This window comes from Porphyrobacter sp. ULC335 (assembly GCF_025917005.1).
In the GTDB taxonomy this organism is placed as follows: Bacteria; Pseudomonadota; Alphaproteobacteria; order Sphingomonadales; family Sphingomonadaceae; genus Erythrobacter.
Genome location: NZ_CP078091.1, coordinates 3480001 through 3537077, shown reverse-complemented (window position 1 = coordinate 3537077; position 57077 = coordinate 3480001). Strand labels below are relative to the sequence as shown.

General features: G+C 62.5%; 48 protein-coding genes, 1 tRNA gene, 1 rRNA gene and 1 pseudogene (2 of these 51 only partly in view). 32 read left to right on the top strand and 19 right to left on the bottom strand.

What is annotated here, in order from left to right; all coding sequences use genetic code 11:
• Nucleotides 1-493 carry the 3' portion of a hypothetical protein gene (locus tag KVF90_RS16940; protein WP_264392720.1) on the top strand. The gene continues 227 nt to the left of window position 1, outside the view, so only the last 493 of its 720 coding nucleotides appear in the window; its start codon lies off the left edge, out of view; its stop codon occupies nt 491-493.
• 18 nt (nt 494-511) lie between these two features.
• On the opposite strand, the gene KVF90_RS16935 is transcribed toward KVF90_RS16940, so the two are convergent.
• On the bottom strand, nt 512-1321 hold the full coding sequence (locus KVF90_RS16935) for a DUF4336 domain-containing protein (RefSeq protein ID WP_264392719.1): 810 nt from the start codon (nt 1319-1321) through the stop codon (nt 512-514).
• Between the two features lie 283 nt (nt 1322-1604).
• Here KVF90_RS16935 and KVF90_RS16930 point away from each other — a divergent pair, with 283 nt between their 5' ends.
• Nucleotides 1605-2810, top strand: a complete 1206-nt coding sequence (locus tag KVF90_RS16930) for a tyrosine-type recombinase/integrase (RefSeq protein WP_264392718.1) — start codon at nt 1605-1607, stop codon at nt 2808-2810.
• An 8-nt stretch (nt 2811-2818) separates the two neighbouring features.
• Here the strand turns inward: KVF90_RS16930 and KVF90_RS16925 are convergent, their stop codons facing one another.
• Complete coding sequence (locus KVF90_RS16925; protein ID WP_264392717.1) at nt 2819-3049, bottom strand: helix-turn-helix transcriptional regulator; 231 nt, start codon at nt 3047-3049, stop codon at nt 2819-2821.
• Between the two features lie 420 nt (nt 3050-3469).
• On the opposite strand from KVF90_RS16925, the gene KVF90_RS16920 reads away from it, so the two are divergent.
• A complete protein-coding gene (locus KVF90_RS16920) occupies nt 3470-4354 on the top strand; it encodes an ArdC family protein (protein ID WP_264392716.1) in 885 nt (294 codons plus the stop codon).
• A gap of 80 nt (nt 4355-4434) precedes the next feature.
• Here KVF90_RS16920 and KVF90_RS16915 read toward each other — a convergent pair whose 3' ends face one another.
• Both KVF90_RS16915 and KVF90_RS16910 read right to left on the bottom strand, forming a co-directional pair.
• Nucleotides 4435-10218, bottom strand: coding sequence for a DUF4011 domain-containing protein (locus KVF90_RS16915; protein WP_264392715.1), 5784 nt, complete (start codon nt 10216-10218; stop codon nt 4435-4437).
• Nucleotides 10215-13133: a class I SAM-dependent DNA methyltransferase gene (locus KVF90_RS16910; protein ID WP_319641039.1), complete on the bottom strand. Its 2919-nt coding sequence runs from the start codon at nt 13131-13133 to the stop codon at nt 10215-10217. The genes KVF90_RS16915 and KVF90_RS16910 overlap by 4 nt, the downstream gene beginning before the upstream one ends.
• 797 nt (nt 13134-13930) lie before the next feature.
• On the opposite strand from KVF90_RS16910, the gene KVF90_RS16900 reads away from it, so the two are divergent.
• From KVF90_RS16900 to KVF90_RS16875, 6 genes are all read left to right on the top strand, one after another.
• Nucleotides 13931-14119, top strand: coding sequence for a hypothetical protein (locus KVF90_RS16900; protein WP_264392712.1), 189 nt, complete (start codon nt 13931-13933; stop codon nt 14117-14119).
• Nucleotides 14116-14499, top strand: a complete 384-nt coding sequence (locus KVF90_RS16895) for a DUF3768 domain-containing protein (protein WP_264392711.1) — start codon at nt 14116-14118, stop codon at nt 14497-14499. Before KVF90_RS16900 ends, KVF90_RS16895 begins: the two co-directional genes overlap by 4 nt.
• A gap of 1 nt (nt 14500) precedes the next feature.
• Nucleotides 14501-14908 carry a hypothetical protein gene (locus KVF90_RS16890; RefSeq protein ID WP_264392710.1) on the top strand — a complete coding sequence of 136 codons (408 nt, stop codon included), beginning with the start codon at nt 14501-14503 and terminating at the stop codon, nt 14906-14908.
• A 325-nt stretch (nt 14909-15233) separates the two neighbouring features.
• Nucleotides 15234-15911: an antitoxin Xre/MbcA/ParS toxin-binding domain-containing protein gene (locus KVF90_RS16885; protein WP_264392709.1), complete on the top strand. Its 678-nt coding sequence runs from the start codon at nt 15234-15236 to the stop codon at nt 15909-15911.
• Nucleotides 15912-15920: 9 nt separating this feature from the next.
• Nucleotides 15921-16499, top strand: coding sequence for an RES family NAD+ phosphorylase (locus tag KVF90_RS16880; protein ID WP_264392708.1), 579 nt, complete (start codon nt 15921-15923; stop codon nt 16497-16499).
• 358 nt (nt 16500-16857) lie between these two features.
• Nucleotides 16858-18855 carry a hypothetical protein gene (locus KVF90_RS16875; protein ID WP_264392707.1) on the top strand — a complete coding sequence of 666 codons (1998 nt, stop codon included), beginning with the start codon at nt 16858-16860 and terminating at the stop codon, nt 18853-18855.
• 29 nt (nt 18856-18884) lie between these two features.
• Here the strand turns inward: KVF90_RS16875 and KVF90_RS16870 are convergent, their stop codons facing one another.
• From KVF90_RS16870 to KVF90_RS16860, 3 genes are read right to left on the bottom strand one after another with little or no spacing between them, the layout of a single operon-like run.
• Nucleotides 18885-19826 carry a HEPN domain-containing protein gene (locus KVF90_RS16870; RefSeq protein WP_264392706.1) on the bottom strand — a complete coding sequence of 314 codons (942 nt, stop codon included), beginning with the start codon at nt 19824-19826 and terminating at the stop codon, nt 18885-18887.
• Nucleotides 19827-19872: 46 nt separating this feature from the next.
• Nucleotides 19873-20094, bottom strand: coding sequence for a conjugal transfer protein TraD (locus KVF90_RS16865; RefSeq protein ID WP_264392705.1), 222 nt, complete (start codon nt 20092-20094; stop codon nt 19873-19875).
• Between the two features lie 22 nt (nt 20095-20116).
• Nucleotides 20117-20422 carry a conjugal transfer protein TraD gene (locus KVF90_RS16860; RefSeq protein WP_264394583.1) on the bottom strand — a complete coding sequence of 102 codons (306 nt, stop codon included), beginning with the start codon at nt 20420-20422 and terminating at the stop codon, nt 20117-20119.
• 172 nt (nt 20423-20594) lie between these two features.
• On the opposite strand from KVF90_RS16860, the gene traA reads away from it, so the two are divergent.
• From traA to KVF90_RS16825, 7 genes are all read left to right on the top strand, one after another.
• Nucleotides 20595-23534 carry a Ti-type conjugative transfer relaxase TraA gene (gene traA / locus KVF90_RS16855; RefSeq protein WP_264392704.1) on the top strand — a complete coding sequence of 980 codons (2940 nt, stop codon included), beginning with the start codon at nt 20595-20597 and terminating at the stop codon, nt 23532-23534.
• A gap of 405 nt (nt 23535-23939) precedes the next feature.
• Nucleotides 23940-26636: a TrlF family AAA-like ATPase gene (locus KVF90_RS16850; RefSeq protein ID WP_264392703.1), complete on the top strand. Its 2697-nt coding sequence runs from the start codon at nt 23940-23942 to the stop codon at nt 26634-26636.
• 38 nt (nt 26637-26674) lie between these two features.
• Nucleotides 26675-28090: a Shedu immune nuclease family protein gene (locus KVF90_RS16845; RefSeq protein ID WP_264392702.1), complete on the top strand. Its 1416-nt coding sequence runs from the start codon at nt 26675-26677 to the stop codon at nt 28088-28090.
• Between the two features lie 274 nt (nt 28091-28364).
• Nucleotides 28365-29063 carry a hypothetical protein gene (locus KVF90_RS16840; RefSeq protein WP_264392701.1) on the top strand — a complete coding sequence of 233 codons (699 nt, stop codon included), beginning with the start codon at nt 28365-28367 and terminating at the stop codon, nt 29061-29063.
• Complete coding sequence (locus KVF90_RS16835; protein ID WP_264392700.1) at nt 29060-30247, top strand: XRE family transcriptional regulator; 1188 nt, start codon at nt 29060-29062, stop codon at nt 30245-30247. Before KVF90_RS16840 ends, KVF90_RS16835 begins: the two co-directional genes overlap by 4 nt.
• Before the next feature lie 63 nt (nt 30248-30310).
• Entirely contained in the window at nt 30311-31063 is a 753-nt protein-coding gene (locus tag KVF90_RS16830; protein WP_264392699.1) for a hypothetical protein, read from the top strand.
• Nucleotides 31060-33132: a hypothetical protein gene (locus tag KVF90_RS16825; RefSeq protein ID WP_264392698.1), complete on the top strand. Its 2073-nt coding sequence runs from the start codon at nt 31060-31062 to the stop codon at nt 33130-33132. Before KVF90_RS16830 ends, KVF90_RS16825 begins: the two co-directional genes overlap by 4 nt.
• Before the next feature lie 634 nt (nt 33133-33766).
• Here the strand turns inward: KVF90_RS16825 and KVF90_RS16820 are convergent.
• A tRNA-Ser gene (locus KVF90_RS16820) sits at nt 33767-33857 on the bottom strand.
• A 324-nt stretch (nt 33858-34181) separates the two neighbouring features.
• Here KVF90_RS16820 and KVF90_RS17435 point away from each other — a divergent pair.
• From KVF90_RS17435 to KVF90_RS16790, 5 genes and pseudogenes are all read left to right on the top strand, one after another.
• Nucleotides 34182-34962, top strand: a pseudogene (locus KVF90_RS17435) (DUF1134 domain-containing protein).
• Nucleotides 34963-35036: 74 nt separating this feature from the next.
• The gene (locus KVF90_RS16805; RefSeq protein ID WP_264394581.1) at nt 35037-36212 is read left to right on the top strand and encodes an aromatic amino acid transaminase; all 1176 of its coding nucleotides are present in this window, start codon (nt 35037-35039) and stop codon (nt 36210-36212) included.
• A 10-nt stretch (nt 36213-36222) separates the two neighbouring features.
• Nucleotides 36223-36771, top strand: coding sequence for a GNAT family N-acetyltransferase (locus tag KVF90_RS16800; protein ID WP_264392696.1), 549 nt, complete (start codon nt 36223-36225; stop codon nt 36769-36771).
• A 552-nt stretch (nt 36772-37323) separates the two neighbouring features.
• Nucleotides 37324-37452: a hypothetical protein gene (locus KVF90_RS16795; RefSeq protein WP_264392695.1), complete on the top strand. Its 129-nt coding sequence runs from the start codon at nt 37324-37326 to the stop codon at nt 37450-37452.
• 119 nt (nt 37453-37571) lie between these two features.
• Nucleotides 37572-37973 (top strand): BLUF domain-containing protein, encoded by a 402-nt coding sequence (locus KVF90_RS16790; RefSeq protein WP_319641062.1) that lies wholly within the window; start codon nt 37572-37574, stop codon nt 37971-37973.
• Here KVF90_RS16790 and KVF90_RS16785 read toward each other — a convergent pair whose 3' ends face one another.
• From KVF90_RS16785 to KVF90_RS16760, 6 genes are read right to left on the bottom strand one after another with little or no spacing between them, the layout of a single operon-like run.
• Nucleotides 37974-38597 carry a riboflavin synthase gene (locus KVF90_RS16785; protein WP_264392694.1) on the bottom strand — a complete coding sequence of 208 codons (624 nt, stop codon included), beginning with the start codon at nt 38595-38597 and terminating at the stop codon, nt 37974-37976.
• Between the two features lie 15 nt (nt 38598-38612).
• A complete protein-coding gene (gene ribD, locus KVF90_RS16780; protein WP_264392693.1) occupies nt 38613-39569 on the bottom strand; it encodes a bifunctional diaminohydroxyphosphoribosylaminopyrimidine deaminase/5-amino-6-(5-phosphoribosylamino)uracil reductase RibD in 957 nt (318 codons plus the stop codon).
• Between the two features lie 32 nt (nt 39570-39601).
• Nucleotides 39602-40054, bottom strand: a complete 453-nt coding sequence (locus KVF90_RS16775) for a hypothetical protein (RefSeq protein ID WP_264392692.1) — start codon at nt 40052-40054, stop codon at nt 39602-39604.
• A 43-nt stretch (nt 40055-40097) separates the two neighbouring features.
• Nucleotides 40098-40832, bottom strand: coding sequence for a M48 family metallopeptidase (locus tag KVF90_RS16770; protein WP_264392691.1), 735 nt, complete (start codon nt 40830-40832; stop codon nt 40098-40100).
• A complete protein-coding gene (locus KVF90_RS16765) occupies nt 40829-41299 on the bottom strand; it encodes a YcgN family cysteine cluster protein (RefSeq protein WP_264392690.1) in 471 nt (156 codons plus the stop codon). The genes KVF90_RS16770 and KVF90_RS16765 overlap by 4 nt, the downstream gene beginning before the upstream one ends.
• Nucleotides 41287-41892 carry an SCO family protein gene (locus KVF90_RS16760; protein WP_264392689.1) on the bottom strand — a complete coding sequence of 202 codons (606 nt, stop codon included), beginning with the start codon at nt 41890-41892 and terminating at the stop codon, nt 41287-41289. The genes KVF90_RS16765 and KVF90_RS16760 overlap by 13 nt, the downstream gene beginning before the upstream one ends.
• Before the next feature lie 94 nt (nt 41893-41986).
• Here KVF90_RS16760 and KVF90_RS16755 point away from each other — a divergent pair, with 94 nt between their 5' ends.
• From KVF90_RS16755 to KVF90_RS16735, 5 genes are all read left to right on the top strand, one after another.
• A complete protein-coding gene (locus KVF90_RS16755; RefSeq protein WP_264392688.1) occupies nt 41987-42628 on the top strand; it encodes an ankyrin repeat domain-containing protein in 642 nt (213 codons plus the stop codon).
• A 1-nt stretch (nt 42629) separates the two neighbouring features.
• Complete coding sequence (locus tag KVF90_RS16750; RefSeq protein ID WP_264392687.1) at nt 42630-43292, top strand: COQ9 family protein; 663 nt, start codon at nt 42630-42632, stop codon at nt 43290-43292.
• Between the two features lie 164 nt (nt 43293-43456).
• Entirely contained in the window at nt 43457-43996 is a 540-nt protein-coding gene (ssb, locus tag KVF90_RS16745) for a single-stranded DNA-binding protein (RefSeq protein ID WP_264392686.1), read from the top strand.
• A 140-nt stretch (nt 43997-44136) separates the two neighbouring features.
• Nucleotides 44137-44535: a hypothetical protein gene (locus KVF90_RS16740; protein WP_264392685.1), complete on the top strand. Its 399-nt coding sequence runs from the start codon at nt 44137-44139 to the stop codon at nt 44533-44535.
• A complete protein-coding gene (locus KVF90_RS16735) occupies nt 44532-44768 on the top strand; it encodes a helix-turn-helix transcriptional regulator (protein ID WP_264392684.1) in 237 nt (78 codons plus the stop codon). Before KVF90_RS16740 ends, KVF90_RS16735 begins: the two co-directional genes overlap by 4 nt.
• Nucleotides 44769-44838: 70 nt before the next feature.
• On the opposite strand, the gene KVF90_RS16730 is transcribed toward KVF90_RS16735, so the two are convergent.
• Nucleotides 44839-45372 (bottom strand): YceD family protein, encoded by a 534-nt coding sequence (locus KVF90_RS16730; RefSeq protein ID WP_264392683.1) that lies wholly within the window; start codon nt 45370-45372, stop codon nt 44839-44841.
• Nucleotides 45369-45896 (bottom strand): ubiquinol-cytochrome C chaperone family protein, encoded by a 528-nt coding sequence (locus KVF90_RS16725; RefSeq protein WP_264392682.1) that lies wholly within the window; start codon nt 45894-45896, stop codon nt 45369-45371. The genes KVF90_RS16730 and KVF90_RS16725 overlap by 4 nt, the downstream gene beginning before the upstream one ends.
• 240 nt (nt 45897-46136) lie before the next feature.
• Here KVF90_RS16725 and KVF90_RS16720 point away from each other — a divergent pair, with 240 nt between their 5' ends.
• The 5 genes from KVF90_RS16720 to KVF90_RS16700 are packed head-to-tail and all read left to right on the top strand — an operon-like array spanning nt 46137 to nt 50102.
• Entirely contained in the window at nt 46137-46652 is a 516-nt protein-coding gene (locus tag KVF90_RS16720; protein WP_413676995.1) for an outer membrane protein assembly factor BamE, read from the top strand.
• A 55-nt stretch (nt 46653-46707) separates the two neighbouring features.
• Nucleotides 46708-47265 (top strand): ATP-dependent protease subunit HslV, encoded by a 558-nt coding sequence (gene hslV / locus KVF90_RS16715; RefSeq protein ID WP_264392681.1) that lies wholly within the window; start codon nt 46708-46710, stop codon nt 47263-47265.
• A 52-nt stretch (nt 47266-47317) separates the two neighbouring features.
• Nucleotides 47318-48421, top strand: coding sequence for an acyltransferase family protein (locus tag KVF90_RS16710; protein ID WP_264392680.1), 1104 nt, complete (start codon nt 47318-47320; stop codon nt 48419-48421).
• On the top strand, nt 48418-49734 hold the full coding sequence (gene hslU, locus KVF90_RS16705) for an ATP-dependent protease ATPase subunit HslU (RefSeq protein WP_264392679.1): 1317 nt from the start codon (nt 48418-48420) through the stop codon (nt 49732-49734). The genes KVF90_RS16710 and hslU overlap by 4 nt, the downstream gene beginning before the upstream one ends.
• Nucleotides 49734-50102 carry an ACT domain-containing protein gene (locus KVF90_RS16700; RefSeq protein ID WP_264392678.1) on the top strand — a complete coding sequence of 123 codons (369 nt, stop codon included), beginning with the start codon at nt 49734-49736 and terminating at the stop codon, nt 50100-50102. The genes hslU and KVF90_RS16700 overlap by 1 nt, the downstream gene beginning before the upstream one ends.
• Here KVF90_RS16700 and KVF90_RS16695 read toward each other — a convergent pair whose 3' ends face one another.
• The 3 genes from KVF90_RS16695 to KVF90_RS16685 form a co-directional block, all read right to left on the bottom strand.
• The gene (locus KVF90_RS16695; protein WP_264392677.1) at nt 50103-52049 is read right to left on the bottom strand and encodes a prolyl oligopeptidase family serine peptidase; all 1947 of its coding nucleotides are present in this window, start codon (nt 52047-52049) and stop codon (nt 50103-50105) included.
• 110 nt (nt 52050-52159) lie between these two features.
• Complete coding sequence (locus KVF90_RS16690) at nt 52160-54019, bottom strand: ABCB family ABC transporter ATP-binding protein/permease (RefSeq protein ID WP_264392676.1); 1860 nt, start codon at nt 54017-54019, stop codon at nt 52160-52162.
• A 65-nt stretch (nt 54020-54084) separates the two neighbouring features.
• The gene (locus tag KVF90_RS16685) at nt 54085-55062 is read right to left on the bottom strand and encodes a retroviral-like aspartic protease family protein (RefSeq protein WP_264392675.1); all 978 of its coding nucleotides are present in this window, start codon (nt 55060-55062) and stop codon (nt 54085-54087) included.
• Between the two features lie 731 nt (nt 55063-55793).
• On the opposite strand from KVF90_RS16685, the gene KVF90_RS16680 reads away from it, so the two are divergent.
• A 16S ribosomal RNA gene (locus KVF90_RS16680) occupies nt 55794-57077 on the top strand (it continues 201 nt past the right edge of the window).

The window sequence follows — 57077 nt, the reverse complement described above, 5'->3', positions numbered from 1 at the left end:
TCGTCTGTCGCTCGACATGGCCCGGCAGGCGTGCCGCGCGAACGATTTCAAGACGTTCTTCCAAGCCTACGCCAGGTCGTGGCTAGTGCGGGAAAACTACACGGCCGAAACCGTCCGCTTCGGCGAGGAGGGGAACACCCGCGACAAGAGCCGGCGCAACTATGTCGACGGGCAACTTTTCCCGATCGGCATACTCGACAATGGCTGGGTGACAGCAGAAACTATGCGCCAATTCGATGCCGATCCGGAGTTCAACTGGCGCAATTCGCGCTACATGGAACTGGAATTCAACACGGCGTCTGACAACCGCCAGCGGGTGGATTATCAGGCGGGCATCTTCGAGCGCAATCTCGATCCGCCTCCGCCCGAACTGGAGGAAGGCCTCGGCGCGATGATCGAGCCGATCGGGCCGGGTGGCTATCTGCTGTTCTATCCGACCGACACCTGCTGGGAGCTGGTACAGGATGCGAGCAATCCCGTGCCGCGGCGCTAGACGGCGAGGCGCAACAGTTCAGCCGAGCCAGTCGAACGCCCGCTCGATCTCGCGCACACCCGCTTTGCGATAGCATTGTCCGTGGGCGAGGATGATCCGCTCGGGCTGCCAGGCGATCATTGCCGCCACCCCCTCGCGCAGCGCCTGCCGGTGACGCCGCACCGCAAGGCGAATCTCCGCAGAGGGTCGCCCGTTCGGTCCCGTCGCACCCACCGCATGCAGGACCAGTCTGGCGAACCAGCTGCGGACCCGGCTCGCCTCGAAGTTCTGCATCATGTCGGTCACCACCAGCGTGCGCGATGCCCGATGGAAAAAGACGGCTTCGGAAAAATGGCCAAGGGCGAAGACGTGCAGGTCGATCTCGGCGCGCCAGTCAGGCTCGCTACCAGACGCCAGAACGCCAAAGTCGCGCGGGAGCTTTCCGGCATCCGTACCGGGCGCGGCGAACAGCGCCGCCTCGGGAAACATCCGCGCCCAGTCGCCGATATGGGCGCAATGCAGCGGGTTGGGGGCAATAATCGCCGCCACCGGACCCAAGGCCGTGCAGGCGGACACCAGGTCCCCTGCGCAGACCACCGGCGAATGCAGCCAAAGCCGGCCGTCACTCAGCCGGATCATCGTCATCCGTGTCGGGCAAGGGACGGCAACGCCGCCGGAGGTATAGACGATCTCCGCCCCATCAACCGTCCAGATATCCTTGTCCCAGGCGACCGGGTGCAATTGCGGCTCATAGGGACGGTAACCGGGAGAAGCGCTCATCGCGCCACCGTTGGCCGCGGCGAAGGAGAAGACAAGGGCCGGAATGTACCGGTCAGCCGCGGCCTGCAAACCCTCTCCGGGAGAGCTGCAAGGCAACAAGGTTCTGACGGAGCCCCGAAGGGCCGGAATGCCGATGATCCAGCCTGCCTAGCAAGGCCGGTGGCGGAGACGGAGTCCGCGAATGAGCCTGTTTCATTTTACACCAAACCCACCCAAGGGATCTCATTTTCTCGTTCAACAATAATATGTTATTCCAATTTCGTGTTCCATGCCTTACTGTTTCATCCCGCTCGATCTCATGCACAAAGTGGGACCGAAAGTGGGACCGAAAGTGGGACCGAGGAACGGCGATATGGGATCAAGAACACTGAACAAGCTGAGCGCGGCACAAGTGGCGAAGCTCAAGGTGCCGGGACGGCATGCAGATGGCGGCGGACTTTATCTGTTCGTCGACGACAGCGGTCGGCGGCGCTGGATCTTCATGTACACGCGCGCGGGCAAGCGAACCGAGCTGGGGCTTGGCAGTGCACGTGATCTGTCATTGGCCAAGGCCCGCGCAGAAGCCACAGCACTGCGCGCGCTGCTCGCCAGCGGCGGTGATCCCAAGGCCGAACGCGCAAAGGATGAGAGCGTGCCGACCTTCGGCGAGAGCGCCGATGCCTATGTCGAAGCAATGCGTCCATCATGGCGCAACGCCAAACATGCAGCGCAATGGACCATGACGCTGACCAAGTACGCACAGCCGATCCGTGCCAAGCCCGTGGATGAGATCGTGACCAAAGATGTTCTCAAAGTGCTGCAGCCGCTGTGGCAGCGTACTCCGGAGACCGCCGAGCGGCTGCGCGGCCGGATCGAGAATGTTCTGGATGCTGCCAAGGCGCGCGGCCATCGATCGGGCGAGAACCCGGCACGCTGGCGTGGGCACCTCGATCAGCTGCTACCCAAGCGCCAGCGACTGTCGCGAGGACATCACAAAGCGCTAGCCTATGAAGAGCTCCCCGCATTCTTTGCCGATTTGCTTGGTCGGGATGCGGTAGCCGCCAGAGCGCTTGAGTTTCTGATCCTGACCGCCGCCCGCTCAGGTGAGGTCCTCGGTGCCCAAGCTGACGAAGTCGATCTCGAAAAGAAGGTCTGGACCATCCCTGCCGCGCGGATGAAGGCAGGCCGCGAACATCGCGTGCCATTGTCACCTCGCGCAATCGAGATTGTGGAAGCGATGGAAGCGCTTGGCCGGGGCCCTCATCTTTTTCCAGGTCCCAAGCCCAAGGGTCCGCTGTCATCGAACGCCATGGCAATGTTGCTGCGTCGCATGGAATCGGATGTCACCGTCCACGGCTTTCGGTCGACCTTCCGCGACTGGGCGTCCGAGACAACCGGCTTCTCACACGAGGTCTGCGAGATGGCACTGGCCCATACCATCGCCAACAAGGCTGAAGCTGCTTATCGGCGCGGCGATCTGTTCGATAAGCGACGCAAGCTTATGGAGGCATGGGCTGGCTATTGCGCCAGTTCCGGTAAAGGCAAAGTCGCCCAGTTGAAGGCCACAAGGCAAGCCTGAGCAGGAGGTCAGGACCGCTTTGCCTCGCACTCGGGTCGCCAACCGACCGGATCCTCAATCCAGCGATTGATTGCGGACTCGCGCCAGCCTGCGCCGTGGACGCTGATCCTGATTTGGCTTGGGAATGTTCCTTCCGCAATCTTGCGGTACACCGTCGAGCGCGACAGACCTGTGCGGTCGAGCACGGTCCTGAGGCGGATGATCCTGTCGGTTGCGTTTGTCACGAGACTTGCCTCCATCGGATGGTCGTGAGTGGCACCCCGTGACCGAGGTCAACGCAACCACTGGCCATCAGGCAAGCTCAAAGTCGTGTGCGAGTACGGCTGCGTAGCGAAGGCGGCAATTAGCGAGCCTTACGCGAAGCTGCTTTGCCACAATGCGAGGTCAGGCCAACGCCACACGGCGGCAAACGCATGCGAGTCGGGCTGTTATTCCGATAGATTTCGAACGTGTGCCGGCAGGGCCATGGCATCCTTCGCGCTGCAATTGGAATGAATTGCTCCTGTGTGACGGCCCGTGCCGGGCGGGATCAACAGCCTGCCCGCCCCATTCGGGCTGCGCCCTCCCGTGTTGGCTGTTCCGCGTACCGCTGACCCGCCCGGCCATCCGGCCCGTCCCTTCATCCGCGTTCCCAACGACAGGACGAAGGATTTACCACCATGGCCACCACCGCAACCGCCAGTATCTACGACACCATCACCAACCAGATCATCGCCGCGCTGGAGCGCGGCACGGGCGACTACACTCTTCCCTGGCACCGCAGCAGTGCCCCGCTGACCCGGCCCGTCAATGCGGTCACCCGCAAAGCCTATCGCGGGGTCAATGTTCTTGCCCTCTGGGCCAGCGCCGAGGCGCAGGGCTTTGGCCACGGTCTCTGGGCAACCTATCGCCAGTGGCAATCGCTGGGCGCGCAGGTCCGCAAGGGCGAGAAGGCCTCGCCGATCGTGTTCTACAAGGTGCTGGACACGGTCGAGGGCAGCGAAGACGAGGCGCGCGAGGGCGCGGGCCGGATCTTCGCGCAGGGCTCGCATGTGTTCAACATCGCGCAGGTCGAGGGCTACGCCTTGCCCGAGGTGCCCGAAGCCGAGGCCTTCGATCCCCTCCCTGATGTCGAGGCCTTCATTGCCGCCACGGGCGCTGCAATCCGCATTCAGGGCGACAGCGCCCACTACACCCCGTCCACCGACACGATCACCATGCCTGACCGCGAGCGGTTCTTTGCCACCGACACCGCCAGCGCGGCGCAGAACTGGTATGCCATTCTGCTCCACGAGCTGGTCCACTGGACCGGGGCCGATCACCGTCTGGCTCGCACCTTCGGCAAGCGCTTCGGCGACGAGGCCTATGCCATGGAAGAGCTGGTCGCGGAGCTCGGCTCAGCCTTCCTTTGCGGCGACCTTGGCCTGTCGGTTACGCCGCGTCCGGATCATGCCTGCTACCTCGCCAGCTGGCTCAAAGTGCTCAAGGGCGACAACCGGGCGATCTTCACCGCCGCTAGCGCGGCAGCGAAGGCGGCGGAGTGGTTGGGGGAGGCCGAACGATGAGCGAGAGTGCTGTCTGGCCCCCACCTTGCGCTGACGGTTCATTGGTTCAGACGCTTGGGCGAGAAGCCGCTCTGCCCAATCTACGGTTCAACATCTGCGCGATGCGCCACTTCCCGCATGGCGGCGTATAAGTCAAAGGACCGGAAGGCGTCGCCCGTTGCTTCAACACGGCCCTCGTACTCGGATTGCGCTGCCATCGCGCGATCGCCGTAAAGCCGCGGTGCTGCGGTAGCACGTCGTACCACCTCAACCTCGCCAAGGAATTTTTCGCCTCTCCAGATTTCGTAGAGCTTGCCTCTGATCGCTTCATAGGTCTGGAAATCTCCGATTGATCGGAGTTCTCGTCCCCGCGGTTCCCGTGGACCCGCAGGGGTTTCGATGATGGGCTCTGGCAAGACTGCAACAGTTTTAGATTCCTGGCCGAGCGGTTGATCGCCAATTTGCGCGACCGGTGCAGCCTTGCTCCGCTGCTTTGGCTTCAGCACCTCAACAGGCTGGGTCTGTGCTTCGAGCTCGTGAGCAATCCGTTCACGAACCTGTTCCAGCCACGATAGTAACTTCGCAGTTTCTCGGGCCGGATCGGCAAACCAGTCTGTCGACCACACCCGATAGATGTTCCAACCAAGGTTCTCTAGGATTGTCTGCCTGATGTGATCTCGGTCCCGAACACTCAGTCCTGAATGGTATGGGGCTCCATCGCACTCGATGCCAGCGATGAACCCGACCGGACAACTCGCATGTCGGACCCCGAGATCGATCCTGAATTTCTCGACGCCGACCTGATACACCACCTCGTAGCCACCCGCGCGCAACGCATCGGCGACGAAGATTTCGAAATCACTGTCGGTCTCGGCACCCGACGCGTCATCGTATTGTGCGCCGCCGTGGGCGTAGGTGAGATAACTCTTGAATGCGATGACGCCCTTGGATGACTTCTCGGTCACTTTCACGTCATCAGGGCGAAGAGATGTAATCAGGCGGCAGGACATCTTCGCACGGGACACCAGAACGTTCAGGCGGCGCCAGCCAACCTCGCGGTTCATGAGGCCGAAGTTCTGCCTCACAGCGCCATTCTTATCCGGGCCATAGACGGTCGAGATCAGGATGATGTCGCGCTCGTCGCCTTGTACGTTTTCGAGGTTCTTGATGAAAAACTCATCGATGGTGCCGGCAAAAGCCTCGACATATTTGCGGACCCGCTCTTCTTCCACGATTAGCCGGTCGAACTCGTTCTGAAGCAATTCCGTCTGCTTCGCGTTCATCGCCACGATCCCGATCGACCGCTCGGGGTGTGTCTGCATCAGACCGAACGCCTGCTCGATCACCAGCTCCGCCTCACGCTGGTTGATCGAAGCTTCGTACACAGTGCCGGGGAAGACCGAAGGCGCGTAGAAGCATTTGACGCCCAAGAGCGCGTCGTCGTTTGCCATCGGGCTGGGGAACACCACCAGATCGCGATGATAGAACTCGCGATTTGAGAATTGGATCAGGCTCTCGTGTTGAGAGCGATAGTGCCACTTCAGGCGCGGCTTTGTCCGGAACCGCTGGTTGGCAAGGTCCAAGATAGATTCGGTGCCTTCGTTGACTCCAACCCCGTCGCCATCGTCATCGCCGTCGTCCAGGCTGGCAACCTGAAAATGGTCGCTTGGCGGTAGCTGATTGGCGTCACCCACCACGACAAACTGGTCGGCTCGCATGATGCAACTCACCGAGAATTCAGGGCGCATCTGCGAGGCTTCGTCGATGATCAAGAGGTCGAAGTTGAGCGTCCCGGGGCGAATGAACTGGGCGATGGATGTCGGCGACATCATCCAGACCGGCTTCAACACCTGCAATGCCTGACCGGCACGGTGCACTACATCTCGGAGAGGCGTTCTCGGACGGGTAAGCCCCACCTCGTTTTCCAGCAAGCGCAGCTCGGTGAAGTCGGCTTTTCGTCCATAGCCGACGCCATTCGGCGGATTGTCAGCCAACCGCCGGGCCACGATCGCCGCAGCCTCAAGCTTATGCAGGTCCTTGTCGACCTTTTTAAACGACTGCCTTGCTGCATCCAGCGACAGGCTGCCGAGTCGACCAAGTTCCTGGCCGTCGCCTCCGAGGAAAGAACGCAAGAGCGCCGAGACCGCGATCAGTTCATAGAGGTCGTCGATCATTTCGGCAGGCGCTTCTTTCGCCGTTGCAGCATCAGCGAATGGCGTGAGATCGCGCTCGGCAACCGCCGCCCGGTACTTGAGCAGATCTGCGACTAGGCTAATGCCCCGCCGGTCAGCGCTAAGTTCGCCAAGAAGCGTCGAGGCCTGTTCCCAGTTCAGCTCGTCACACAGGTCTGCGGTGTCGAGTTCAGCCTCATCCCAAAGTTGATCGGATGTGCTTTCCCAACTGTCGACTACACGGTCCAGATCAGCCGAGCACGCTTTCACCGCCGAGAGCAGCGCCACCGGCGTAGCGGTTCCGCTGATCACAGCCATGATCTTGGTCGGACCGCTCATCGAACGCAGAGCCTCTATTTCTTCCAAGCTCGATTGCAAATCGTGGAGGGGTTGCGTTACGTCTCGCACCCAGCTGAATACGGACTGCTCGCGAAGTGAGCCAAAGGCATCCCTTGCCGCATGAAGCTGCAACAAGGCTTCCGCGATAGTCGCGCCTGTCTTGCGCCTGAGGGGAGCCTCACTCCTCAGACCAATTGCTGCGCTGGCCTCGGCGATTGCCTGCAACTCGGTCGCTCTGGCGGCACAGCTGTTTGGCAAATCGCAGAGCGCGACGTCAGCCATGCCTGGTTCGATGATCTCAGCGAGCAAGCCAGTGAGCCGATCGCAGCTGGCCGACAGCGTTTGTCGCTCCGTTTCATCGGCAGCCAGCCAACCACGCAGGGCCCCTGCCTCATCCAATATTGCGAGTTGCGTCGCCGCTTCAGCGATAAGGGCTCGGGCTGCGGCAAGCGATCCAAAGTCGCTTTCGAAACCATCCCAAAGCAACGCCGGGAACAACGCCCGCGCCTTGTTTTCTTCATGGAATGCTCGCCGCGCCCGGCTAAAACTGGCTGCTCTGCGCAAGTGAGATGCAACTTGGGATCTGTCAGAGGTGTCCGTGCAGATCCGGGAAACGCGCCGCCATGCGGCCTTGTACCTGCCGCTAAAGAGCCGCGCCACTGCCCCCGTGGATTCGATCGTGTCTGCAAATTCTTCCAATTCCGCTGGATCGGCCTTTAGCGCATCAGGCTGGATCTGAGTGACGATGACGCTGCGCTCGTTCTCCAGTGCTGTGACCTCGCGTGCGGCTGCTGCGATTACGCCGTCTGACGCGGTCTCGATAAGCCTACTAGAAAGGAGGGCACTGATCGATGGGTTGGCTTGACCGAGCCGCGCCAAGATGAGGGCAACTTTATGTGCCTTGCTCGTGGAGGCGCTCGCTCCGTCAGCCAACTGGCTGCACAAACGGTCAGTGTCGCGAACGGCCGCAGCCAGCGATGCGCCGAGCTGCTCGTGTAGGGCTTGTAGCCGCCGCGCATCAACAGGGGTCTCGGGGCAGTCATCGATGCGAAGGGATTCTGCCAAAGCTTGCGCGGCCGCTGGAGAAACAGATTCCGGACTCGCGACGTCGTTGGCAATGTCATCACGTTGCTTCCTCCACATAGCCTGCGCGGAAAGAAGCTCAAGACAGGCCGAACGATTATGAAGCGCCGCTCCAACAATCGTTTCGTCGGAACAGGAAAATGCTGCAAGCGCCGATAGTTGTTCGCTAGCCTCGAGGATCTCATCGTCGCCTGGAGCTGGCAGATCGACGCCAAGTTCCGTCAGCTGAGCCGCGACTTTGGCAACTTCGCCAGCAGCATGCCCTGCGGCGGCAGCGGCCTCAAGGGCGATGCTCTGGTCGAATGCGTTGAGTCTTCCTGCCTCTATCCACCGAGTTGCGGCGCTTCCCTCATCAGGCCTTGTGGCAAGAAGGGCCTTTCCGAACTGTGCCAAAACCTCGCGGTTTTCCCTCAGCGTGGATGGATCGAGCTCGGCAATTCCCTCGGATTGCCACCGCGATTCCAAGGCTTTAATCTGGCGCCGGTCGAAGAGCTTGCTTAGGCGAATTTCTCGCCAGGCCAAGGCATGGGCCGTCATGCCCGTTTTTCCGAGCGGGGTGCGAACTAGCGAGAGATAGCGCCTGAGCAGATCGCGGTGCCGGCGCAGTTCGCTGCGTCTTTCCTCCAGAGCGCGGGCATCTAACCGTGGCTCGGCATCGAGGCGCTCTCGCACACCGGCATAAACGTCGTTGCGGCTCGCCTTGTCGCCATGAAGCTCGAGTAGCAGTGGACCAAAGCCAGCGGCGCGAAGCCGGTCTGAAACGACGCGAAGGGCGGCCTGCTTCTCGGCAACGAACAGCACTCGCTTGCCCTGCGAAAGGGCGGTCGCAATCATGTTGGTGATGGTCTGTGACTTGCCCGTACCCGGCGGGCCTTCAATCGCCATGTCACGGCCCGCTGCCATGTCCATGATGGCTTTGTGCTGTGACGCGTCGGCATCGGTGATGAGTGCGGGAACACGCGCCTCGTGCTCCGGATCGTCGATATCGATGATGGTGTCATCACCATCGACACCGGCAACTTCTGCCGCTCCGACAAGCCCCGGAAGCAATCGGTGTGCAGCAAACGCGCCATCCGGCCATTTTTCCGGATCAAGATCCCGCCACAGGATCATCGGCGGCAGGACCGACAGCGTAACGTATGTCCGCAGGGTCAGCCGCCGCCCTTGTTCGAGCACCGCCTTCACCCGGACGAAGTAGGACTCGGGCGTCTCATCTTCGCGGAGAGCCGGGATTTGAAGTCCCCAGTGGTCGCGTGCCTTCTCGATCAGAGCGACATTGACCTCTAATCCGGCTTCCCAGACATTCAGGCGATAGTCCTTTTTCGCACGGCCTTCGTCTTTAGCCAGCTTGACGGGCAACAGCAGCAGCGGCGCATGCGAGACGACGTCAGAGGCATCATCTTCGAACCATTGGACGAAGCCAAACGCGAGATGAAGCGTGTGGTGGCCAGTTTCGCGCAAATGGCTGGTGGCGCGGTCGTCGATCGACTTCAGACGGCGGTCGAGCTCTTTGCGGGTCAGCAGAACGCGGATCTGATCGTCTTCATGATGCGCGGCGACATCACCGTCGTCGCTCAACTTGAGGTCGTAAGACGGATCGAAGCCGTGGGCGCGTGCCAGCGCCACAACATCAAGGCTCTTGCCATAGTCCAGCTTCGGCAGCCCTAGCTCCTGGCGAACCCGGGCGCGCAGTGCGCGCTCGGCGTCCTGCCAAGCACGCGCGTCCCCCTCAGCATCGCCGAGCTTGTCTGTCGCGGTGAGAAACTCTGAGTCGGTCAAACGGGCACGTTCATAGGCAATGCCAAAAGTGGGCGTTCGCTCATCAGCCGGTGTCTGCTCCTCGCCAGGTAGAGGTTCGAACCCCATGCTGCCCGAGCACAGCTGTTCGAACAGCAGGTCGGGCCTTTCATCAACGAACCGCAGCTGGCTGGCGCTACGCGACGTATGCTTGAAAGAAATCAGCGGTGATTTGCGCGACAGGTCGATCAGCTTTGCGCGTAGCTTGGCAACGGCGTCGTATGTCCACTGTTGGGTCTGCGGATGACGAGGAACTGAGGAGGCCTCTCGTGTTTTCTTTGCGCCTTCGGAGTGCGTCGTGGATGCATCCCCTGCATTGGCTGCGTCGATGCCGCAGATCCAAGCGTCGACGCGCGCGCGAAGGTTTGCGGCTGCGTTCGTTGAACGAAACATCAGCTCGGACCTGACCAGTTCCAGCTCTGCTTTGTTAAGCCGGTTACGCTCGGCCATAAGGTCGAGGTCAAGGACTGACTTGGATTGGAGCGGGCGGCTCATGCAGATGCTCGTTTTTGGTTGAGGTGAAACAGCCGGGCGAGGATTTCGTCGTCGGTCAGGGTGCCGGCGCGGTAGTCTTCGCCCCAGCCATAGGCATCGGCAACCGCCTCATCGAGCGCGCGGTGGGCGTGGTCGAGCCAGGCGGGTCGGGCGTTGTAGAGGTTGGTGAGCGTGCGCTTCTTGAGTTCCTGTGCGGCGGCTTCGTCCTTCGGCAAGATGCGGTCGGGATAGCCGGGGACGACTTCCGGCACGCGCTCGACCAAATCTGATGGGTTCAGCCAGTGATCCCGCTGTTCGTTTAGCCGAGCAGCAGCAAGAGCGATCCCTAGCGCACGCTTATCATTGGCATATTCGGAAGGGGGTATGTTCGGCGTCAAACCCTCAGGAAATGGGAAAGTCTCGAAGCCCAATGATGGCGTGTACTGCGGATCGTTGCCCACTCCGTGCCAACCACCAAGGGCCAACGACCAAACTTCGTGAAAACGACTATGTAGAACGCCGAAACTAGTGTCGTCGTCTCGTGCGATCGCGACCACTCTGCTATCCGGAACAACGGCTGCTGGTGCCCAAACGAATAAACGATACTTGGCAACTCTGGGTGAGAAAATTGCCCGGGTGAGCCCCATTGTTGCTTCTGACAGGTCACGACCGGAACGTCCCAATCGCCACCAGTTTTCCCGGCGCTGCTGGTCGCGGTTTTTGTCTCTCAGAGGCTTAACCGCCGATCTGACGAACTCAAACGGCTTTTCGTAGAGTGAAGCCTCGGTCTCCGGACGTTCTTCGAAGTTCACGATCCAGCGATCAGATGGCCGCCGGGTGATGTCCATCCCATTGAGCAAAGGGCGAACAACGTCAGCATTGGTTCTGCCGTTCGGATTTGACGGGGCCAATAACCAATCTCGGGCGATAGAGCCGTCAACATCGAATGGACCGACCTTAACGGGGCCCTGAAAAGCTACTGCCCGGTTTGTCTTGAGCTTTGCAGCCGAGGTCAGATCGGCACCGCCCCTCTCGGCGGACAAATCAGCAAAGATCCGGGTAACCGGCTCGCCATCCAGTTCCGCAGTTGCGGCAACAGTGCGGTCGAAAGAAACTAGCGAGACGCGAACTGCTGCGCCATCGACGGTCCAAGACTCATCGCTCCAAGCCTCGAAAATTCGGCCATTTTCTACGATTGGCCTGAGTACTTCGCGGTTCGCGCCGCTGCGAATGGAATTGGTGGCGACCAACCCGGCGCGGCTCAATTTGCTCGCGACCATCCGGTCCCACGCACCCGCGAACCAGTAGCACACAAGGTCAGCTCCGCCCGGCACCTGCGGCCATGCTTTGCGCAGCGCGACAGTGTAGCCCTCGCCAAGCTCGGCGATCATCTTCTTGTTTCCGAGGAACGGAGGGTTCCCCACCACAACGTCAGCATCGGGCCAAGACGCACGCCGGGGCTTGCCCTCAGCATCCAGCATCGGGTTGCCATGCCCGTCCGTCATCAGCACGGCATCGCGGTTCTCGATATTGCCGAGACTGCGCAGGATCGGGTTCTTCGCCGCCTCAAACCCGTTGCGGCGCATCCACTGGATTTCGCCGATCCATACCGACACGCGCGCGAGTTCGGCCGCATAGGGGTTGAGTTCGATACCCAGCACGCATTCCGGCCCGACCGCGGGAAACTCGCGCGTGCAGCCCAGCGCCTCTGCCTCGAGATTAGCGCGGTGCTCGATATCCTTGAGCGCGAGCAGCGACAGGTAGAGGAAATTGCCCGATCCGCAGGCGGGATCGAGCACGCGGAAATTGCGCAACCGCTCCAGAAACCCGCGCAGCAGTTCTTGCGCCTTAGCGAAGGCCCGGTCGCGCTTGGTCCGTTCGGCCCCCTTGAGCAGCTTTTCTGCCGTCTGTTGCGGGGCGTTGGCGATCAGATCCTCGATCTCGGCCCGGATCGCTTCCCACTCGGTAAGGAGGGGGTGGATGATGACCGGCTCGACGATCTGCATGATCTTGTCGCGGTCGGTGTAGTGCGCGCCGAGCTGGCTGCGCTTGTCCGGGTCCAGCCCGCGTTCGAACAGCGTGCCGAGGATCGATGGGTCAATCTCCGACCAGTCGAGCGCGGCGGCGGCGATCAGGTTGTCGATGTCCGCGCGTTCCAGCGGTAGGGCGCTGTCATCGTCGAACAGGCCGCCGTTGAACCATTCGACCTTGGTGAAGCCAACCAGCCCGCCCGACTTCATCGCCCCGAACAGGATCGCCGCGTTGGTGGCAAAGGTGTCAGGCTTGGGCGCACTCGCCTTGAGCATGGCGGTGAACATGTGATCGGGCAGCAGGCCGACATCTTCGGCGAACATGCAGAACACGAGCCGGTTGACGAAATGTGCGACGGAATGGGGATCATGCCCGCGTGCGCGCAGGCGCTGCGCCAGCTGTGAGAATTCCTCCGCCGCCTCTTCGGTCAGCATCTGGCGGGTCTTGGCGGGCTTCAGCCGCTCGGGATCGAGGAAGCAGGCGCGCAGAAGATCACGAGTCGCACCGTCGAGCAGGTCGTCGAGGGCGAACTCGCGCACTTCCTGCACCGTGTTGGTCCAGTTGGTGTGGATCCGGAACCGGTCCATGTCGCTGACGATGAGCAGGGGCGGATTGTCGAGCGCGATGGCATATTGCTGGAGCTGGGCGAAGGCGCGGTCGAGGTCCTTCTTTTTGCCCTTGTATTCCCAAGCAAAGCATTCCTTGCGCCAGACATCAGCCCAGCCCTCGCCGCCGCCGGTCTTGGAAGCGCCTTTTTCGAAGGTGAACCATTCGCCCCTGGGATCGCCGCTGATCGGGTCTTCGATGTCGAGCAGGCGGCAGATATCATTGAAGTGTGACTGGGAGGCTGAGCGTTCCTTCAGCTCGACGGCACGCCATTTCTGGATGAATTCGGCAGGTGTCATTGTCGGCGGCTAACCCGCTCCCCCCAGCTATGTATCTGCGCAATATCTGCCTTTGACAAAGTACGTTCGAGCATCCGCCGTATTCGATACACCCCTCGCCCCGTTCGCAGCACCTTAAACATCTGACTGTGAAAATAGCAATTTAGCAAGATGGTTCACCGCTCAAATCGTCAAGCACCGTCAAGCTCTATCGATCAATTTCTCCGAGTGGTGACGCGGGAATTCACCGAAAAAGGGGGCCGAAACGGGTCACGAATGCAGCCGCACTTACGTGCCGAGATTTTCGACGCTCCAACTGCGAAGGCTATAGTGCGCTACCCTGCCGGGCAACCTGCTCTATCCGCTGCGCGGACCGGGCCTTTAGTCCCGGCCCAGCCGGGTGACGATCAGGAGCGGTGCAATCGGAGCGGGAAGTTCGGAAGGACGCGCTCTGTCCCGCATGGCCGGTGGCCATGCTCCTGAGGGCGCGGTGTCTTTGAGCTGACCCGCAGGCGCTCTTGCCTCGCTCATTGCCGGACGCCCGCTGGCCCACTTGGCCCGCGCGCAGGGCGTCCGGCGGCTTCGCGCCGTGCAAGGGCGCCGTTGTTCGAGCGGATCGCTGCTGCGATCCTTGGGGGAACACCAAGGGCTTTGCCCTCTCGTTCCCAAACCCCAATCGACACCCCCGTGTGGCAGGCTTTGCCCGCTGGCCCGCGCCAAGGCATCGATTGGGGTTTTCCCTCCCCCTCCCATCCTCGCCGGAAGGCAGAGCCGCATGCCGCGTGACGGATGCGGCTTTGCCGGATGGAGTTTGGACCATGGGTGACCTGATCTTGAATTACCGCGCGTGCGGGGCCGAGTGCCGGGAGGACTGGCTGCGCATGCTGGCGCATGACAATGGCTTGCCGCTGGTGGCGGTGCAGCAGCTGGCGGACGAACTGGGCGAGCGCGAGGATTTCGGCGAGCTGGTGCGGCTGTGCGAGTGCGGCGGGAGCCTTGCGTCATGAGTAGCGCGGTGTTGACGCGGGCCGAGCGGATTGCACGGCTCAATGATCTGGCGCGCCGCGCCATGGGGATTGCCTGTGTGGTCGTCGCGACCGAGGGCATTCGGGCCTTGCCCGAGGCCGATCAGTCGCGGCTGCGTGAGCTGGTCGAGACCTTCGACGCCTTCACGCCGGACAATGATCCTTATGGCGAGCGTGATTTTGGGGCCATCTATCGGGGCGTGGACGGGGTCTGGTCGACTTCGCGGCCTGTTGATGTTGCCGGGACTGTGTTCTGGAAGATCGATGCCTATGACCGCGAGTTGCGGTTCGGCAGCGAGGACCCCGCCGATCCCGCAGTAACGCGGCGGGTGCTGACCATCATGTTGGCGAGCGAGTATTGAGATGGCTGCCCGCTCCCACATGGTGGAACCATCGCGCCTTGCCTATGGTGCGTGGTGCCACGCCAGCGAAAAGCAGATTGGCGAAGGCGATATTCGGGCCAGCTACAGCGCCGACCGCATTGGCATGGGTCAGCCTATCCGCAAGCCATTTCGATATGGCGGAGAGCTTTGGGTCTGTGTTGGCGCAGATCCTGCGGGAGCCGAGGCCTACCGGCTCGTGCACGCTTCCGTCTTTGGCGGCACTACGCGCAGTTATCATGATCGGTGCCGCGATGGCGATCGCGCGCGCGGCGATCAGGCAGGTTTCTATGACGGCGTTACCGTCCGTCACGCCGGGCGGGAACTTGTGATGGTCGGTCCGCCCGCCACCTTCGTGGCGGGCGAGGTGGCGCAGCTGTCCCTGTTCTGATGGGGATGGCTTAGATCAACTCTAGCCCATTTTCCCGTCGTCGATCTCGGAAATCCGGCGACGGGAGCAAGGATTCTCAGCCGGGCGCATAGCGCCCGGAGATGCCGGTGAACCTCCCGTCTGATTGAGCAGCAAGACGATCACTCGTGCGCCACCCTTTGGCGGCGCTTCCGTGATTGCACCGCCGAGCATGCAAACCCCAAGCAATGCCCCGATACGTCACGTACTCAGCGAGCCGATCCATTGAGATCACGCCAAACCTTGCTGTGGACAATCCGTGCAATCTGCACTATATGTGCAATCCACAACACGCCGGAGACGTCGTATGAGCGAAGCCGCACTTCAGATTGATGAGACCGCCGTGCAGGCAGCGCTGCTTGCCCGCAATCCGCGCGCGCCTGCCTCGGAACTCGATTCCATGGCCCGGTTCGTCTCGATCGCCGTCGACGTGATGTCAGGCGTTGCGGCCCAGCGCCTGCTGAAGCTCGCAGACAAGCAGACGCTTCGCAAGGTCCTTGAGCAGGTCGCAGACCAGCTCGCGACTGAAGAGAAAATGCCGGACACGAGCGCGGAACCCATGCGCGGCAAAGGCCTTGGCGAAGTACTCAGCCTTGCCGAGGGACGCGCCCGGCTTGCGGCCTATGCGATCCCCATGCCGATCGAGGAATGGGCCGGGCCCGTTGGGGGTGCCAAGGAGATCGAGGCGCAGTTCGGGGTCGGGCGATCAACCCTGAGCACATGGCACAAGAACGGTGCCGTGGTCGGCCTGCTACGCGGACAGCGCAAGCTCGCCTATCCGCTCGAACAGTTCATCGATGGTCGTCCGCTTCAGGGGCTCTCCGACGTTGTGGCCGCCGCGCCGGACGCGCGTTCTGCCTGGCTCTGGCTGCGCCAGCCGCATGGCGCTCTGGAAGGAGAAACCCCGCTTGCCTTGCTGCGCGCAGGCAAGCGGGATCAGGTCATAGGCCTCGCCGCACGAGACTTGAGCCGCGAAAGCGATTAACAGCGTCGCATGGCGCTCGACCCCAAGATGCTGAAATCGCTGGTCCGCCGGGTGCAACCGGCGGACTTTCTGCGCTGCACCCCTTGGGCGCACCGCGCGACGCCGCTGGGTATGGGCTATGGGGAGACCCGCTTCGCCAGCCCGAGCAAGGCCTTCAAGCTGGTCTACATCGCCGAGGATCTCCCGACCGCCATCGCCGAGACAATCGTGCGCGATCGGTTCGAGGGGAAGGCCGCGCGCCAGTTGATGATCTCGGACGTCGAAGGTTGGGGCGTTTGCGAGGTCACCGCTACGCGCCCCTTGCGCCTGCTAAGCCTGCGCGGCGACGCCTGTTTTAAGCTGGGCATCTCGACCGACATCGTCGGCGCAAAGGCCCATGCCGAGGCCCGGGCCTTCAGCCAGGAGCTGTACGATACGACTGATCTGGACGGAATCATCTACCATTCCCGCCTTCGCCGAAAGAACTGCATGGCCATCTATGACCGTGCGGTAACCTCGGCTCTTGCCGCCACGAAAGTGGTCCAGCTCGAACGGCTTGCAGCGCTTGTTTCCGCACTGAAGAGCCTCAAGGTCGAACTGATTGCCTGATCCATCTGCGCTGCGCTTCCCGACCGTGATTGGCCCTGTGCGGCTGGCAAGGTGAGCAGCAGGAGCCAAGGCCCCGAGTGCTCCTATCCGGAACCCGTATACACTTTTCGGACATCGACGGCCTCTCGCAGGCGGTAATCTGCCAGCCACATGGGCAGCCATCACCACCTGACGGCGTGACGGCCTCCGCAATCAGAATGAGAAGTCGAGGGCAGGGCAGGGGCCCCAGCCGATCCATAGGAAGGCGTGGATAGCGCATCCAGTCGCAGCAACTGGACCGGCTGATCGATAGCAATCCAGCGCAATTGCTTTAGGGCGCCCGACCTTTCCTTCACCATTACCCCAATCTGCTGAGATCATGCCCACCAAATCCCCACCTCCGCCGCTCTCGCACAGCGACGGAATCGCTCAAGAAGAGAGCGCTCCCCGCAAGCGGGGCCCGAAGGCAAAGCCCATTGTCGAGTTCCCCGAGGCAAGCACGTCCGACTGGCTTGACCCGCCTCTGTTCCATGAGGCGCTTAGCCTCCATGTGCAGCGCCATGGAGAAACGATCTGTCACCTGCATCGCTCGCTGGCCCATCAAGGCGATCACATCGAGCGCTCGACGCTTCTGCAATGGGCAGCCGGAAAAAAGCTCCCTCGCACGCTCGCCAGCTTTGCGATCCTGAACCGGATCGAACGGCGCTATCGACTTCCGGATGGCTACTTCAAATCGAAGCTGCCCAACCGTAGCCGCGCGCCGTCAGGCCACAAGCGGCTGAAGGGTATCTCTGCCGCAGAACGAAGGCGCATTGCCTGGCACCTGCCGGACGACTTCGACGCTCGCCCCGCTGCAGAGCGGCGGGAGATTCTCGACTGGGTGCAGACAGTCATAATATCCGGAGCGACCGAATATCGCCGCTATCAGGCCGCAGCGTCACGTGATCGCTTTGCCATCCGCTTTCCGGACCTCACCGGCCGCAGGCGACAAGCTAGCGATCGCAGGGAAGATAACGACGACGAGCGCCTCCTCGACGACGTCGAACGGGAAATCCTCGATGCGACCGTGGACGCGCCGCCTGCCCTAGCAGCAGAAGTCGCCGATCTCATCCGCTTCAAGATGTCGACGCTGACCGAAATCGGCTTCCAGCGTAACGGCGTCTGGAACGAGCAAACCGCGTTCCAGAAGATCGAGCATCTCGGTCTCTTGTTCGGCGCGCTGGCAGCCTCTCCCCATGGCAAGGTCTGTGGGCGAGGCGTGCCCGTCCAATCCCTCAGCATGGCGATGCTCGTGTTCCCAGCGGTGTGGGATTGGTACATCAAGTGGCGCGAAACCCGTCGCGGTTGTTATACGGCATGGGAAATCAACATGCTGCATCTCGGCCTTTCGCTTGCCCGCAGCGACACGGGATGGCTGCGGCAGAACCCGGCGCTTGGCGAACGGCTCGTGCCGATCCCCGGGCTCATATCCGAAGAGGACATCTCAGCCGCATTGGCGGACTGGGACGGCGCGTGCGACAGGTTCTACCGGTACGGGACTGCGCGGGCCAAAGAGGTTCAGCGCGTTGCCAAGGTGCATCGCGACCCCTTCGAACCGATCATGGTCGTGCTTGAAGCCGAGAGCCCGGTCGGCAGCTACCGCCTGATTACCGACGAGATCATCCGTCTGATGCCGGACCGCAGGCGCTATCCCCGCGCTGCAGCGGAATCGGTCAGGTCCTTTCTGATGCTGCGCTTCGGTCTTCACCTCGGCCTCAGGCAGAAGAACCTGCGCGAACTGCTGATCTGCCCGCGCGGCACGTTGCCAACGTCTGAGCGACAATTGACGGCGCAGAAGCGCGGGGAGCTTCGCTGGAGTGCCCGCGATGGCGGCTGGGAAGTTTTCATTCCATCATCAGCCTTCAAGAATGCGCATTCGTCCTTCTTCAGGAAGATGCCGTTCCGACTGCTGCTGCCCGATCTCGGCGGGCTTTATCAGCAGATCGAGGCCTACGTGTCGGTGCATCGCGCGGCGCTTCTCAATGGTGCGGAGGACCCGGGGACATTCTTCGTCAAGACCGTCAAAACAACCAGCCGCGACGCCGCTTATGGTCAGAACACCTTCTATGAAGCCTGGCGGCTCATCATCCAGCGCTACGGGATCTACAATCCCTATACGGGGCGCGGGGCGATCAGGGGCCTGCTGCCGCACGGACCACATAACGTTAGGGACGTGCTCGCGACCCACATTCTGAAGTTGACCGGTTCCTATGAGCAGGCGAGCTACGCGATCCAGGACACGCCCGATACGGTCGCCAAGCACTACGGTCGGTTTCTGCCGCAGGACAAAGCCGCGCTAGCCGCACAGATTCTCAACCGCGTGTGGGAGGCAGCCTGAGCAGCCAGCGGGGCTTGACCCCGTTCGTTTCACCGAACCTTGTCAGGCTTGGCCTTCGCGTCAGCTTTGAGCTTTTCGATGCGCTCGGAACACACCTCGTGCACGACACGGCCAAGTTCCTCGACCTGCGCGCCGAGCCATTCGAGTTCTTCTTTGGTAATGCGATAGTGCTTTGAGTAGCGGGCCTTGACGTACGCATCTTTAAGCTTCTCAAATCGCGCATGATCACGCTTGATTTCGCGAGGCCAGACATAGGTGAGGCGCGGATCGATGCGCTCAGCCTGAGTACGAAGAAAGGCAAGATTATGGTTGTGGGGGGTGTAGAAAGTGCAGACGAGCAAGATGCAGTGGTAGAGACGCTCTGTTGCTTGGTGCATGTTGAATGCCGCTTCGCGCAGCCCGCCTTCGCCGACTAGGAACTCAGCAGCTTTCTTGAAGCGGCTTGCGCTCGGGAACCACTCCTCGAAGTACTCCGTCGCCATCGCCAGCGCCTGCGTCGGCGTCTTCGGTTTGGGCGTGTGCAGCTCGGTGTCGTCGGACTGATAGACCGCGATCCCTTCGGCCTTCACGTCCATGAAGAAGTAGCGTCCGTGGGCGAGCCCGTCGTTCACCTCCTGCAGGGTATGGACGATGAAGTTGACCGGCGTCTGGAGCGTGCCGGTCAGGCCATATTCGCGCATCAGCCGCTCATCGAGCTTGGCCCAGTACTTCACCCGATCGGTGAGCCGCTTGTCACTGACGATAATCAGCAGATCGAAGTCCGAGCGGTAGCCCTTGGCAGTGTGGGGTTCGTCGACCCAGGTGCCCCGCGCATAGCTGCCATAGAGGATGACCTTGAGGATGCGTCCGGCCTTCTTCCATTCGTGTTTGGCGAGCGCGAAGGCGTCGTCGAACTCCTCGAAGATCAGCTGCACCACGCGCTCAAGCTCGCGCTGCTTTTGCGGGGGCAGATGATCAAGATCGGTGCGCATGGTTAGACGAGTGTAGCAGGCGCGGACTCGCGGTGCACCTTTGTTCTTACTCTGTTTGCTCAAAGGCGCGTTTGCCGCGGCGTCGCCACAGGACCAATGCCTGTTCGCGTTCCTCGCCCTGCAATTTGGCAGCAATGGCGAGGAACGCGCCCAGCAGGACGGGCCGGTCATCATCGGTGAGTTCGATCAGGCCTGCCTTCTGGACCAGACCGCCGAGCTCGATCAGTTGCTTTGTCCGCTCGCGGCGCTTGATCTGCCAGTCGCGCATGTCGGAGCGTGCCTTGATGGCTTCAAGCCGATGCAGCGTTGCTGTCAGGCGTGCCAGCGCTGCCTTGCTCGCGTTGAGCTCCTTTGCCAGCGTTACGGCCCTTGCTCTGAAAGAACGCTGCGCCGCGTTTGCGCCAGCTCTCCCTTTTCGCTGGGTCGGAGGTCTCGGCGATGACCAGCAGCGCGCCAGCCAGGGTCTCTGCGTCGATCGTGTCCGCACCGGTAGCGATCACGAGTTCGCCCAGCTGCTGCACACGGCGTTCCTTGAGCTGCTTGGTCTTCTCGGCAAGCGCCTTGAGCTCGGCATCGATATCACGTGGTTTGCGCATCATTGGTCTCCGTTTCGGGGTGATGCGCTGATTGTAGATCGTGATCTCGCCCAAGACGTTAGTGTCGTCGGGACCGTCTGAGACCGGGTAGTCCCGAACAGGATTTTATCATGTGAGGGCGCGCTTATACGTCGTGCCGACGTGGCTTGTGCGGTGTAACTGGATGGCCGTCATGGCGATCTACCACCTTTCCGTGAAGGTCATCAGCCGCTCTGCCGGGCGCAGCGCGGTGGCGGCCGCTGCCTATCGCTCAGCCGGCCGGCTGCACGACGAGCGCATCGATCGCACCCATGACTTCACCAACAAGGGCGGTGTGGTGCACTCCGAGGTGCTGCTGCCGGAAGGCGCGCCCGAGCATCTCTCCGACCGCGAGCAGTTGTGGAACGCGGTCGAAACAGCCGAGAAGCGCAAAGACGCGCAGCTGTCGCGCGAGGTCGAGTTCGCCATTCCGCGCGAGCTGAATCAGGAACAGGGCATCGCGCTCGCCCGAGACTTTGTGGAGGCTGAGTTTGTAGATCGCGGCATGATCGCCGATCTCAACGTACACTGGGATATCGGCGCTGACGGTCTTGCCAAGCCGCACGCGCATGTGATGCTAACAATGCGGGAGGTCGGGCGCGAGGGCGACGAGAACGTCTTCGGTGCGAAGGTCCGCGACTGGAACCGCACCGAACTGGTCGAGCAGTGGCGCGAGCGCTGGGCTGACCACGTCAACCAGCGGCTGGTCGAGCTCGATATCGATGCGCGCATCGATCACCGCAGTCTGGAAGCGCAGGGCATTGGGCTGGAACCGCAGGACAAGATCGGCCCTGCCGCCTCGCGCATGGAAGGGCGCGGGCTTGAGGCGGAGCGGATCGAAGAGCACCGCGCGATTGCCGAGCGGAACGGCGCGAGGATCATTGCCGATCCGGCCATCGCGCTTGATGCCATCACACACCAGCAGGCGACCTTCACGACGCGCGATCTTGCCCGCTTCGTGCACCGCCACAGTGACGGAAAGGATCAGTTCGATCAGGTCATGAGCGCGGTGCGCCGCTCGCCTGATCTTGTTGCGCTCGGCAAGGACGGGCGTGGTGAGGAGCGGTTCACCTCGCGGCAGATGATCGACACCGAGCAGCGGCTGCAGCGTGCGTCGGAGTTGATGGCTGAGCGAAAGCAGCATGCGGTGAACGAGCGCGGTCGGGACGCGGCGCTGGCGCGTGCGGCGGAGCGCGGTCTGATCCTCTCCGGCGAGCAGCGCACGGCCTTCGAGCGCGTGACCGGTGAGTGCGGCCTCGGCGTCGTGGTAGGCTATGCCGGGACCGGCAAGAGCGCGATGCTGGGTGTGGCGCGCGAAGCCTGGGAGAATGCCGGCTTCAATGTTCGCGGGGCGGCTCTGTCGGGCATCGCCGCCGAAGGGCTGGAGAACGGTTCAGGCATTGCCTCGCGCACCATTGCCAGCCTTGAGTACCAGTGGAGCGAGGGGCGCGATTTGCTCACCTCGCGCGATGTGCTGGTCATCGACGAGGCCGGCATGGTCGGCACACGCCAGATGGAGCGCGTGCTGTCCCATGCCGCCGATGTTGGCGCAAAGGTCGTGCTGGTCGGTGATCCGCAGCAGCTGCAGGCGATCGAGGCTGGCGCGGCGTTCCGCGCGATCCATGAGCGGCATGGCGGCGTCGAGATCACCGAGGTGCGGCGCCAGCACGCCGACTGGCAGCGCGATGCGACGCGGCAGCTGGCGACCGGGCGCACTGGACTTGCGATCGCGGCCTATGACGAACGCGGCATGGTGCATGCTGCCGAGACCCGCGAAGCCGCGCGCGAGGAGCTAATCGATCAGTGGGACAGCGATCGGCAGGCAAGCCCGAGCGATACCCGGATCATCCTCACCCACACCAATGATGAGGTGCGCGAACTCAACATGGCGGCGCGTACGCGGCTGCACGATGCGGGCGAACTCGGCGACGACGTGAGCGTCAGCGCCGAGCGCGGGGCGCGGCAGTTCGCCAGCGGAGACCGCATCATGTTCCTGCGCAACGAGCGCGAGCTTGGCGTGAAGAACGGCACGCTCGGCACGGTCGAGGAGGTGACGCCGCAGCGCATGTCTGTGCGGGTCGATGACGGGCGCAGCCTTGCCTTCGACCTCAAGGACTATGCCCATGTCGATCACGGCTACGCCGCCACGATCCACAAGGCGCAAGGTATGACTGTCGACCGGTCGCACGTGCTCGCCACGCCCGGGATGGACAGCCATGGGGCCTATGTGGCGCTATCGCGGCATCGCGACGGCGTTGCGCTGCATTATGGCCAGGACGATTTCGCCGATCAGGGCAAGCTGGTCCGCACGCTCAGCCGCGAGCGCGGCAAGGACATGGCCTCTGATTACGCGCACACCGATCCGGCGCAGACCTTCGCCGAGCGGCGCGGGATCACCTTCCGCGAGCGCGTTGCGGAGATCGTCCGCAAAGTGCCTGAGAAGGTGCGCGGCATTTTTGATGGGTTGCGGTTGCCGAGCGCCAAGGCCGATGTTCCGGAACAGACGTCGCCGGTACGCCAGGTTGTCGAAGATCCGGAGGCAGAGCTGCGCCGCGCCCGCACCAAAGCGCTCATTCGTCACGCGCGCGCGGTGGATGACATCTTCACCGCCCACGATGCAGGCGGCAAGGGTAGCCTCGACCAGCTGCGCGAGCTTCGTGAGGCCCGCAAGGCCTTCGAGGAGCTACGTCCCCACGGTCCGGCCGATGCCGAGGCCGCTTACATCAAAGCCCCGGAACTGGCGCGCGAGGCCAGCAGCGGTCAGGTCCGGCGTGCTGTTCAGGCGCTCCAGCTTGAAACTGAACTGCGCACCGATCCGCAGCGCCGCGCCGACCGTTTTGTCGAACGTTGGAAGGAGCTGAAGCAAAACAGCGAACGCCAATACCGTACCGCCGACATGTCCGGCTACAAGACCACGCGCGTCGCCATGGGCGACATGGCAAAAAGCCTTGAACGCGATCCGCAGCTGGAATCAATCCTGGCCAATCGCAAGCGCGAGCTTGGGATCGGCTACGACACAGGTCGTAGACTAGGCGCGGAGCTCGCGTTCACGCATGGCATCGATCTTGGTCGGGGACGAGGGATCGGGATTTGAGGAGTCATGGAAGAGGAAATTGAGATAAGCGGCCGGCACGAAAATGCGCCTCATCCCGCCCCGTTCCGCTTGGCCTGCCGATCTCTCAAAAGCGGGCAAGAATCGAAGTTGATCTAAGTGGCTGAACTTGGGACTTTGCAGCCATTCCTGAATGACATGGCGAACGGCAGGCCATGCAAATTGCCGCCATCTAGTTCGCTCGCGGCCGACTTCATAGGACGGAAGAACGCGGCCCCATTACCGACTGTCGGGTTCGGACAAGCGCAGCATCAAATCAGCGCAAGAAGAAGTTGGGAGCCGGTGCAAACGAAAAAATGAGCCTCGGACGACGGGCCACCAATGACTTTGCATGACCCCGCGCCTATATCTTTGCCTCGTGGACGAAAAAACATACAGGGGGAATGCGTGGTTGCCGAAGCACTTACGGCATTGAGCAGTGGGGCCAAATTCTTTCGCGGCGACTTGCACATCCACAGTTACGGTGCATCGCACGACGTCAAGGATCCAACGGCGACCCCCAAAGCTATCGTCGAGACGGCGCAAACCGAAAATCTTTCGATTATTGCGCTGACCGATCACAATGAGATTTCGAACGTGCCCCTCGCGATCGAGGCTGGTCGAGCCGCTGGCGTTTTCGTAATCCCCGGCGTCGAACTATCGACGCCTGAAGGTCATCTGCTGTGCTACGCGCCCACAGCCGACGCGCTAGAGCGATTCTTCAACCGGCTCCAAGTCGCGGACCGGCGCACCAGCCTATGCCGCTGCCAGACTGGAATGCTTCAATGCCTAGACCTTCTCGCGGCGGAAGGTGGCTTTGGCGTTATCGCGCATATCGAGTCGGACGGAGCCTTCGAGACGAACGTCGCGCGCTTCACGCCGGCCAAGTTCGACATCCTGTGCCATCCAGCCCTTCAGGGCATCGAGGTGACGAAGGCAGACTGCCCGATATTCTATGACGGTCGCGACACGGATGCCGATCGCCGAAAGGTCGCGGTCGAGCGAATCAGGCGCCTGAAGCTTGGCTCCGAGCAGTATCTCGCGCGAATCCTCAACAGCGACGCGCATACGCTGAACGCTGTTGGCCGGAACGCCAATCGTGACCAGCGCATCACCCGTTTCAAGATGGAGAGGCCGAGCTTCGAGGGCCTGCGGCTGGCTCTAGAGACAGCCGACACGCGCGTGCGGATTGAGGAAGGTCTTCCCGCGATCGTGCCCGTGGTTCGGGCGGTGCAATTCCAGGGCGCGTTTCTCGATGGCGAAGCGATCACCTTCAGCCCGAACCTCACCTGCATCATCGGCGGCCGCGGCAGCGGCAAATCGACCGCGTTCGAAAGCGTGTGCCTGCTCGGGGGGGCGCCGAGTGAAGATGTCACGGTGATCGACAGTGACGTATGGCCCGACATTGTCTCGCTTTGCTATGTCGACGAAACAGGCCAGCAGCATAACCTCGGTCGCAGCAAGTTCGGCGATGTTGAGAATCTGGAGGAGCCTGCGAGCGGTGCTACCGCTTTCCCGATCGAAAGCTATCGCCAGGGCGCAACCAACGAGATCAGCAAGCGGGTGCAGGACGATCCGCTCGCGCTGCTCACTTTCCTCGACAAGCTCATCCAAGTCGAGAAGGAGATCGACAACGAGGATGCTATCCGAGAAGACTTGGTCGAGCTTGCTCCCAAGATCGCCAAGGCTGCTGGAAACGTCGCGCGTATCCCTGAGCGTGAGAAGGAGCTGAAGCTCAAAAGCGACCAGCTCCAGCGACTGCGCGACGGTAAGGGCGTGGAGGTAATCAAGCTCCAGCAGCAGCTCGTCGGGGAGAAGCGCGCACGCACCGCGATCGAGACTGCGCTTGCGAAGTTGGGCGTTGCGGTGACGAGCGAGGCGATCACGGCGATCACCGCCGATATTCGCGCGTCGGTCGCCGACCATGAGATCGAGCTTGGCGCGCCCGAGGCGACGAAGATCGCGACTGACACCGGCACCTATGAGACGGCCGTCACTGGATCGACCGACGCGCTAAAGAAGGTCACCGCGGACTATGTTGCGGGCGTGAAGGCGCAGATCATCGCATGGCGTACAAAGGAGACCGCAACCCAGACCCAGATCGAGCAGAAAAAGCAGGAGCTCCTCAAGCACGGCATCCGGCTCGACATGCCCTTCATCCAGAAGCTGGTTTCTGACGAGGCGACGGCGCGCGACAATGTCAAAAATCTCAAGACTTGGGTTCCGGAACTCGCGCGATTGCGTAAGGAGCATGCCGACCTTCTGAGGCACCGCTGGGCCGCACGGCAGGCCGTGGCGAGGCACCGACAGGCATTCGCGATCCGCGCGTCCGAGGCGCTCAAGGGGACGCTGTCGGATCTGTTCGTCACGTTGAAATTTGACGAAAGCGCGCTCGCGCCTGACGCGGAGCGACTGATCATCGACGCAATGGGGTGGCGGACGCTTCAACACCTGAAAGCGCGGGCGCTCATCAACGATCTCACCCTCCCGGTCTTGCTCGAATGCCTGCGCAAGCGGGACACCAAACCGATTACGGCACTCCGCAACACAGAGACGAAGCAGGCCGTGTTTGGGCAGAATGAGGCGGAGCTTCTGCTCGATCGGATCGGTGACCCCGATCTGCTGAGCCAGCTCGAGACCGTTGCCGTCCATGACCGGCCCAAGCTCAGTGTAACGAAGAAAATGCCGGGCATGGGCGGGTTGTCCAAGTTCGTCCCGCGCGATTTCAAAAAGCTGTCCCTCGGCCAGCAGCAGTCGGTGTTGCTGGCACTGATGCTCACCAGTGAGAGTCGGGCGCCGCTCATTGTCGATCAGCCGGAAGATAATCTCGACAGCGAGTTCATCTACAAAACGTTGGTGCCGGTTATCCGCGCGGCCAAGGAGCGCCGGCAGGTGATCGTAGTCACACATAATGCGAATATCGCGGTTTTGGGCGACGCCGAGCTGATCGTGGCGCTCAAGGCGACATCGGAGAAGGCGACGGTTGTCACTCGTGGGTCGATCGATCACCCGCCGACCTGCGAGGCTGCCTGCAACATCCTCGAAGGTTCGCGCGAAGCGTTCGATCGGCGGGCAGCAGTGTATGGGATCGCCAGGGGTGGCTGACACATGCACCTCCGCGGGCGATCTGGGAGCGCGCTAGAATGCCGTCGGTCCGCCCCTCGGTGTTCAACCAACGCGCGCGCGCGGACGGCGGACCGTTCCTAATCATCGAGACGAACGAGGAGCATGAAGGCTTCAGTGTCGACGTGCTTTTCACAGACACGCCACCCGCCGAACGCATTGGCGACTATCCGGTCGAACGGCTTCTCAACGTGTCGCCGGATCTGTTGCAGATCTACCCGCTCAACGTCCGCCCCGAGAGCGCGGACTATCTGAAGCCGCGCTATGGGAACCTCGATACGATCGCGCTCGGCCGACGGATCGATCAGCCCTATCCGATCCCGACCACCACAGAAGAGGTCGAAGGGCTCCTCGAACTGCTACCCGACGGATTCGCAAAGGACTTCAGGCTGGGCCTCGGATTGCTCTGGGAATATCGTTCGATCTGCGAGACGCTCGAAGCCCAAGGCCATGTCAAATTGCTGATCGTGCATGGCGGTCACGAGACGACACTGGTCGGATCATCGTACACGCTCGGCATCCGCCACTTTCATGAGATGCGCAAGCAGATCAACCGGATCAGCGCGCGCTACCAGCGCGATGCGCGGCACGACAAGCAGCTCCATGCCTATCACGAGCTGCTCCACGCCGCCGACCCTGTGAAGTTCCCTCGGCTGAAGAAGACGCTACGCGCCGACTCGATCGCCGATGCGACAAGCGGCGGGCGTGACCTAGTTACCCTGTCCAAGCGAGACCGCCGCGCGACTGTCGGGCTTGTCCGCTCGAACCTAGCTGCACTGGCCGAGGCCGAACCCGAGGCGCTCCTGTCGCTCAAGACCGAGATCGAGGAGGTGACGCTCGAGCAGCTGATCGTACGGTTTGCCGAGATGCTCGAAAAGCCGCTGCCTGAGGCCAGATGGCAGAATTTCCTGACTCAGAATCCGTTCATCCTCAGCCTCGCCTTCGCGGTACCTGCGATCGTGGTCAAGGAGCAGGCCTACGTCGGCGGGAAACGTCTGAGCGGGCGCGGCGGATCGGTCATCGATTTTCTCGTTGCGTCGGCCTCGACCGGCAATCTAGCGATCGTGGAGATCAAGCGGCCGGCGACGGAACTGCTCGGTGCAAAGCCCTATCGCCAGGAGGTGTACGCGGCCTCCGCAGAGCTCTCGGGGACGATTGCTCAAGTGCTAGATCAACGTGTGAAGCTACAACGTGAGTTGCCGATGCTGAAGGACGAGCCGGGGCGGAGCGACATTCATGACAACGGCATTCGCTGCATCATCGTCGCTGGGCGGACGCCGGGGGGCGGCCCTCAGCGCCGCTCTTTCGAACTAATTCGCGGCACAATGACCGGAGTATCGGTGATCACGTTCGATGAACTGCTCGGAAGGTTGCGCGAGATCCGCTCAGCGCTGAGTACGAAGATCGAGCAACCCATGCCCGCCCCACGGAGCTGATCATAGCGAGCAACGCTAGTATACGCACAGCCCTGTGCGAGGAATACAACAACGCTGAGCGCGAGCAGTCCTTCGAACCTGTCATGGATGGCGGCGAGCTTGAGGCCGACATTACTGCGATATGCACGAGGACAAAGGTAACTTGCGATTGGAATTATAAGCCACGCTTGAAAACGTGGCTCACTGCAGACGAAGAAGACATCTACCAGCCGCATCGCGATCGGTTGACACGAAACTCTTTAACCGTTACACAGAATTGTGCATTGCAGGAAAAATGATCAAGGGCCAGATTCGCATGGACGCTTATGAACGCCTTCGGGTAACGGCAATCACCATCATTGCCCGGGATACCCCAGCCCAGTTCTGGATCGATCTGCGCGAATTGTCGAAGATCACCTATGCGGATGTGTTCGCAGATGTAGCGACCGACCGCAATGTCCTGCCCGATCAGAAGATCGACGACCTGCTCCAGCGGCGGTATTTTCGCATGGAAAAGCTCTTGATCGATCTCGCCGCCAAGTACGGCATGGCGCATTCGATGGGCTTAATCGTGCAGAACAACCGCCGCCATGCCTATGTCTTCAAGGACGAAGTCGCCATGACGCAGTCCTACGTTCAGGCTATCGGTTCGATGCCGCAGCCCGCCAAGTTCCGCGAGCGTCTCGCCAAGGCAATGGATCTGCCGCGTCTTGACCTCGGCGACGAGCCCGACGGGGCATTCATCATGCCGAACGTCTATGGCGTCATCGCCCACAACCCGGTTGGCCGGCGGTTCAATGCCGACGAACAGAAGCTCGGAACGATCCAGCTCTGCGTGCCGGCACACGATTTCAAAGCTTGGGCTGTCGAACTGAGCATCACCGAGATTCTTGCGGCATATCCTGAAGCGCCCAAGAAGAGTGCCCCGAGGCGTTCGCTGCGCTGGAAAAGGCCCAAGGATGATGAAGGTACCGGGACGGACGGCAAAAAATGAGCATCATTGCCCAGGGATTTGTGGGTGCGCGTTTGACCGAGGCGCGCAAGGCGCGGGGAATTAGCGCAACCGACCTCGCTGATATGGTTGGCGTAAGCGTGCAGTCGATTTCCAAGTATGAGAATGACAGGCAGAGCCCCAAGCTGGACGTCGTTCACAACCTCGCCGCCACTTTAAAATTCCCGCACGACTATTTCCTGCGTCCTGCGCCGGAACGCGACGAGCGACCGATTTTCTGGCGCGCCCGGCTATCGGCGCCGCCGCTTGCGCGTGACCGGGCTGAAGTGCGCCTGGAATGGATGAAGGAACTCGTTGATTATCTGGCATCGTTTTTCGAGCTTCCTGCCCTGAACATTCCGGCAATCGAATTTGCTGAAGACAGCTTTGGCAGCTCCGATTTCATCGAGCGGGTGGCCCAGGAAATCCGGGAGTTCTGGGAAATTCGTCCGGGCCCAATGCCGGACACAGTCGAACTGATGGAAAACAACGGCATTCTCGTTTCGAGGATTCATGTGCGCGCCGACAAGCTTGACGCGTTTTCCCAGTGGTCCGATCGCTTTGGCATTCCATTCGTAGTCCTGTCGCGTGACAAGGCAAGCGCGTGCCGGCAGCGCTTCGATGTACTCCATGAGCTCGTCCACATCGTTTGCCATGCCAACATTCCGCAACGACGGTTGAATGACCGGGCCTTCTACAAGGCAGTCGAAAAGCAGGCCGATCAGATCGCGTCGGCTATGCTTCTGCCGGAGGCCGATTTCACGGGCGAGCTTTATGCACCGTCACTCGACGGATTTCTGACCTTGAAGGAACGCTGGGGAGCTTCCGTTGGCGCCATGATCATGCGCAGCAAGCAACTGGATCTGATCGATGACGACGATGCTCGCCGTCTGTGGATCAACTATAATCGCAGGGGCTGGCGGACAGGCGAGCCGTTGGATGGCAAGCTTGCAGTTGAAGAGCCGCAGCTCATCCGGCGCAGTTTTGAAATGCTGATAGAAGAAGGTGTGCAATCTGCGAGCCAGATTCTCAAAGCCCTGCCACTACCCATTCCTGATTTGGAAGAATTGGCCGACCTCGAACCAGGCACGCTCTCTGGAATCAGCGACCGTAGGGCAACGCCGGTCCTGAAAGACGAGTTCAAGCAGCAGTCCAACGTAGTCTCTATCTTCGGTGACAAGGACTGAACAGCGCGAGAAGCTCCATGGCCCTAGCAAACACAGCCTAGAACGGCCATGGTAGGTGCTGGAATGACCCAATTTCGCGATTTTATCAGCAGCGCGACTCCGGCTGACGGTCAACTCGGCCTCACGCACGTCACCGACTGCGCTAGACTTGCAAGCCTAGTTCAATCCGAAAAACTGGAGCCGCGACCGTGTAACGTATTCGGTGAGAATCTCGTCTATCTCTTCTATGGCCGACCCGCCTATCGGCGACCATGGCCCGGAGATGCGACGTCAAATCTCGATTACGCGCGCATTTGTCTAATTATGCGCGATGCGGTTGCCGAACGAGCGCACCGGATACTTCCGTTCGATAGCGGCGGTTATCAACGCTACTCCGGCGCATTTCACGACACGTTGGATATCGCCGATTTCGAGTTAGCGAAGGGCGATCATCCATTGAAGCTTGTCGGTGCCTTCTATGCTTCTCTCGAGGATTACTGGACAATGCAACCCATCCAACCTCGTGAGTTTCCTGCCACACAAAACGCCATTCGCTCTTACTATCAACTCATTACCGGAGGCCTAGCCGAAGCATTCGATGATCGATGTGCTGCAATCGAGGTGCAGCTTAACGAGGCGCTCCCGCTCGAAGGTGAAGTGCTCGCTGTCGTCGGACCCAACCAGATTTTCGATGATCCGGCTGTGACAGCCTTGTTGGACAAATGGGGCGCGGAGCCGAGAGGATATCGCCTCACCCATATGTTCAACCCACCGGAAACGTCTGCCCGCTTGACCGCAGAAGTTGAGCGCTTTCTCGAAGACCGGGGTTGGCTATGAGCGACATCCAAGAAGCGCGGGCGATTGCCGCATTCAGAATGATGGGGCCTAGCGAAGGCTTCATTCAGCCGGTGTTTGCTGGAGACCGTGGCGACAATCAGACCTACATTCAGATACTGAAGCGTGCTGCAACGATCGAAAGGTTCGAGACCATAGTATGGCCGGACAGAGATTGCTTCATGCTAGAGGAAGAGCTTGCAGCGTCAGTTGGCGACGAAAGTGTCTGGGGCTTTCAGTTTGACGGAGAGCCACCGCTTATTCGTAGATGGTCCCAATTTTGTCAGGAGATGTTCGAACGCATCGACGCAGGACAATTAGCGAACAAGCCTCTTCTCCAGTTCGATATAGTCGACACCCTAGATCTCACGCGGTTGAAGCCAAAGGTCTACACGGCAGCATTCAATCGATACCTGAACTTAAGTCGTGTGGCAGCAGCAAGTTGGCGGGAGCGAGCGATCCTCGAACCTATGCTAGAAAACGCTGTTGGCCCCAAGACTCCTGAATTCACATCTGAAATCGGCTCGAGTTCAGACATGGCACTGCGAGTGCGAGTCAGTGATCGGCAAGTCCATGTGACAGTAGGCAGTGAAAAAGCAGGTATCGAGGACACACTCGCTCGCGCTTTCAAGACGCTTAAGGCAGACTATCCGGAGATTTTCGCAGACCTTTCCGAGGTGATTGTCAGTCGGCATGTTCGTTCCGAACGCCCTATGCCGAAGCGAGCGCCGGTCCTTGTGGTACTTGTCGGACGCATTGCCGAGGGCGATGTGGATCATCAGCGTTGGTCACGCGACGGTATCGAGGTCGTTGCCATCGATCACTTCCATCCACGATTAAGGACTGGTCCACCGCCGAGACTGACTGTGCTCGTGGGCGCGGAAGCGGATTGGCTGGACATCGTGGAATCCCAGCAACGTTTAGGCGAACAAGACACGATCCTAATCACCATGTCGGCGGTGGTCGCAGCTAACATGCGCGATATCGAGTTTCAGGAGCGCGCGGACGGACCGACAATAAAGTTCTTCGCTCCATACGCGACCAGCAGAGCAAGTGGGCGTGATCCGCTCACCCCAATCGGCCCCCTCCTCCAAACCTTATCTAACGAAGTGGCTCATCATCCATCAGAGTTCCCCGTCGTAGCTAAGCATACTGTGTTTATTCGAGAGACAATGGGGAGCCAGCAAGACGTGGTGGAATTCTGCTGCCGCCTCGGCGCGCGAGCGCTTCGGTCAGGGGCTGTCCTTGGAGGTCCGGGACGAATTTACAGTCAGGGAGATGAGGGGGACGATCTTCATGCCGCGTGGGCACGGCTACTCAGCCCGCTATTTGGCATCGAGTATAGTGATCGAGGTATCCGTTCAACGGCTCGTCGCTCGACGTTGCTGCTGCTGGTCGAGCGGATATCGGAAGGACACAGGTGGCAGACTCACCATATGCTTCGTGCTGGAGCAACCAGCCTGCTGAAAATGCGCGGATGGGATGTCGTCCGTGAAGACGGCGAATACCTGACTATCACCGATGGGCAGCGAGAGTTCCAAGTCATGTGCATTGACGGAAAAGGGCAATCGCCTGAAGAGGATCTTGCGGAGAAGACACCTGGCCTCGGTAGGTCACGGATACTCGTGATCCATTTGGCGCCGAAACGGGAACAACTGCTCGTAGGGAACAGCGGCCAGTTCTTTCATATCGCACTGGAAGACATCGCGATGATGGAACCGCAAACCTTGTGGATCTGGTCTGTCCTTGAACGCCAGCTGCTTGCCTCTACTCGCCAACCAACCCTCGCGGCGTTGCGGCTTTCAGCTGGACTTATAGCCGAAGCAATTAACCTCGGCCGCGTTCAGACTTCCTTCGTCGATGTCGATTGGGATGAGGTGGCTCGCCTTGCCGCAGAAAAGGACTGCGAGCGATTTCTGGAATTCCATCCGCGAGGAATCGAAAAACGAACGGCTTTTGTCGTGGTCCCGAAGGTGACGCTCGCCGATGGAAAGAGCCGAGGGCCTGCCGTAATACAACTTACGCTGGAACCTGACGGACCATCGGTGAGCGCGGCTGTCGATTTTAATTGAACGGCGGCTTCCCCAGCTTTGATTTGCCGATTCCCGGTAGCCCCTTCGCCTCCAACAGCTGCCGCTCCGCGACGATCAATTCGACGTCCGCTCTCGGGCAAAATAGCAAGAGAAGGCGAAGAACTGAGTTTGGGGCGCTTTGCAGTCAGTACACTTCGAGGCTTTGATACGACAGCTTTTATCGGGGACAGACGTTCGCTATGGCCAAGCTGAATGACCGGGTCTGGGTCGCGAGCTGCCATCGCTCAGTAGCCGACAGAAAGGGAGCTTTACACCAGTGGCGGCTCGGAACCTGCTAGTCGTCACCCGGTCCAGAAGCCACGGCATTCGCGAAATGCACTAAGCTTTTGTACTGAGGTTTCGGGCCGCAAACAGGTTGGAGGATTTTTGGTCAGCCTACGGCTGGTTCAAACTCGCCGCGTATTTCGAGTAAAGGCCGGATCGATTCGGGAGGGCGCGAGGTGCGGAGGTTGGCCTCTACACGTAGCAAAGCCCTCCATCAGCCCTTGTACGAGGTGGCGGCACACCCGACTGATCAAGAGGCTGGCAGGCCATCTAGAAATGGGACCGCTAGTGGGACCGATTCCCCGGAGGGGAAATTTTTCATCGAAAAACAAGCCATTAAGCATGGTGTTGGCGGAGACGGAGGGATTCGAACCCTCGGTACCCTGATAGAGTACGGTTCCTTAGCAGGGAACTGGTTTCAGCCACTCACCCACGTCTCCGGGCACCAGCGTTGGCTGTAGGGGCGGCGCTATAGTCGGCCCTTTGGCAAGCGGCAAGGTGGCTTGCAAAAAAACCGCAGTCCGCTTGCCGTGCGGGGGCGCCGCACCGCACGCGCATGGTTCGGCAGGCGTTCAGCCAGCGGTCGTTAGCCCTCAGGCCATTCGTCGCAAATCCGATTCGCTCCGGCGACGAGTGGTTGCAGGCGATGCGGGAAGCGATTCTCCTGCATGCGCACTAAACCGGGGCTGACACGAGCTTGCGAAAGGCCGCATATGAGCATGATGACCGCCCGTTTCCCTGACCTTGGCCGCCGCATTGCGGGAATGGCTATGGGAGCCCTCGCGGCATTGGCGCTGACCGCTCCGGCAGCGGCGCAGGATCTCGAGACCTTCGATCCCGATGCCGCCTACACCCAGCAGGGCAGCGCGGGCGGGATCGACGGTGATCTGGCCACACCGCAGGCCCCCCCCTGTGACGACGCAGGACCCCGCGCCTGCACAGACGGATCCGCAGTTCGACAGCGAGTTCGGTGATTACGCCGCCCCTCCGGCGACGGACACGGTACCGCTGCCCGAGCAGGGCGATGTCGCTCCGGTCACCACCGCCGCCCAGAACAGCGGACAAACCTATGGCGAGGATGACCTGATCGGCGCGGCCGAAGGCGTGTTCGGCAAGGGCGCGGAAGGCCTCGCCAAGCTGATCGAGGACCTGCTCAAGAAGCAGGGCGAGCCTAACGGCTATATCGTCGGGCGCGAAGCGGGCGGGGCGTTCATCGTCGGCGCACGCTATGGTTCGGGGACGCTCCACCACAAGGTCGAAGGCACGCAGCCGGTCTACTGGACGGGCCCCTCGATCGGGTTCGATGTCGGTGCCAATGCCGCCAACACCTTCGTGCTGGTCTACAACCTGTATGACACCGAGGACCTCTTCAAGCGCTATGCCGCGGGCGAGGGGCAGGCCTATTTCGTCGGCGGGCTCAATGCCAGCTACCTGCGCCGCGGCGATGTGGTGCTGATCCCCATCCGGGTCGGTGCGGGCCTGCGGCTCGGGGTCAATGCGGGCTACATGAAGTTCTCCAAGGAACAGAAGTGGTCGCCGTTCTGAGGCACGCTTTTTCCAGCCTGCATACGAAAAGCCGGTTGCGATGAAGGCGCGTGCGGGCCATGCGCTCGCCCATGATGCTTGACCGACTCAGCCCCCAGGCGCCTGACGCGCTGCTCGCCCTGATCCGCCTTTTCGCTGCCGATCCGCGTGAGGACAAAATCGACCTCGGCGTCGGCGTGTACCGCACCGAGGACGGGGCGACCCCCGTCTTCGCCGCGATCAAGGCGGCCGAACAGGTGCTGGTCGATACGCAGGAGAGCAAATCCTACCTCGGCCCTGAAGGCGACATGGGCTTTGTCAACGCGCTGATGCCCTATATTTTCGGCGCCGACCCGACGATGGGCGGGCGCATCCAGGGCATGCAGACCCCGGGCGGCACCGGCGCGGTGCGGCTGGCGCTGGGACTGGCGCAGAAGGCGGGCGTGAAGCGCGTCCACATGGGCGTGCCGAGCTGGCCGAACCACGCGCAGATCCTCGCCGACCTTGGCATGGAGCTCGCCCCCTTCGATCACGCGCAGGCGGATGGAACGGCGAACCTCGACGCCGTGCTCGCCGCGATCAATGGCGCGGGCAAGGACGAGGCGGTGCTGCTCCACGCCTGCTGCCACAACCCCACCGGCATCGATTACACCGCCGACCAATGGGCCGCGATTGCGCAGGCCTTTGCCTCCAGCGGCACCTTCCCGATCATCGATTCCGCCTATCAGGGCCTCGGCCACGGGATGGAGGAAGACGCCGCCGGAATGCGCGCGGTGCTCGCTGCGGTGCCGGAAGCCTTCATCGCGCATAGCTGCGACAAGAACTTCGGCCAGTACCGCGACCGGGTTGGCGCGTTCTACGTCATGGCTGCCGAGCGCGGGGCGCTGGATACCGCCTTCTCCAACGCCAATGCGCTGGCCCGCGCGGCATGGTCGATGCCGCCCGATCACGGCGGCGCGGCGGTGCGGATCGTGCTGCGCGATGCGGACATGACCGCGCAGTGGCTGGCCGAGTTGGCCGCGATGCGCGCGCGGATGCGCCAGGTGCGCGATGCGCTGGCCAGCGCAGGCACGGCGGGCCGGATCGATCTCACCCCCCTCGCCAGGCAGAACGGGCTGTTCTCGATGCTGCCGGTCAGCAAGGAGGAGGTCGCCCAGCTTCGCGAGGAGCACGGCATCTACATGGCTGCCTCGGGCCGCATCAACATCGCCGGGCTGACTCCGGGCAACCTGCCCAAGTTCATCGCCGCTCTGGCTGCGGTGGCGGGCTGAGGCTGCGCTGATGCTCGATCGCCAGCCCGTGCTGGAGGGCGAGCATGTCCGCCTTCGTCCTTTGCGCGAGGACGATTGGGACGCCCTGTTCGCGGTCGCCTCCGACCCGCTGATCTGGGCGCAGCACCCCGCGCATGACCGCTGGCAGGAACCGGTGTTCCGCGCTTTCTTCGACGACGCGCTGGCGAACAAGGGCGCCCTGGTCGTGATCGACGCCAAGACCGGAGGGGTGATCGGATCGTCGCGCTTTCAGGGGCTGGACGAGGCGGGCCGCGGCTCGGTCGAGATCGGCTGGACGTTTCTGGCGCGCTCGCATTGGGGCGGGCGATACAACCACGAAATGAAGCGCCTGATGCTCGCCCACGCCTTGGCGAGCCTTGGGGAATGCCGGTTCATTGTCGGCGAGACCAACACCCGCTCGCGCCGCGCGATGGAGCGGATCGGCGCAACACTGACCGACCGCCGCGAGGAGCGGATCATGGCGGGCGGCGCGGTGGTCCCGCACCTCACCTACGCGATCACGCGGGAGAGTTTCGCGAACGGGCCGCTGGCGGGGTGAGGCTGGCGATGTTGGTGCCGTAAGAAGTTGCGGCCGCTTCCAGGACCCAGCGAGCGCTGCGCGAATGTCCGGGATTGGGTGATTAGCTGCCGGCGTGCCTCTGCCGTCACCCCAGCGAAAGCTGGGGCCTAGGGCCGCAGGATGCAGTGGTTGCCGCCCTAGGTCCCAGCTTTCGCTGGGATGACTGGCAATGTCAGGTTTTGGGGTGCCGCCGAGCTAACGGGAATGACCGAAAGTGGGGGGGAGCGGACAAATTCGATGCATGTTGGAGATGGTTTGAGCATGCGGTTAAATCGAGGTTGGCGATACACCGTAGATTGTGAACCAGTAGCCGTTTTGCGAATGATAATTCACAATGCAGTCGCGTTTTTCGATCACCGTGCCAGTGAAACCCGACCCAAGATAAATGAATTTTCTGATTTCAGTCTCTGATTTATCAGCGAAGGCTACCTCGCCTACGCTAGCCGGAGCTTCTGCCGCCGCTCGAGGCAAACTGTTTACAGGCAGATTACACGCAGCTTCAACCTCCTTAATCGCGGCCAAGCGATCCGATTGCCCATCGCATCCGCACAAGGCCAAGGCGAACAGGGTGAAGTATTTTATTTTCAAAACTTCCTCGGGCAAATTGATATTAAAAAATCGAAGGGATTTTGGCTAGCATATGCCAAAGAATGGGAATGACCGCAAAGGGGTCGAAACCCGAACGGCAGTTACTGGCAAGATTTTCGCCAATCCCGCCGCTATCGCGCGCGCCCGCTTTCGCGTAGTCTGCCCGCAGCACGTCGCACCGGGAGCCTGTCATCGAAAAACGCCTGATCTATCGTTCGCAGCCCTTCGGCTTTGACACTGCCATGCTGGCCGGGATTTTGTCGGCCGCGCGGCGCAACAATCCGCGGCTGGGCATCACCGGCGCGCTGATTTGCCGCCATGACATCTACCTCCAGCTGATCGAAGGCCCGGCCGAGGCGATCGACGCGCTCTATGCGCGGATTGTCGAGGATGACCGCCATTTCGATGTGCGGCTGCTGCTGAGCGAGGAAGCCAGCGGGCGAATGTTCCCCAACTGGGCGATGCTCGACGATACAGCACCATCGCTGTTCTGGTCGGCGCAGGATGTTGCGGCAGGGGCGCTTGAGGCGGCGAGCCCCAATGCGCTGCTTGCGCCCTTCATCAAGCTGAGCGTGGCCAACCCGGGCGGCTGATCACCCCGCCGCGGCGAGGCTCTGCATCCGCTTCAGATAGCGCGCCAGCACGTCGATCTCGAGATTGACGTGATCCCCCGCCGCCAGTTCGCCCAGCGTCGTCACCGCAGCGGTGTGGGGGATGATGTTGAGCAGGAAATCGCAGCTGCGATCCTCGCGGTCGCGCACGTCGTTGACGGTCAGCGACACGCCGTTGACGGTGATCGAGCCCTTTTCGGCAATGAACGGCGCCATCTCGGCGCGGGCGCGGATCGCGACCTGCCAGCTATCGCCATTGCGCGCGACCTTCACCACCTCGCCGACCGAATCGACATGGCCGGTGACGATATGCCCGCCGAGTTCGTCGCCAAGCCGCAGCGAAGGTTCGAGATTGAGGCTCGCGCCCGCGTCCCACATGCCGGGCACGGTGCGGCTGACGGTCTCGCCCGACAGGTCGACATCGAACCAGGCATTGCCCGCCGTGCCGCCACGCTCGACCACGGTGAGGCACACGCCCGAGCAGGCGATCGAAGCGCCGATATCGATCCGCGCCGGGTCCATCGGCGCGCTGATGCGCAGCCGCAGGTCGCCGCGCTGTTCGGCGGCGGCGATGGTGCCGATGGCGGTGACGATGCCGGTGAACATGGGTCGGGGTGTCCTCTAGGTGGTTCGGGTGCGCCAATAGGCGGCGAAGCTGTCGCTGCCAAGCTGGCGGCGTTCGGCAAGGCTCCAGCGGCCATGCGCTTCAGTCAGGCTGGTGAGGCCCAATGCGCCGAGAGCGCGGCGGCCGTCGCCGATCAGAATGGGGGCGGTGTAGAGATGAAGCTCATCGACCAGATCGGCGGCGAGGAAGGCGGCGGCCGTCTCGGCCCCGCCTTCGACATAGAGGTACTGCACCCCTTCGAGGGTCGCGATGGCCTGGGGCGAGGGCAGGGCGACGACACCATCGGCAGGCGAGGCCCCGCGCGTCAGCACCACCCGCTGCGGCGAGCGGGCTGCAAGACCGGTGAGGCGCACGTCGAGCCGGGGGCTGTCCGTGCGCCACGTCCCGCCGCCCACCAGAATCGCGTCATGCCGCGCGCGCTGGGCGTGGACATGCGCGCGCGCGGGCTCACCGGTGATCCATTGGCTTGTCCCGTCGGCCATCGCGATGCAGCCGTCCAATGAGGTCGCGAGCTTCAGTGTCACCCAAGGGCGCCTGAGGCGCTGGCGGGTGAGAAAGCCTGCGAGGCTGGCGGCAGAGGCGGGGTCAGCCAGCAGGCGGGTTTCGATGCCCGCCGCTTCAAGCCGTGCGATGCCCTCTCCTGCGGTGCGCGGGTCAGGGTCGATCTGGCCGATCACCACACGGGCGGGGCGGGCGGCAAGGATCAGGTCTGCACAGGCCGGGCCGCGCGCCGATTGATGCGCGCAAGGTTCGAGCGTGACGTAGAGCGTCGCCTCCGCCAGCACTTCGGGCGCGAGGCCCGCCAGCGCCATCGCTTCGGCATGGGGGCGTCCGCCCGCCTGCGTCCACCCGCGCGCGATGACGCGGCCGTGATGCACCACCAGAGCGGCGACGCCCGGATTGGGGCGCGAGAGCGGGCGCGCGCGCAGGGCGAGCCGCGCGGCGGCGGCCATCCAGTCGTGATCGGACGGGAGCAGGCTTGCGGCTATTGTCCGGCGCTTTCATTCGTCGGTGCGACGCCAGCCTCCTTGCGCCGCTTGGCGGCCGCCGCTTCCTCGGCGGCGCGCTCGGCTTCGGCCTTGCGCTCGATGGCCTCGACATCCATCCCCGCCGCCTTGCCAAGCGACTTGTAAAGCTCGCGCTTGCGCTCGGCGATGCGGGCCTGCTCGGCAGCGCGCAGGTCCTTTATCTGCTGGTTGGCGAGGTTCTCGGCCATGATTTCGGCATCGGTCCGCGCGGGTTCGAGCGTGGTGATATAGGTCACCTTGGGCCGCTCGGGCTCGCCATAGACGGTGCTGTTCATCCCCCAATAGAGCATCCCGGCGACCGGCAGGATCGACATGATCAGGATCGGCACGCGATAGGGCTGGGGACGACGGATCTCGGTCCAGAAATCGGCAAGGCCGGACGCAGGATTGAAGCGCGATTTGGAGAGCATCGGGCCAATATAGGGGCAGGCGGCGCTATCGCAAAGTCTCGCCTTAGCCGAAGCTCGCGTAAAGCCCGCGCCCGTGTTCCTTCAGCCACCGGTCTGCCGCCGCGATCTCGCCTTCGAAGATGCGGCCGAGCAGTGCATGAAAGGCTGGCGAGTGGTCGAAGTGGACAAGATGCGCGACCTCGTGCGCCACCACCGACCGGCGCACGAAATCGGGGGCCTGCACCAGCCGCCAGTTGATGCGGATGCGGCTTTTGTCCGAGCATGATCCCCAGCGCCGCTGCGCCCGCGTCAAGCCGAGCGGCACCGGATCAAGGCCCGCCGCCGCGCAGTAATCGCGCATGTCTCCGTCGGCGAGGCGCAGCGCCTCGGCCTCCAGCCAGCGGCGGATGCGCAGTTCCAGACCCGTCTCCGGCCCGCCGATCTTCAGCACGTCGCCATCGACCACCGGACGGCGGGGATTGCGCGCCTCCCACGCCAGCCGCAGCGTCCCGCCGCGATAGAGCAGATCGCCGCCCGGTTCGGGCGCGGCGCGTTGCGGCATCTTGGCGAATTGTTCGGCCAGCCAGCCCTTGCGCGCATGGGCGAAGGCGAGGGCCTCGCGCCCCTCGGCCCAGGCGGGCAGGGTGATCCGCACCTCGCTGCCATCGGGCGCGAGCCGCAGCGTCAGCCGCCGCGCATTGCGCATCCGCTTCAGCACGATCGGCACGCGCTTGCCGCCAAGGTCGATATCGGGATCGAGGGGCCGTTTGACCGAGGCGCCGCGCAGCCAGTCGATCATGTGTCGACCTTCCGCCAGTCGCCACGCGCGCGGGGCCATTCGGTGATGTGGTGCTCGATCGGCCCGGCATCCACTTCGCTGACCGCGCGTCCCACGATCGACACGCCTGCCCGTCGCACCGCATCGCGGTCGCCCGAGAGAAGGTAGTGCCAGTCCGGGAGCGGACGGCCCTCGTTGCGCAGGCGGTAGGCGCAGGTCTTGGGCAGCCAGCTCACCTGTTCGACGATCCTGAGCGTCAGGCGCAGGCAATCGGGGACGAAGGCCTTGCGGTTGCGATAATCGCTGCACTGCGCGGTGCGGGTGTCGAGCAGGCGGCAGGCGATGTTGGTGTCGATCACCTCGCCGGTGTCCTCGTCCTCCAGCTTGTGCAGGCAGCAGCGGCCGCAGCCATCGCACAGCGCTTCCCATTCGGGCCGGGTCAGCTCGCCCAGGGGCAGCTCCCAGAAACGCTCCCTCAGTTCACCCATCGGTCCAGTTCCGCCGCCACCGCTTCGCCGCCCTTGTCGGTGGGCAGCGTCGCAAGCGGCGCGCCATCGGGGCCGAACAGGAAGGTGATGGTCGAATGATCGACGAGGTAGCCGCCGCCTTCGGTGGTTTCCCCCTTGCCGTAAGCCACCGCAAAGGCCTTGGCCGCGGCGGCGACCTGTTCGGGCGTGCCGGTCAGCCCGACGATGTCGGGGGAGAAGGCAGCGGTGAATTCTCCCACCACCGCGGGCGTATCGCGTTCGGGATCGACCGAGATGAAGATCGGCGTGATCTTTGCCGCCTTGGCCGGGTCCTGCGCCTTCAGCACCTTCAGCCCCTGCGCCACGCGCTGCATGTCGGTGGGGCAGATATCGGGGCAATAGGCGTAGCCGAAATAGACGATGCGGTATTTGCCCGCAAAATCACCCCAGCGCACGGTTTCACCCTTGCTGTTGGTGAGCGTGAAATCACCCCCGATCGACGCGCCTGCCAGTGGCGGCTCTTCCTTCGGAGTGGTCGCGCCGCACCCGGCAAGCGCCAGAGCAGCCGCAATTGCGACGGAGAGTGTGGCGGAAGGCTTGTTGATGCGGTTCATGCTCTGCTAACTGGTCGCTTGCGAATGGCGGCTCGGCCCGCCCCCGCGCCGTGCCTCACGATTTGTGTGGCAGGTAATGCGAAAGGATCAAACCTTGGCTCTCGATGTTTTGCGCAAGTTAGGGACTCGCCGCGCGATTGCCAGCGCGATTGTGCCTGCCCTTGCGCTGGCGCTGGCCGTTCCGGCCGCCGCGCAGTTCCAGTCGGAAGGCTACCAGTTCCTCGAAGCGGTCAAGGAACGTGACGGCGACAAGGCAACCGACATGCTGTCCAAGCCGGGCACCCAGATCGTCAACGCCCGCGACATCACCAGCGGCGATACCGGCCTGCATGTGGTGGTGGCGCGCAGCGATGTCTTGTGGATTCGCTTCCTGCTGCAACGCGGGGCCGATCCGAACATCCGCAACAAGAAGGGCATCACCCCGCTCCAGCTGGCAACCGCGATGGGCTTTGCCGACGGGGTGGAGGCGCTGATCAAGGGCGGGGCGACCGTCAATGTGTCTGACCAGACGGGCGAAACGCCGCTGATCGCCGCCGTGCACGCGCGCAACGTGGCGATGGTGCGGCTGCTGCTGGAAAAGGGTGCAGACCCCGATCACAATGACAACTCGGGCCGGTCCGCGCGCGATTACGTGACATTGATGAGCAGCAACACGCTGATGCTGCAAGAATTCGAAAACGCCGACAAGAAGCGCGCGGCGGCGGGAACCAAGAAAGATTACGGGCCTTCTTTCTGACATGACCGATTTTTCCGATCTCACGCTCGACGAACTGCGCGTCGCCCTCGCCCCCGATATCGCGGCCTCTGCGATCTTTGACGGGTGGAACGAAACCGCGCTGGTCGCCGCTGCCGAAATGGCGGGTGCCGACGTCGATGTGGCAAAGCTCGCCTTTCCGGGCGCGAAGCCGATGGACATGGTCGAGGCGTGGATCACCAGCGTCGATCAGGCGATGGAGGCCGAATGGCCGGCAGAACGCCTCGCCACGCTCAAGATCCGTGAACGCATCCGCGCGCTGGTCGCCTTCCGGCTGGAAGCGGTTTCCCATATTGATGAAGCCGTGCGCCGCGCGCTGGCGGTGATGGCACAGCCGCAGAACGCGCGCCGCGGGCTGAAGCTCGGCTGGCGTTCCGCCGACATCATGTGGCGGCTCGCGGGCGACACAGCGACCGATTACAACCACTATACCAAGCGCGCGATCCTCGCGGGCATCTACTCGGCAACGCTGGCGGTGTTCGTGAACGACGATTCCGAGGGCAAGGCCGATACCTATGCCTTCCTCGACCGGCGGATCGACGGCGTGATGAAGTTCGAAAAGGCCAAGGCGCAGTTTCTCGGCAAGGACCGCGAACTGCCGAGCCTGACGCGCTTCCTCGGGCGGCTGCGCTACCCGGCGCGGTAACCGGCCTCAAGCAGCGCAGCGGTAGGCGGACAATAACGCATCCGAACTGGTGATTATCCTTAAGCCGCGCCTCGCGCAGGCGGCCAACCTTGCCTATTGCCTGTCACAGATTCGCAGCGCATCCTCGCGGGCAGGATCAAGACATTGACGGGAAGGGTATTTCGATGGCGGGTTCGCTCAACAAGGTCATGCTGATTGGCAATCTGGGCGCTGATCCGGAAATCCGCAGCTTCCAGAATGGCGGCAAGGTCGCCAACCTGCGCATCGCCACGTCCGAACAGTGGAAGGACAAGGCGACCGGGGAGCGCAAGGAAAAGACCGAGTGGCACACGGTCGCGATCTTCTCCGAAGGCCTCGTCAGCGTGGTCGAACGCTTCCTGAAGAAGGGCAGCAAGGTCTTCGTGGAAGGCAAGCTGCAGACCCGCAAGTGGCAGGACCAGAACGGGCAGGACCGCTACAGCACCGAAATCGTCATCCAGGGCCTCGGCGGCACGCTTACCATGCTTGATGGTCCGCAAGGCAGCGGCGGTGCAGGCGGCGGCATGGGCGGCGGCGGCGGTCGCTCCGGCGGCTTCAGCGGCGGCGGTGGCGGTGGTAGCTGGGATCAGGGCGGTGGCGGTTCGTCGGGCGGCGGCTTCGGCGGCGGCGGCGCGCCTGCGGGCGGCGGCGGCTACGACGATCTGGATGACGATATTCCGTTCTGAGCCACGCAGATAATCAAAGATCACATCAAGGCCCCGCAAGCGATTGCGGGGCTTTTTTGTGGCTCGAATGTAAAAACCTTTTGACATTTTCAACGAGAATGTAAAAACATCTGAACATCAAATCGGATGATGAGGTGAAGATGATGTCGTACCGCGCGAAATTCCGACTGCTTGGCGCACTCACGATCGCGGCCGTGTTGGTGGCCGGTGTGGTGTTCGCACAGTTTATCCCGCTTGGCGGGGGCAGTCCGCAGCCGCTGCTGATCTACCCCCTCATGCTGGCACTCTACGTGCCGGTGCTCGCTCTTACCTGGCTGTGGTGGCGCAAGATCGACGATCTGCAGCAGCAAGGCCAATTGGTCAGTTGGTACTGGGGCGGCACCTTCGGCGGTCTGGCGCTGCTGATCTACGTTATGACCTTCTTTGGGCGCGAAAGCGACTTCACGCAGGGCGCCGTCATGATGGCGATCGCGCAGCTTGCCGGATTCCTGATCGTGTGGTTCGTCTGGCAACTACGCGGCCGTGGGCAGTCGGAATGAAAAACTGCCTCCGCGAGCTGCGCAAGGCGCAAGGCCTCAATCAAGGGGACTTGGCAGAGCGGCTGGAAATCTCTCGCCAGACGATTATCGCGATCGAGGCCGACAAATATGACCCGTCGCTGCCCATGGCCTATCGCATGGCCGCCTATTTCGGTGTTCCGGTGGAAGAATTGTTTCTGAACCCATGGAAGGTGAGCGACCGTGAGGTTTGCCCCCCTCCAGACCCCGGTTAGACCCCCCTTAGCCCCGTTTTGCGGTGTGTTTCATGTGAAACAACCGACGCCAGCGACCGGTTAGCAGGCCTCAGTCCTTCTTCAGCCCCGCCAGCATATCCGCGAGCGGGCCGAGCTGCTCGCCCTCGGCAACGATCCCTGCCGCTTTGCGGGCCGCATCGGCGTTCGGCCCTTCGGCATAGGGATCGATGGCAAGGCCCAGCGTCTGCGCCACAGCCTCGCCAAGGTCGAACATCTCGCCGGCAAATTCGATCTCGTCGCAGTCGTCGGCTAGCAGTTCGATTTCCTCGGCATCGGTTGCAGGCCGCTGGTTTTCCTCGACAAAGCGCAGATCGACAGGCTCGTCGATACGCACCGGGAAGTCCTCTCCGCTGATCGCGCAGGGCTGCATGATGTCGGCGCGCATCCGCCCCGTCGCCCGGATCGCGCGCGGTTTCTGCTCCAGTGCCACTTCGGCGCGCAGGGCATGCACCGCTCCCAGCCCGAACCGCACGGCGAGCGCGGCGCGCTCGGCCTCGGTCGCCTCGATGACCAGCGACTCGCCGGGCAGGGGGCGAACCTTGACCATGCGGGTCAGTTCGGAAGGGGGCAGCGGGGCGCTCACCAGATCGCGCTCGCTTTCAGCATTTCGGCCTCGGAAAAGCGGCCCAGACGCTCGAACAGCTTCATCACGCGTTCCGCCACGGCACGCGCGCTGGCGGCCTCGTCCGCGCCTTCGGCAAAGGTGACATTGCGCTGGATCGCGCCGGTCAGCTTGTCCATGTCGCCCGCATTCAAGGCGCTGCGGTAGGCCCCGAGCCTGCCGCCCAGCACGCTCATCAGCTTGCCGATGCGCTTGCCCACGACCACGTCATTGACCCCGAATTCGCGCAGCTGCCCGTCCATATCCTCGACGAACAATTCCGCCAGCAGAGCGCTTTCTGCGCGCATGTCGGAGGCTTCGATGCGCACCATCACCGCGCTCAGCACGGCGGTGATCATGTCGAAGCGCCCGGCGATCGTGTCCGCCACGCCGCACTCTGTGTAATAGACGGAATCGCGCGCAAGCTCGATCACCCGGTGCCACAGCGGCCGCACGCTTTCGCGCGGGTCCGGGGCAGTGCCGAGCAGGCGGGAGAGGAAGGACATGGGGTAACGGGCCTTTCGCGCGGTGTTCCAAAGCAGGTGACAGGGCCGCCGCGTGGCCCTTCGCATCCTACGGCAACGCACGAGCCGCGGATGCGTTCAACAGCCGTTCAACCCGACTGTCCCACCGCTTTGCCATATGGTGCGTTGCAAGCTTGCGCCTACCCCCTTAAAGCACCTCGCCCAAGGGACAAGAGCGCGACTTTGCGCAGCACAACACGGGACGGATACGGTTTGGCGCAGATGAACGCTTCGATGCATAATGCAGGCACGGGGAATTCCGGCTGGCGCAGGCTGCGCGGCGCGGCGTTGCTGGCTATGGCCGCCACCCTGCTGCCGGCCTGTACCGCAATCCGCGAATCGCGTGGCTATATCGTTGACCCGCTGCTGGTGGACGTGATCCAGCCGCGCATCGACAACCAGCAATCGGTCGAAGGCACGCTGGGGCGCCCCACGTTCACCAGCCAGTTCGGCACGCCGACCTGGTATTATGTGTCGAGCATTACCGGCCAGCGCCCGTTCAGCCGTCCGCGGATTCGCGAGCACAGCGTTCTGGCGGTGCAGTTTGACGAAGCGGGCCGGGTGACCAACGTGGAACGCAGCGGGGTCGACAAGGTCGTGTACCTTGATCCCAACGGCGACAAGACACCGACGCTGGGCCGCGAGCGCGGCTTCCTGGAAGACCTGTTCGGCAATATCGGCCAGGTCGGCGGGGCAGGCGTGGGCGGCGGGCCGGGCGGCGGACCCAACGGCCAGTAAGCGCCCTGACGCCCTGCGCGCTTGATCCGTGGCGCGGGCGCTCCATATTGCCCGCATGACACACGATCCTTCGGCCCACGGCCTCGTGCAGTGGCACGGCACTACCATCATCGGCGTCCGGCGCGGCGGCACCACGGTCATCGCGGGTGACGGGCAGGTGTCGATGGGCAACACGGTGATGAAGCCGAACGCCCGCAAGGTGCGCCGCATCGGCGATGGCAGCGTGATCGCGGGCTTTGCCGGAGCGACTGCGGATGCCTTCACCCTGTTCGAGCGGCTCGAGAAGAAGCTCGAACAATATTCCGGTCAGCTGATGCGGGCTTCAGTGGAGCTCGCCAAGGACTGGCGCACGGACAAATATCTCCGCAATCTCGAAGCGCTGATGATCGTTGCCGATCACGACACGCTGCTGGTGCTGACCGGCAATGGCGATGTTCTGGAACCGATCGGCGAAATAGCCGCCATCGGATCGGGCGGGAACTTCGCGCTCGCCGCTGCGCGGGCGATTGCCGACTACGAGAACGACGCCGAAGTGATCGCCCGCAAGGCGATGGCAGTCGCGGCGGACATCTGCGTCTTTACCAACGGCAATTTGACGGTCGAGACGGTTTAGCCCTATCCGTTCTGGCCCGCGATCAATCGCGGATTGGGCAGAAGCAGAAAACATGACGCCGGACATCGTGGCTGCGCAGCGCAAGGTCTCCGCGATCCAGTTGCTGCGCGCGCTCGCCGCCTTGACGGTTGCGGCTGTGCACATTGCCTTCGGTTTTGCCGACCAACTGGGAAACGGCCTCGGCCTCGGCCACAACTGGCGCGGCGAGCGCGAGGCGCAGCTGGCGGTGATGCTGTTCTTCATTATCTCGGGCTATGTGATGGTGACCGCAGCGCAAGGCCGGTTCGGCACGCCCGGCGCGCGCGGAACGTTCTGGCGGCGGCGTTTCATCCGCATCATGCCCCCTTACTGGCTGGCAAGCGCGCTGATGGCGGCGGTGCTGACCATCTTTTTTGCGCGCACGCCGGACGCGGCGCATTTCCTCCGCTCGCTGGCACTGATCCCGGAATGGCCGAGGGGCGGGGAGCTGCGGCCGCTGGTGTATCTGTGGGTCGGCTGGACCCTGCTGTACGAGATGGCGTTTTATTTCATCTTCGGCCTGTTCCTGCCGCTGCCGCGCCGCCGGGCGATCCTGGCGGTGGCGGGTACGTTAGGGGTGATGATCCTCGCAGGGTTCTGGGTGCCGCCTGTCGATCCGCTTCTCTTCGCGCTGACCCGCCCCCTGCCGGTGATGTTCGCGGCGGGGATGGCGCTGGCGCTGTGGCGCGCGGGCGGGGGAATCCTGCCAAGCGGACTGCGCTGGCTGGTGCTGCTCGCGATCATCCCGGCGGTCCTGCTTGTTCCCGCTCCTTTCGAGCCGACCGCAGGCGGATGGGATTTCCTGGCATGGGCAGGGCTGCCCGCGCTGCTGATCGCAATTGCCGCGCTCGGCGGGCCGCTGGCTCTGCCCGCAGAGCAGCTCATCACCAAGGCAGGCGATGCGAGCTATGCGATCTATCTCCTGCATGTGCCGGTCGCGTGGTTCTGGCTGTGGTTCTGGGGGCGGCTGCCGGGTTTCGATGCCGGGCCGTGGGACTATCTCGCCAGCGCGCTGGCCGCGACCATCTGTTCAAGCTGGCTGTTCTTCCGCTGGATCGAGCGGCCGATGACGCTGGCCTTGAACCGCTGGCTGGCGGGGCCACATAGCTTGCAGGAACCCGATAGAAAGACCCCATGACCACCTCTTCCCCCCTTCAGGCGCTGACTCCCAAGGCGATTGTCGCCGCGCTCGACGAACACATTATCGGCCAGGCTGATGCTAAGCGTGCGGTTGCCGTGGCGCTGCGGAACCGCTGGCGGCGGCAGCGGCTCGGTGCGGACCTGCGCGACGAGGTGACGCCGAAGAACATCCTGATGATCGGGCCGACGGGTTGCGGCAAGACCGAGATCAGCCGCCGGCTGGCCAAACTGGCCGAGGCCCCGTTCATCAAGGTCGAGGCGACCAAGTTCACCGAGGTCGGCTATGTCGGGCGCGATGTCGAACAGATCGCCCGCGATCTGGTGGAAGAGGCGATCCGGCTGGAGAAGGAACGCCGCCGTGAAAAGGTGCGCGAAGCCGCGTCCGAAGCGGCGATGGACCGCCTGCTCACCGCGCTGGTCGGCGATAACGCCTCCGAAGCGACCCGCGCCAGCTTCCGCCAGCGCATCGTCCAGAATGCGATGAACGATGTCGAGGTCGAGATCGAGGTGAGGGATACCCCTGCCGCACCCTTCGACATGGGCAACATGGGCGGTCAGATGGGGATGATCGACCTTTCCGACATGATGGGCAAGGCACTGGGGCGGAAGAACACCCGCCGGCAGAAGCTGCGCGTGCCCGATGCGTGGGACCGGTTGGTCGAGGAGGAGGCCGACAAGCGCCTTGATCAGGACGATGTTGCCCGCGCCGCGCTCCTGAACGCCGAAACCAACGGGATCGTGTTCCTCGACGAGATCGACAAGATCGCGGTTTCCGACGTGCGCGGCGGTTCTGTCAGCCGCGAAGGCGTGCAGCGCGATCTGCTGCCGCTGATCGAAGGCACCACGGTCGCCACCAAATACGGGCCGATGAAGACCGACCACGTGCTGTTCATCGCCTCGGGCGCGTTCCACGTGGCCAAGCCTTCGGACATGCTGCCCGAATTGCAGGGCCGCCTGCCGATCCGGGTAGAACTGCGCGCACTGACCGAGGCGGATTTCGTGCGCATTCTGTCGGAGACCCGTGCCAATCTCGTCGCGCAGTACAAGGCGCTGCTCGGCACGGAGAACGTCACGCTCGAATTTACCGATGATGCCGTCCACGCCATCGCGGCGATCGCGGCGCAGGTGAACGCCAGCATCGAGAACATCGGCGCGCGGCGCTTGCAGACGGTGATGGAGCGGCTGCTCGAAGAGATCAGCTTCGAGGCGGAGGATCACGGGGGCGAGACGATCACCATCGACGCCGCCTATGTCGAGGCGCGGCTGGCAGGGCTGGCGGGGAATACCGACCTCAGCAAGTACATCCTGTAATGGGCGCCGGGCCGGTCAGCGACCTTGCGGGGATGCTGGCGGGCATGGCCCCGTTACTTGACGCGCGGCGCTGGCACTTCGCGTTGGTCGATGGCGATGCACCCGCAGAAGCCTTCGCATTGATCCGCGAGGATGAGGGGACGACCGCCATCCTCCCGGACCAAAGTGGTGATTTTGCCCGCATCACCCTCACCGTCCACTCGGCGCTTAACGGCGTGGGGCTGACGGCAGCGGTAGCCACCGCGCTGGCTGACGCAGGCATCGCCTGCAATGTCGTGGCGGGGTTTCACCACGATCACCTGTTCGTGCCGTGGGAACGGCGTGACGAGGCGCTGGACATTCTCCAACGCCTCGCCGCCGCGGCCTGATCACTCGCCGAGCAGGTACTTTTTCCAGAACACCAGCTGCGCGAGGAAGGCGTAGTCTGCGTTGGCCTTCTTGCGGAAGCCGTGGCCTTCATCGGCTGCGACGAGATGCCATGCTTCCCCGCCATTGGCGCGGATTGCGGCCACCATCTGGTCGGCTTCGGATTTCGGCACGCGCGGATCATTCGCCCCGGTGATGACGAACATCGGCTTGCTGATCTCGCTGACGCGGGTCAGCGGGCTGATTTCCGTCAGCTTGGCGCGCTGCGCCGGATCGCGCTCGTCGCCATATTCAACCCGGCGCAGGTCCTGGCGGTAGGGGTTGGTGTTTTCGAGGAAGCTGACGAAGTTGCTGATCGCCACGATGCAGGTGGTCGCGGTCAGCTTGTCCTTGAGCTGGACCGCCGCGGCATAGCACATATACCCGCCGTAAGATCCGCCGGTCAGCCCGACCTTGGCCGGATCGACCGCCGGATCGGCGCGCAGCGCATCGATCAGCGCGGCCATGTCCTTGACCGAATCCTCGCGCTTGAACGGCCCGTTGTCGAGGCTGACGAAGGTCTTCCCATACCCGGTCGAGCCGCGCACGTTGGGGTAGAACAGGCCAACGCCGAGTTCGTTGAGGTAGTAGTTATCGGCCCCCATGTAGCCGGCTGTGCTCTGCCCTTCAGGCCCGCCGTGCACATCGACAATCAGCGGCCGCTTGCCCGGGAACTTGGCGGGATCGGGCATGTAGAGCAGGCCCGATACCTCCAGCCCGTCAAAGCTTTTAGTCGTCACGATCCGCGGTTCGACATTGACCTGCGGGTCAAGCCCGCCGGTCTCGCTTTGCGTCCAGCGGGTCAGCTGCATGGTCGCCGGGTCGAGCGACCACACATCCGCCGCGCTCTTGGCGCTGGAGAAGGAAAAGCCGATTTCGCCCCAGGGTGCGAATTCCAGCCCGCCGATCTGGCCAGCGGGCAGGGCATCAACCTTCGTCACCTTGCCGCTGGCAACATCGAGGATGCGCAAAGTGTCGGAGCCCGCTTCATTGACTTCATAGACAATGGTCTTGCCATCGTCCGAGATATCGAAGCCGTCGACATCCCAGTTCTCGCGGCTGACAGGCTTGAACTTGCCCGTGGCAGGGTCAAGGCGCCCGAGCCGCTGGAAGTCCGAACCTGCATCGCTCGTCACCCACAGCGTGCCATCGGGCGCGACTTCGACGCCGCTATAGGCGATCTGCGCTTTCGGATCGCCGATCGGCGTCATGGCGCCAGTGGCAAGATCGAGCCGGTAGAGGTCGACATCCTGCACTGACCGGTAATCGGCGACATAGGCGGCGGTCTTGTCGGGCGAGAAGGCGGTGATGGCCCAGCCGCCGCCCTTGCTTTCATGCACGATCCGCGTCGAGGCAGGATCGCGCGGGTCCATGACATAAAGGTCCGAATCCACCCCGTTGCGGCGGGTGGAGCTGAAGCCGATGAGGTCCCCGTCACGGCTCCACGCATTGATCTGGTTGCGGCTTTTGCCGTCGGTGAGCAGGGTCAGGCGGCCATCCTTCAGCGTGTGAAGCTGGAAGTATTCGTCCCCGCCGCGATCCTTGCTGACGACGATGACATCCCCCTTGGTCGGGGCATAGGTGCCGCGCACCGTCTCTGCCTCGAAGCTGATCTGGGTGCGCGCACCCATCGGCATGGCGATACGGTGGAGCTGGCTGACATTGGCAAAGCGCGTGGAGATCAGCACGGCGCGGGTGTTCGGGTCCCAACCGGCAAAGCCTGCGCCGCGGGATTCAAGATAGGGGCGCACGCGCTCCGCCATCTCGAGCGGGATCGGCGGCATCTCTTCTGCGGTGAGGGCCGCGGGGACCGGTACGCTCGGCGGCGCGGCGGGGGCGGGCGCGTCCTGCGCCGAGGCGGGAATGGCGGCGCTGGCGAGCAGCAGGGCAAGCAGACGGGCGTGACGCATGGGGCTCGTTCTCTCTCGTTTGGTGGAAGGCCCCAGGAAAGGGGACTTGTGACAGAGAGGTAACGGGCGTCCGGCGGGCAGGCAATCGGCTTGGCTGACCGCGCGGGCGGTTATTCCGCAGCTTCGGCGGCAGGTCCGGTATCGGTCTCGGGCCGCTCGCTCGCCTGGCGTGTCCACATTTCGGCATAAAGCCCGCCGCGGCTCAGCAGGGCCGTGTGGCTGCCGCTTTCGACCAGACGGCCGTGGTCCAGCACAAGGATATTGTCGGCATCGGCAATCGTCGAAAGCCGGTGCGCGATGGCGATTGTGGTGCGGCCCTTGGCAATCCGGTGCAGCGTGGCGAGGATTTCCTGCTCTGTCCGTGTGTCCAAAGCACTGGTCGCTTCATCGAGCAGCAGGATCGGCGGGTTCTTGACCAGCGTCCGCGCAATGGCGACGCGCTGCTTCTCGCCGCCCGAAAGCTTGAGGCCGCGTTCGCCCACCATTGTCTCGTAACGGTCGGGCAGGCGTTCGATCAGCGGGGTCAGCGCCGCATCGCGCGCGGCCTGCTCGATCATCGCCTGATCCGCGCCCTCCGCCCCATAGGCGATGTTATAGGCGAGGTTCTCGTTGAACAGCACCGAGTCCTGCGGGACAATCCCGATCGCGGCGCGCACGCTTTCCTGCGTGACCTCGGCGATATCCTCGCCCCCCACCAGCACGCGGCCGGACAGCGGATCGTAGAAGCGGAACAACAGCCGCCCGATGGTGCTCTTGCCCGCGCCCGAAGGGCCGACAATCGCGGTGGTGGTGCCGGCGGGCACCTCGAAGCTGAGACCGTTGAGGATCGTGCGCCCCGGATCATAGCCGAAGGTGACGTTGTCGAAGACCACGGTGGGCGTGCGCACAATCAGGGCGGGCGCGCCGGGCTTGTCCTTCACTTCGATATCGGTGTCGATCAGGCGGAACATCTCGGCCATGTCGATCAGGCCCTGGCGGATCGTGCGGTACACCCAGCCCAACACGTCGAGCGGGCGGAACAGCTGGATCAGGTAGGTGTTGACCAGCACCAGATCGCCGACCGTCATGGTGCCCTTGCTCCAGCCCCACACGGTATAGGCCATCGCCGCAGCGACCAGCGCATTGGTGATGACCGACTGCGCCATGTTGAGCAGGCCGACCGAATTTTCGGACTTGATCGCGGCCTGCGCATAGGCGCGCGCGGCCTGCGAGTAGCGGGCTTCCTCGCGATGCTCGGCCCCGAAGTACTTCACCGTCTCGTAGTTGAGCAGGGAATCCACTGCGCGGTACAGCGCCTTGCCGTCGAGATCGTTCATCTCGCGGCGCAGCTTGGTGCGCCACTCGGTAATCGCGCGCGTCACCCAGACATAAGCGACCACGGTGATTGCCGTCGCCGCGACCAGTTCGATCCCGAAATTGATGTAGAAGATCACGCCGACCGCAATCAGCTCGATGATCGTGGGGGCGATGTTGAACAGCAGGAAATAGAGCATCTGGTCGATGCTCTTGGTTCCGCGCTCGATGATCTTGGTGACCTCCCCGGTGCGCCGCGCGAGGTGGAAGCGCAGGGACAGGCGGTGGAGGCGGTGGAACACGTCCTCTGCCAGATGCAGCGTCGCGACCTGTCCGACCCGCTCGAAGGCGATGTTGCGCAGATTGTCGAAGGCGACCGAGGTGAAGCGCCCCAGTGCATAGGCCGCCACCAGCGCCAGCGCGACCGTCACGCCCTCGCGTGCGGTTCCCGACATCGCGTCGACCGCGCCCTTGTAAGCAAAGGGCAGGGCCAGCGTGACCGCCTTGCCCGCAAGCACCAGTGCCATCGCCACGACGATGCGGGTGCGCAGGCCCGGATTATCTTTGGGCCAGAGATAGGGCAGGAAGCGCTTGAGCGTCGCCCAGCTCTCCGTGTCGCGCGCGCGAGTCTTCTCATTGGCGGCGGGATCGGCGGGCGTTGCGGTTTCGGGTGGCATGACCTGCCCCATGTGGGCGCAGGGCAGCCATCCCGCAAGGACGCAGGGCTAGAGCACTTAATGCTCTAGAAGCGCGCCCGGTAATTTGCCGACTTGCGCGCCTCGCGCATCGCCCGTGCGACATCGGCAGGCACATCGAAGAGAATGCGCTGGCGGCCAAAGTCTATCGCCACCCGATCAAACAGCGCGAGATGCTGCATCCCGATCGAGAGCACGGGCTGATCCTGAAGCCCGAGCGCGGCAAAGGCCGGGGTGTCCGCAAAGGTGAGGGGCACATCGGTCAGCGACATGCCTTCTATTGTCAAAGAGCGCACGAAGGCGAGCTCGCCCACGATATCGACCCCGTTGACGTCGGTGGTGATGACTTCCTGTGCTCGCCGGGCGCGGATCCTGTCGCGCAGGGCAAGATTGCCAAGGCTCGCCTGCGCGCCGGTATCAATGATGACGGTGGCGCGCACGCCTTCCACCGTGGCGTCGGTGATCAGCAGCTGGCCCAGCTTGCTGCGCGCCCGCACCACAATGTCGAACCCGCCGCGCCGCTCTTTCTGTCCGGCGTCCTCCACCGCAATGGTCTGCTTGCGGAAATCGATCAGCACGCGGAAGTCCTGGAGAGCGTCGAGCCCGATGATCCCGTCTGCCCCCACGTGCTCGCGCGCCAGAACGGGTGCGGCAAAGTTGGTGTAGCTGTTGGTGCCGAACTCGATCCGGCTGACATCGACCATGTCGACCTCGCGGCGGCTGGCCATGCCGACCAGCATCGCCTTCCCCGCCGGTCCGAGCGCGGCTGCGGCGCGGATCTCGTGGGTGACAGCGGTCGCCTGGCTGCCGGTGTCGATCATGAAGGCATAGGGGCCGGTGCCTTCCACAATCACAGGGACAGTAAGCCGGTCGTGCCGCTCCTGTTCGAGGGCGAGCACTTCGGCGCCCTGATCAACAAGACCGGTGGCCACTGGGGGAGCGGTGGGATCGGCAGAGGGGGTGCTGGCGGTGGACGGTGAAGCAGCACCAAGCGCGGTGGCGACAAGGATGGTCCGGGCGATCATGGCAACTCTCCGATACGGCAAGGCGCTGATGGCTCTGTCCGTTGCCGGCGATCCTACCACTTTAAGGAGAGCTTCCCAACACGCCTGCGACTCACCTTTGAAGGGAAGGGGGCGCGGTCCAACAGTGAATCGGGGCCAACACGGGGCAGGAGCGGGTCTGGGGCGGTCCAGGCAGGCCAAAAGACCGATTCCGAGCCCCGATTCACCCGGATTCGGGGGCTCGTATGGGTCATTCACCCCACCTCAAAGGGGTGGAATGGGGCCGAAAGTAGGGAAAAAATGGCGGATTTCTGCGGTTCTTGCGTGCTCGTGAAATAAAATTGCAAAAAGCCGTTGACCGAATCACGAACCCCTCATAGATGGGCTCCACCGACGCGGCGCTGACGGCTTCCACCGCCACCGCAACGACCGGTCGCCAACAAATTCGGATAGCCGGTCCCCCGGTGTAAATCGGGGAACCAATCGCTGTCCGCTATTACTGTCTGGCGGCTCTTTGACATTGTTGGTTTTTGATGAAGGGACATGTGGGCGACGGCGCCCGGTCCGGGGACCTCAAGGCTCCGGTAACCGGTTAATTTATGCCGATGCCACATCCGACACAGGCTCCACGCCTGTCCGGATGGCAAGCATGTTCATTCGTATCCATTACGTTTGACAGCAGGTATCGGCTCCTTGCAGCTCATGCCAGACTGGAGGGTGGGGTTTTCCCCATGCTGGTTTGGTGTGTGACACAACTTGAGAGTTTGATCCTGGCTCAGAACGAACGCTGGCGGCATGCCTAACACATGCAAGTCGAACGAGACCTTCGGGTCTAGTGGCGCACGGGTGCGTAACGCGTGGGAACCTGCCTTTAGGTTCGGAATAACAGTGAGAAATTACTGCTAATACCGGATAATGTCTTCGGACCAAAGATTTATCGCCTTTAGATGGGCCCGCGTTGGATTAGCTAGTTGGTGGGGTAAAGGCCTACCAAGGCGACGATCCATAGCTGGTCTGAGAGGATGATCAGCCACACTGGGACTGAGACACGGCCCAGACTCCTACGGGAGGCAGCAGTGGGGAATATTGGACAATGGGCGAAAGCCTGATCCAGCAATGCCGCGTGAGTGATGAAGGCCTTAGGGTTGTAAAGCTCTTTTACCCGAGATGATAATGACAGTATCGGGAGAATAAGCTCCGGCTAACTCCGTGCCAGCAGCCGCGGTAATACGGAGGGAGCTAGCGTTGTTCGGAATTACTGGGCGTAAAGCGCACGTAGGCGGCTTTTTAAGTCAGGGGTGAAATCCCGGGGCTCAACCCCGGAACTGCCCTTGAAACTGGGAAGCTAGAATCTTGGAGAGGCGAGTGGAATTCCGAGTGTAGAGGTGAAATTCGTAGATATTCGGAAGAACACCAGTGGCGAAGGCGACTCGCTGGACAAGTATTGACGCTGAGGTGCGAAAGCGTGGGGAGCAAACAGGATTAGATACCCTGGTAGTCCACGCCGTAAACGATGATAACTAGCTGTCCGGGTTCATGGAACTTGGGTGGCGCAGCTAACGCATTAAGTTATCCGCCTGGGGAGTACGGTCGCAAGATTAAAACTCAAAGGAATTGACGGGGGCCTGCACAAGCGGTGGAGCATGTGGTTTAATTCGAAGCAACGCGCAGAACCTTACCAGCCTTTGACATCCTAGGACGACTTCTGGAGACAGATTTCTTCCCTTCGGGGACCTAGTGACAGGTGCTGCATGGCTGTCGTCAGCTCGTGTCGTGAGATGTTGGGTTAAGTCCCGCAACGAGCGCAACCCTCGTCCTTAGTTGCCATCATTAAGTTGGGCACTTTAAGGAAACTGCCGGTGATAAGCCGGAGGAAGGTGGGGATGACGTCAAGTCCTCATGGCCCTTACAGGCTGGGCTACACACGTGCTACAATGGCATCTACAGTGGGCAGCTATTCCGCAAGGATGCGCTAATCTCCAAAAGATGTCTCAGTTCGGATTGTCCTCTGCAACTCGAGGGCATGAAGGCGGAAT

What these genes read in the sequence shown, in the direction of transcription:
- KVF90_RS16930 (WP_264392718.1), top strand. Translation starts at nt 1,605, where the DNA reads ATGGGATCAAGAACACTGAACAAGCTGAGCGCGGCACAAGTGGCGAAG.
- KVF90_RS16925 (WP_264392717.1), bottom strand. Translation starts at nt 3,049, where the DNA reads ATGGAGGCAAGTCTCGTGACAAACGCAACCGACAGGATCATCCGCCTC.
- KVF90_RS16920 (WP_264392716.1), top strand. Translation starts at nt 3,470, where the DNA reads ATGGCCACCACCGCAACCGCCAGTATCTACGACACCATCACCAACCAG.
- KVF90_RS16915 (WP_264392715.1), bottom strand. Translation starts at nt 10,218, where the DNA reads ATGAGCCGCCCGCTCCAATCCAAGTCAGTCCTTGACCTCGACCTTATG.
- KVF90_RS16910 (WP_319641039.1), bottom strand. Translation starts at nt 13,133, where the DNA reads ATGACACCTGCCGAATTCATCCAGAAATGGCGTGCCGTCGAGCTGAAG.
- KVF90_RS16900 (WP_264392712.1), top strand. Translation starts at nt 13,931, where the DNA reads ATGGGTGACCTGATCTTGAATTACCGCGCGTGCGGGGCCGAGTGCCGG.
- KVF90_RS16895 (WP_264392711.1), top strand. Translation starts at nt 14,116, where the DNA reads ATGAGTAGCGCGGTGTTGACGCGGGCCGAGCGGATTGCACGGCTCAAT.
- KVF90_RS16890 (WP_264392710.1), top strand. Translation starts at nt 14,501, where the DNA reads ATGGCTGCCCGCTCCCACATGGTGGAACCATCGCGCCTTGCCTATGGT.
- KVF90_RS16885 (WP_264392709.1), top strand. Translation starts at nt 15,234, where the DNA reads ATGAGCGAAGCCGCACTTCAGATTGATGAGACCGCCGTGCAGGCAGCG.
- KVF90_RS16880 (WP_264392708.1), top strand. Translation starts at nt 15,921, where the DNA reads ATGGCGCTCGACCCCAAGATGCTGAAATCGCTGGTCCGCCGGGTGCAA.
- KVF90_RS16875 (WP_264392707.1), top strand. Translation starts at nt 16,858, where the DNA reads ATGCCCACCAAATCCCCACCTCCGCCGCTCTCGCACAGCGACGGAATC.
- KVF90_RS16870 (WP_264392706.1), bottom strand. Translation starts at nt 19,826, where the DNA reads ATGCGCACCGATCTTGATCATCTGCCCCCGCAAAAGCAGCGCGAGCTT.
- KVF90_RS16865 (WP_264392705.1), bottom strand. Translation starts at nt 20,094, where the DNA reads ATGCGCGACTGGCAGATCAAGCGCCGCGAGCGGACAAAGCAACTGATC.
- KVF90_RS16860 (WP_264394583.1), bottom strand. Translation starts at nt 20,422, where the DNA reads ATGCGCAAACCACGTGATATCGATGCCGAGCTCAAGGCGCTTGCCGAG.
- traA (WP_264392704.1), top strand. Translation starts at nt 20,595, where the DNA reads ATGGCGATCTACCACCTTTCCGTGAAGGTCATCAGCCGCTCTGCCGGG.
- KVF90_RS16845 (WP_264392702.1), top strand. Translation starts at nt 26,675, where the DNA reads ATGCCGTCGGTCCGCCCCTCGGTGTTCAACCAACGCGCGCGCGCGGAC.
- KVF90_RS16840 (WP_264392701.1), top strand. Translation starts at nt 28,365, where the DNA reads ATGATCAAGGGCCAGATTCGCATGGACGCTTATGAACGCCTTCGGGTA.
- KVF90_RS16835 (WP_264392700.1), top strand. Translation starts at nt 29,060, where the DNA reads ATGAGCATCATTGCCCAGGGATTTGTGGGTGCGCGTTTGACCGAGGCG.
- KVF90_RS16830 (WP_264392699.1), top strand. Translation starts at nt 30,311, where the DNA reads ATGACCCAATTTCGCGATTTTATCAGCAGCGCGACTCCGGCTGACGGT.
- KVF90_RS16825 (WP_264392698.1), top strand. Translation starts at nt 31,060, where the DNA reads ATGAGCGACATCCAAGAAGCGCGGGCGATTGCCGCATTCAGAATGATG.
- KVF90_RS16805 (WP_264394581.1), top strand. Translation starts at nt 35,037, where the DNA reads ATGCTTGACCGACTCAGCCCCCAGGCGCCTGACGCGCTGCTCGCCCTG.
- KVF90_RS16800 (WP_264392696.1), top strand. Translation starts at nt 36,223, where the DNA reads ATGCTCGATCGCCAGCCCGTGCTGGAGGGCGAGCATGTCCGCCTTCGT.
- KVF90_RS16785 (WP_264392694.1), bottom strand. Translation starts at nt 38,597, where the DNA reads ATGTTCACCGGCATCGTCACCGCCATCGGCACCATCGCCGCCGCCGAA.
- ribD (WP_264392693.1), bottom strand. Translation starts at nt 39,569, where the DNA reads ATGGCCGCCGCCGCGCGGCTCGCCCTGCGCGCGCGCCCGCTCTCGCGC.
- KVF90_RS16775 (WP_264392692.1), bottom strand. Translation starts at nt 40,054, where the DNA reads ATGCTCTCCAAATCGCGCTTCAATCCTGCGTCCGGCCTTGCCGATTTC.
- KVF90_RS16770 (WP_264392691.1), bottom strand. Translation starts at nt 40,832, where the DNA reads ATGATCGACTGGCTGCGCGGCGCCTCGGTCAAACGGCCCCTCGATCCC.
- KVF90_RS16765 (WP_264392690.1), bottom strand. Translation starts at nt 41,299, where the DNA reads ATGGGTGAACTGAGGGAGCGTTTCTGGGAGCTGCCCCTGGGCGAGCTG.
- KVF90_RS16760 (WP_264392689.1), bottom strand. Translation starts at nt 41,892, where the DNA reads ATGAACCGCATCAACAAGCCTTCCGCCACACTCTCCGTCGCAATTGCG.
- KVF90_RS16750 (WP_264392687.1), top strand. Translation starts at nt 42,630, where the DNA reads ATGACCGATTTTTCCGATCTCACGCTCGACGAACTGCGCGTCGCCCTC.
- ssb (WP_264392686.1), top strand. Translation starts at nt 43,457, where the DNA reads ATGGCGGGTTCGCTCAACAAGGTCATGCTGATTGGCAATCTGGGCGCT.
- KVF90_RS16740 (WP_264392685.1), top strand. Translation starts at nt 44,137, where the DNA reads ATGATGTCGTACCGCGCGAAATTCCGACTGCTTGGCGCACTCACGATC.
- KVF90_RS16735 (WP_264392684.1), top strand. Translation starts at nt 44,532, where the DNA reads ATGAAAAACTGCCTCCGCGAGCTGCGCAAGGCGCAAGGCCTCAATCAA.
- KVF90_RS16725 (WP_264392682.1), bottom strand. Translation starts at nt 45,896, where the DNA reads ATGTCCTTCCTCTCCCGCCTGCTCGGCACTGCCCCGGACCCGCGCGAA.
- KVF90_RS16720 (WP_413676995.1), top strand. Translation starts at nt 46,137, where the DNA reads ATGAACGCTTCGATGCATAATGCAGGCACGGGGAATTCCGGCTGGCGC.
- hslV (WP_264392681.1), top strand. Translation starts at nt 46,708, where the DNA reads ATGACACACGATCCTTCGGCCCACGGCCTCGTGCAGTGGCACGGCACT.
- KVF90_RS16710 (WP_264392680.1), top strand. Translation starts at nt 47,318, where the DNA reads ATGACGCCGGACATCGTGGCTGCGCAGCGCAAGGTCTCCGCGATCCAG.
- hslU (WP_264392679.1), top strand. Translation starts at nt 48,418, where the DNA reads ATGACCACCTCTTCCCCCCTTCAGGCGCTGACTCCCAAGGCGATTGTC.
- KVF90_RS16700 (WP_264392678.1), top strand. Translation starts at nt 49,734, where the DNA reads ATGGGCGCCGGGCCGGTCAGCGACCTTGCGGGGATGCTGGCGGGCATG.
- KVF90_RS16695 (WP_264392677.1), bottom strand. Translation starts at nt 52,049, where the DNA reads ATGCGTCACGCCCGTCTGCTTGCCCTGCTGCTCGCCAGCGCCGCCATT.
- KVF90_RS16690 (WP_264392676.1), bottom strand. Translation starts at nt 54,019, where the DNA reads ATGCCACCCGAAACCGCAACGCCCGCCGATCCCGCCGCCAATGAGAAG.
- KVF90_RS16685 (WP_264392675.1), bottom strand. Translation starts at nt 55,062, where the DNA reads ATGATCGCCCGGACCATCCTTGTCGCCACCGCGCTTGGTGCTGCTTCA.